This window comes from Streptomyces sp. NPDC025273 (assembly GCF_040638585.1).
GTDB classification, from domain to species: domain Bacteria; phylum Actinomycetota; class Actinomycetes; order Streptomycetales; family Streptomycetaceae; genus Streptomyces; species Streptomyces cinereorectus.
Genome location: NZ_JBEZYP010000001.1, coordinates 1048117 through 1105518, shown reverse-complemented (window position 1 = coordinate 1105518; position 57402 = coordinate 1048117). Strand labels below are relative to the sequence as shown.

The 57402-nt window shown below is 71.3% G+C and carries 45 protein-coding genes, 1 tRNA gene and 1 pseudogene (1 of these 47 only partly in view); 25 read left to right on the top strand and 22 right to left on the bottom strand.

What is annotated here, in order from left to right; translation table 11 throughout:
- Positions 1–204 precede the first annotated feature (204 nt).
- The 5 genes from AB0F38_RS04850 to AB0F38_RS04830 all read left to right on the top strand — a co-directional run bounded on the left by AB0F38_RS04850 (position 205) and on the right by AB0F38_RS04830 (position 4961).
- A complete protein-coding gene (locus tag AB0F38_RS04850) occupies positions 205–1077 on the top strand; it encodes a glycerophosphodiester phosphodiesterase family protein (RefSeq protein WP_361886597.1) in 873 nt (290 codons plus the stop codon).
- A 58-nt stretch (positions 1078–1135) separates the two neighbouring features.
- On the top strand, positions 1136–1681 hold the full coding sequence (locus AB0F38_RS04845; protein WP_361886594.1) for a methylated-DNA--[protein]-cysteine S-methyltransferase: 546 nt from the start codon (positions 1136–1138) through the stop codon (positions 1679–1681).
- Positions 1682–1776: 95 nt separating this feature from the next.
- Positions 1777–3057: an MFS transporter gene (locus AB0F38_RS04840; RefSeq protein ID WP_361886592.1), complete on the top strand. Its 1281-nt coding sequence runs from the start codon at positions 1777–1779 to the stop codon at positions 3055–3057.
- A 45-nt stretch (positions 3058–3102) separates the two neighbouring features.
- A complete protein-coding gene (locus AB0F38_RS04835) occupies positions 3103–4053 on the top strand; it encodes a pseudouridine-5'-phosphate glycosidase (protein ID WP_361886590.1) in 951 nt (316 codons plus the stop codon).
- The gene (locus tag AB0F38_RS04830; RefSeq protein ID WP_361886587.1) at positions 4050–4961 is read left to right on the top strand and encodes a sugar kinase; all 912 of its coding nucleotides are present in this window, start codon (positions 4050–4052) and stop codon (positions 4959–4961) included. The genes AB0F38_RS04835 and AB0F38_RS04830 overlap by 4 nt, the downstream gene beginning before the upstream one ends.
- A gap of 44 nt (positions 4962–5005) precedes the next feature.
- On the opposite strand, the gene AB0F38_RS04825 is transcribed toward AB0F38_RS04830, so the two are convergent.
- From AB0F38_RS04825 to AB0F38_RS04815, 3 genes are all read right to left on the bottom strand, one after another.
- Positions 5006–5647 (bottom strand): uridine kinase, encoded by a 642-nt coding sequence (locus AB0F38_RS04825; RefSeq protein WP_361886585.1) that lies wholly within the window; start codon positions 5645–5647, stop codon positions 5006–5008.
- A gap of 96 nt (positions 5648–5743) precedes the next feature.
- A complete protein-coding gene (locus tag AB0F38_RS04820) occupies positions 5744–6181 on the bottom strand; it encodes a cupin domain-containing protein (protein ID WP_361886582.1) in 438 nt (145 codons plus the stop codon).
- Positions 6182–6316: 135 nt separating this feature from the next.
- Complete coding sequence (locus tag AB0F38_RS04815; RefSeq protein ID WP_361886579.1) at positions 6317–6988, bottom strand: helix-turn-helix domain-containing protein; 672 nt, start codon at positions 6986–6988, stop codon at positions 6317–6319.
- 87 nt (positions 6989–7075) lie between these two features.
- On the opposite strand from AB0F38_RS04815, the gene AB0F38_RS04810 reads away from it, so the two are divergent.
- The gene (locus AB0F38_RS04810) at positions 7076–8287 is read left to right on the top strand and encodes a pyridoxal phosphate-dependent aminotransferase (protein ID WP_361886576.1); all 1212 of its coding nucleotides are present in this window, start codon (positions 7076–7078) and stop codon (positions 8285–8287) included.
- A 200-nt stretch (positions 8288–8487) separates the two neighbouring features.
- Here AB0F38_RS04810 and AB0F38_RS04805 read toward each other — a convergent pair whose 3' ends face one another.
- The 3 genes from AB0F38_RS04805 to AB0F38_RS04795 all read right to left on the bottom strand — a co-directional run bounded on the left by AB0F38_RS04805 (position 8488) and on the right by AB0F38_RS04795 (position 13836).
- The gene (locus AB0F38_RS04805) at positions 8488–9771 is read right to left on the bottom strand and encodes an SWIM zinc finger family protein (protein ID WP_361886573.1); all 1284 of its coding nucleotides are present in this window, start codon (positions 9769–9771) and stop codon (positions 8488–8490) included.
- A complete protein-coding gene (locus tag AB0F38_RS04800) occupies positions 9768–12716 on the bottom strand; it encodes a DEAD/DEAH box helicase (protein ID WP_361886570.1) in 2949 nt (982 codons plus the stop codon). Before AB0F38_RS04800 ends, AB0F38_RS04805 begins: the two co-directional genes overlap by 4 nt.
- 148 nt (positions 12717–12864) lie before the next feature.
- On the bottom strand, positions 12865–13836 hold the full coding sequence (locus AB0F38_RS04795) for a slipin family protein (RefSeq protein WP_361886567.1): 972 nt from the start codon (positions 13834–13836) through the stop codon (positions 12865–12867).
- A 220-nt stretch (positions 13837–14056) separates the two neighbouring features.
- Between AB0F38_RS04795 and AB0F38_RS04790 the strand changes: the two genes are divergently transcribed.
- Positions 14057–14419: a hypothetical protein gene (locus AB0F38_RS04790; RefSeq protein WP_361886565.1), complete on the top strand. Its 363-nt coding sequence runs from the start codon at positions 14057–14059 to the stop codon at positions 14417–14419.
- Positions 14420–14599: 180 nt separating this feature from the next.
- Here the strand turns inward: AB0F38_RS04790 and AB0F38_RS04785 are convergent, their stop codons facing one another.
- On the bottom strand, positions 14600–15307 hold the full coding sequence (locus tag AB0F38_RS04785; protein ID WP_361886562.1) for a class I SAM-dependent methyltransferase: 708 nt from the start codon (positions 15305–15307) through the stop codon (positions 14600–14602).
- Positions 15308–15494: 187 nt separating this feature from the next.
- Positions 15495–16010, bottom strand: a pseudogene (locus AB0F38_RS04780) (ADP-ribosylglycohydrolase family protein); the annotation flags it as partial.
- A gap of 80 nt (positions 16011–16090) precedes the next feature.
- Between AB0F38_RS04780 and AB0F38_RS04775 the strand changes: the two are divergent.
- Positions 16091–16369, top strand: a complete 279-nt coding sequence (locus tag AB0F38_RS04775) for a DUF6343 family protein (RefSeq protein WP_361886559.1) — start codon at positions 16091–16093, stop codon at positions 16367–16369.
- 28 nt (positions 16370–16397) lie between these two features.
- Here AB0F38_RS04775 and AB0F38_RS04770 read toward each other — a convergent pair whose 3' ends face one another.
- From AB0F38_RS04770 to rpsA, 4 genes are all read right to left on the bottom strand, one after another.
- On the bottom strand, positions 16398–16766 hold the full coding sequence (locus AB0F38_RS04770; RefSeq protein ID WP_361886556.1) for a tetratricopeptide repeat protein: 369 nt from the start codon (positions 16764–16766) through the stop codon (positions 16398–16400).
- A gap of 134 nt (positions 16767–16900) precedes the next feature.
- Positions 16901–17503, bottom strand: coding sequence for a dephospho-CoA kinase (gene coaE / locus AB0F38_RS04765; RefSeq protein ID WP_361886553.1), 603 nt, complete (start codon positions 17501–17503; stop codon positions 16901–16903).
- A 208-nt stretch (positions 17504–17711) separates the two neighbouring features.
- Entirely contained in the window at positions 17712–18650 is a 939-nt protein-coding gene (locus AB0F38_RS04760) for a PAC2 family protein (RefSeq protein ID WP_361886551.1), read from the bottom strand.
- A gap of 473 nt (positions 18651–19123) precedes the next feature.
- Positions 19124–20641 (bottom strand): 30S ribosomal protein S1, encoded by a 1518-nt coding sequence (gene rpsA / locus AB0F38_RS04755; RefSeq protein WP_361886548.1) that lies wholly within the window; start codon positions 20639–20641, stop codon positions 19124–19126.
- A gap of 395 nt (positions 20642–21036) precedes the next feature.
- On the opposite strand from rpsA, the gene AB0F38_RS04750 reads away from it, so the two are divergent.
- Both AB0F38_RS04750 and hrpB read left to right on the top strand, forming a co-directional pair.
- Positions 21037–21861: a class I SAM-dependent methyltransferase gene (locus AB0F38_RS04750; RefSeq protein ID WP_361886545.1), complete on the top strand. Its 825-nt coding sequence runs from the start codon at positions 21037–21039 to the stop codon at positions 21859–21861.
- 25 nt (positions 21862–21886) lie between these two features.
- Positions 21887–24385: an ATP-dependent helicase HrpB gene (gene hrpB, locus AB0F38_RS04745; protein WP_361886542.1), complete on the top strand. Its 2499-nt coding sequence runs from the start codon at positions 21887–21889 to the stop codon at positions 24383–24385.
- A 77-nt stretch (positions 24386–24462) separates the two neighbouring features.
- Here hrpB and AB0F38_RS04740 read toward each other — a convergent pair whose 3' ends face one another.
- Positions 24463–26160 carry a lytic transglycosylase domain-containing protein gene (locus AB0F38_RS04740; RefSeq protein ID WP_361886539.1) on the bottom strand — a complete coding sequence of 566 codons (1698 nt, stop codon included), beginning with the start codon at positions 26158–26160 and terminating at the stop codon, positions 24463–24465.
- 188 nt (positions 26161–26348) lie between these two features.
- Between AB0F38_RS04740 and AB0F38_RS04735 the strand changes: the two genes are divergently transcribed.
- Positions 26349–27227 (top strand): DUF4184 family protein, encoded by an 879-nt coding sequence (locus AB0F38_RS04735; RefSeq protein ID WP_361886536.1) that lies wholly within the window; start codon positions 26349–26351, stop codon positions 27225–27227.
- 8 nt (positions 27228–27235) lie between these two features.
- Here AB0F38_RS04735 and polA read toward each other — a convergent pair whose 3' ends face one another.
- On the bottom strand, positions 27236–29950 hold the full coding sequence (polA, locus tag AB0F38_RS04730) for a DNA polymerase I (protein WP_361886533.1): 2715 nt from the start codon (positions 29948–29950) through the stop codon (positions 27236–27238).
- A 179-nt stretch (positions 29951–30129) separates the two neighbouring features.
- Between polA and AB0F38_RS04725 the strand changes: the two genes are divergently transcribed.
- From AB0F38_RS04725 to AB0F38_RS04695, 7 genes are all read left to right on the top strand, one after another.
- Positions 30130–32415 carry an FdhF/YdeP family oxidoreductase gene (locus AB0F38_RS04725; protein ID WP_361886530.1) on the top strand — a complete coding sequence of 762 codons (2286 nt, stop codon included), beginning with the start codon at positions 30130–30132 and terminating at the stop codon, positions 32413–32415.
- Positions 32416–32514: 99 nt separating this feature from the next.
- On the top strand, positions 32515–32985 hold the full coding sequence (locus AB0F38_RS04720; protein ID WP_361886527.1) for a hotdog fold thioesterase: 471 nt from the start codon (positions 32515–32517) through the stop codon (positions 32983–32985).
- Between the two features lie 597 nt (positions 32986–33582).
- Complete coding sequence (locus AB0F38_RS04715) at positions 33583–34818, top strand: branched-chain amino acid ABC transporter substrate-binding protein (RefSeq protein WP_361886524.1); 1236 nt, start codon at positions 33583–33585, stop codon at positions 34816–34818.
- Between the two features lie 99 nt (positions 34819–34917).
- Positions 34918–35850 carry a branched-chain amino acid ABC transporter permease gene (locus tag AB0F38_RS04710; protein ID WP_356419996.1) on the top strand — a complete coding sequence of 311 codons (933 nt, stop codon included), beginning with the start codon at positions 34918–34920 and terminating at the stop codon, positions 35848–35850.
- Positions 35851–35855: 5 nt separating this feature from the next.
- Positions 35856–37589 carry a branched-chain amino acid ABC transporter permease gene (locus tag AB0F38_RS04705; protein WP_361886791.1) on the top strand — a complete coding sequence of 578 codons (1734 nt, stop codon included), beginning with the start codon at positions 35856–35858 and terminating at the stop codon, positions 37587–37589.
- 5 nt (positions 37590–37594) lie between these two features.
- Positions 37595–38461, top strand: coding sequence for an ABC transporter ATP-binding protein (locus tag AB0F38_RS04700; RefSeq protein WP_361886789.1), 867 nt, complete (start codon positions 37595–37597; stop codon positions 38459–38461).
- Positions 38458–39174, top strand: a complete 717-nt coding sequence (locus tag AB0F38_RS04695; RefSeq protein ID WP_361886521.1) for an ABC transporter ATP-binding protein — start codon at positions 38458–38460, stop codon at positions 39172–39174. The genes AB0F38_RS04700 and AB0F38_RS04695 overlap by 4 nt, the downstream gene beginning before the upstream one ends.
- Before the next feature lie 75 nt (positions 39175–39249).
- Here AB0F38_RS04695 and AB0F38_RS04690 read toward each other — a convergent pair whose 3' ends face one another.
- Positions 39250–39906: a response regulator gene (locus tag AB0F38_RS04690; RefSeq protein ID WP_361886518.1), complete on the bottom strand. Its 657-nt coding sequence runs from the start codon at positions 39904–39906 to the stop codon at positions 39250–39252.
- Positions 39907–40006: 100 nt separating this feature from the next.
- Between AB0F38_RS04690 and AB0F38_RS04685 the strand changes: the two genes are divergently transcribed.
- Together AB0F38_RS04685 and AB0F38_RS04680 are read left to right on the top strand one after the other, a co-directional pair.
- Positions 40007–40079: transfer RNA gene (locus AB0F38_RS04685), tRNA-Leu, on the top strand.
- A 110-nt stretch (positions 40080–40189) separates the two neighbouring features.
- Positions 40190–40969 carry a helix-turn-helix domain-containing protein gene (locus AB0F38_RS04680; RefSeq protein WP_361886516.1) on the top strand — a complete coding sequence of 260 codons (780 nt, stop codon included), beginning with the start codon at positions 40190–40192 and terminating at the stop codon, positions 40967–40969.
- 11 nt (positions 40970–40980) lie between these two features.
- Here the strand turns inward: AB0F38_RS04680 and pyk are convergent, their stop codons facing one another.
- A complete protein-coding gene (pyk, locus tag AB0F38_RS04675; RefSeq protein WP_361886513.1) occupies positions 40981–42414 on the bottom strand; it encodes a pyruvate kinase in 1434 nt (477 codons plus the stop codon).
- 291 nt (positions 42415–42705) lie between these two features.
- Here pyk and AB0F38_RS04670 point away from each other — a divergent pair, with 291 nt between their 5' ends.
- Positions 42706–44511, top strand: coding sequence for a 5'-nucleotidase C-terminal domain-containing protein (locus AB0F38_RS04670; RefSeq protein ID WP_361886510.1), 1806 nt, complete (start codon positions 42706–42708; stop codon positions 44509–44511).
- Positions 44512–44823: 312 nt separating this feature from the next.
- Here the strand turns inward: AB0F38_RS04670 and AB0F38_RS04665 are convergent, their stop codons facing one another.
- The 3 genes from AB0F38_RS04665 to pepN all read right to left on the bottom strand — a co-directional run bounded on the left by AB0F38_RS04665 (position 44824) and on the right by pepN (position 50420).
- Positions 44824–46254: a SidA/IucD/PvdA family monooxygenase gene (locus tag AB0F38_RS04665; RefSeq protein ID WP_361886507.1), complete on the bottom strand. Its 1431-nt coding sequence runs from the start codon at positions 46252–46254 to the stop codon at positions 44824–44826.
- Complete coding sequence (locus AB0F38_RS04660) at positions 46251–47648, bottom strand: aminotransferase class V-fold PLP-dependent enzyme (RefSeq protein ID WP_361886504.1); 1398 nt, start codon at positions 47646–47648, stop codon at positions 46251–46253. The genes AB0F38_RS04665 and AB0F38_RS04660 overlap by 4 nt, the downstream gene beginning before the upstream one ends.
- 219 nt (positions 47649–47867) lie before the next feature.
- Positions 47868–50420, bottom strand: coding sequence for an aminopeptidase N (gene pepN / locus AB0F38_RS04655; RefSeq protein ID WP_361886501.1), 2553 nt, complete (start codon positions 50418–50420; stop codon positions 47868–47870).
- 315 nt (positions 50421–50735) lie between these two features.
- Here pepN and AB0F38_RS04650 point away from each other — a divergent pair, with 315 nt between their 5' ends.
- Positions 50736–51635, top strand: coding sequence for an MHYT domain-containing protein (locus AB0F38_RS04650; RefSeq protein ID WP_361886498.1), 900 nt, complete (start codon positions 50736–50738; stop codon positions 51633–51635).
- Positions 51636–51653: 18 nt separating this feature from the next.
- Here the strand turns inward: AB0F38_RS04650 and AB0F38_RS04645 are convergent, their stop codons facing one another.
- On the bottom strand, positions 51654–51989 hold the full coding sequence (locus tag AB0F38_RS04645; RefSeq protein WP_361886496.1) for a chorismate mutase: 336 nt from the start codon (positions 51987–51989) through the stop codon (positions 51654–51656).
- Between the two features lie 21 nt (positions 51990–52010).
- On the bottom strand, positions 52011–52889 hold the full coding sequence (locus AB0F38_RS04640; RefSeq protein ID WP_361886493.1) for an AraC family transcriptional regulator: 879 nt from the start codon (positions 52887–52889) through the stop codon (positions 52011–52013).
- Between the two features lie 124 nt (positions 52890–53013).
- On the opposite strand from AB0F38_RS04640, the gene AB0F38_RS04635 reads away from it, so the two are divergent.
- Positions 53014–54819, top strand: coding sequence for a beta-galactosidase family protein (locus AB0F38_RS04635; protein ID WP_361886786.1), 1806 nt, complete (start codon positions 53014–53016; stop codon positions 54817–54819).
- A 6-nt stretch (positions 54820–54825) separates the two neighbouring features.
- Here AB0F38_RS04635 and AB0F38_RS04630 read toward each other — a convergent pair whose 3' ends face one another.
- Positions 54826–55599: a serine protease gene (locus AB0F38_RS04630; RefSeq protein ID WP_361886490.1), complete on the bottom strand. Its 774-nt coding sequence runs from the start codon at positions 55597–55599 to the stop codon at positions 54826–54828.
- Positions 55600–55841: 242 nt separating this feature from the next.
- Between AB0F38_RS04630 and AB0F38_RS04625 the strand changes: the two genes are divergently transcribed.
- Together AB0F38_RS04625 and AB0F38_RS04620 are read left to right on the top strand one after the other, a co-directional pair.
- Positions 55842–56771 carry a hypothetical protein gene (locus tag AB0F38_RS04625; protein WP_361886487.1) on the top strand — a complete coding sequence of 310 codons (930 nt, stop codon included), beginning with the start codon at positions 55842–55844 and terminating at the stop codon, positions 56769–56771.
- A 38-nt stretch (positions 56772–56809) separates the two neighbouring features.
- Positions 56810–57402, top strand: the 5' portion of a protein-coding gene (locus AB0F38_RS04620) for an ankyrin repeat domain-containing protein (RefSeq protein ID WP_361886484.1). The gene runs 523 nt beyond the window's last position; 593 of the gene's 1116 nt are visible here — the first part of the coding sequence; its start codon is at positions 56810–56812; its stop codon lies off the right edge, out of view.

Here is a 57402-nt window from a genome sequence, read left to right as displayed (position 1 = left end):
CCTTCGCGGAAGCCCGGGTTCGGGGGTGACCCTAAGGGGCGAGGCCCGGCAAGCAAACGTAGGAACGGCATTTTATCCGCCCGCGTGGCGGCCGGTGCTCCGGTACCGAACAATGCGTTCACATCATGGTCATCCCCGGCCTGTCGCCCGTTGGGAATCGGCTGGGAGTCTCTCCCTGTCCCCACCTCGACGCGAGGAGTACACGTGTCCGTACGCACAGCAACCACCTCCGCGGCGGTCGCCGCCCTGCTGGGCGGCTGCGTCCTGCTGCCCGCCTCCCCGTCGCAGGCCGCGGGCCACCGGCCCGGCCCGGTCGTCCTGGCCCACCGCGGGGCCTCGGCCTACGCCCCGGAGAACACCCTGGCGGCCGTGGACGCGGCCCATGAACTGGGCATCGCGTGGGTGGAGAACGACGTGCGCCTCACCAGGGACGGTGTGCTGGTCGTGGTGCACGACGCCGGCCTGAGGCGGACCACCGACGCCGAGGAGGTCTACCCCGGCCGCGCACCCTGGGCGGTCAAGGACTTCACCGCGGCGGAGATCGCGAAGCTCGACGCGGGCAGCTGGTTCGGGGAGCGGTTCGCGGGCGCCCGGGTGCCGACGCTCACGCAGTATCTGCACCGCGTCGAGCGCAACCGTCAGAAGCTGCTCCTGGAGATCAAGAGCCCGGAGACCTCCCCTGGGATCGAGCGGGAGACCCTGCGCGTCCTGCGCGCGGAGGGGTGGCTCGACCGCAGTCACGTCAAGCACCGGCTGGTCGTCCAGAGCTTCGGTGCAGAGAGTGTGAAAACCGTCCACGCACTGCGTCCCGACGTCGTGACGGGCTTCCTGGGCACCCCGACGCCGGCCGATCTGCCGTCGTACGCGGCGTTCACCGACCAGATCAATCCGTCGTACACGACGATCGACGCCGACTACGTGGCCGCGGTGCAGAAGCTGAAGGGCGCCCACGGCAAGCCGCTGCGGGTGAACACCTGGACCGTCAACGACGCGGCGAAGGCGGCCGAGGTGGCCGGCTTCGGCGTCGACGGCATCATCACGAACCACCCCGATGTCGTCCGGGACGCCACCCGCTGAGGACCCCGGCACAACCGGGCGGGGCGGGACTGTCGGTGGTCGCCCGTATGGTGGTCGCATGGACAGCGAGGAGCAGGGCGTGCAGTGGTCAGTCGTGCCCAGCGACGTCGGGCCGCTGCTGCTCGCCGCGACGGGCACGGGTCTGGTGAGCGTGGTCTTCCACGCGCGTCCCGCGGTCCGGGACGCGGCCCTGGGGCGGCTGCGGACACGACTGGGCGTGGAGCCCGTGGAGGCGCCCGGCTCCGCCCGGCTCGCCGAGCCCGAGCGCCAGTTCGCCGCGTACTTCGCGGGCCGGCTGCGGACGTTCTCGCTGGCCCTGGACTGGTCGCTCGCCTCCGGATTCAACCGTGAAGTGCTCCGCGAGCTGGCCTCCGGCGTGCCGTACGGGACGGTCGTGGGGTACGGGGACCTCGCGGAGCGGGTGGGGCAGCCCGGGGCCGCGCAGGCCGTGGGGGCGGCCATGGGTTCCAATCCCCTGCCGGTGGTGGTGCCGTGCCACCGGGTGGTGGAGAGCGGCGGAGGGCTCGGCGGGTTCGGCGGCGGGCTGGAGACCAAGCGGCAGCTGCTCGCCCTCGAGGGGATACTCCCGCAGCCGCTGTTCTAGGCGTCGCCGCTCCAAAGGACCCGCGCACCGGGTGCGGTCCCGCACGAGCCGGACACCCCATGTCGCATCGGTGCGCGAGCTGGCACACTGCGGCGGTGACGACCGCTCTCCCCACCCCCCGGTTCACGGCCGCGGATCTTCCTGCCCTGCGGCGCAGGACGTCCGCCGTCCTCATCGGCAGCCAGATACTCGGCGGCCTCGGCGTGGCCATAGGCATCGCCCTGGCCCCGATCCTGGCGGCGGACGTGGGCGGCTCCGAGGCACTGTCCGGGCTCGCTCCGACCGCTTCCGTGACGGGCACGGCGCTGCTGTCCCTGCCGCTGGCCGCCCTGATGACCTCGCGGGGCCGGCGCCCCGGACTCGTCCTCGCCTATCTGATCGGGGCGGCGGGTGCGGCCCTGGTGGTGACCGCCGCGGTGGTGGGCAGCTTCCCGCTGCTGCTCCTCGGCATGGCGGGGTTCGGCGCCGGCTCGTCGGCCAATCTCCAGGCCAGGTTCGCCGCAGCCGATCTGGCCGAGCCGGACCACCGAGGGCGGGCGATCTCCACCGTCATCTGGGCCACCACGATCGGTTCGGTGCTCGGTCCGAACATCGCGGCTCCCGCCGGCCGGGTCTTCCGGGGCACCTCCGTTCCCGAAACGGCCGGCCCGTTCGCCTGGGCGGCCGTCATCTTCCTGCTCACCGGCGTCGTGGTCGCCGTCCTGCTGCGCCCCGATCCTCTGCTCACCGCCCGCGCGCTGGCTCCGCAGGACACCGGCGCCGCCGCGAAGCGCTCCTTGCGGGCGGGCGTCGCGGCCGTGCGGGCCTCCGCGATGGCCCGACTGGCGCTGGTGACCGTGGCCGTGTCCCACACCGCCATGGTCTCGATCATGGTGATGACTCCGGTCCACCTCGGGCACCACGGTGCGGACATCCAGCTGATCGGGCTGGTCATCAGCGGTCACATCGCGGGCATGTACGCGTTCTCGCCCGTGATGGGCTGGCTCTCCGACCGGGTGGGGAGGCTGTCCGTCATCGGGCTGGCCGTCGGGCTGCTGTGCTGCGCCGCGCTGCTGGCCGGCACGGCGGGCGCGGGTCACGGCCGGACCGCCGCGGGCCTGTTCGTCCTGGGTCTCGGCTGGTCGGCGGGTCTGGTCGCCGGTTCGGCCCTGCTCACCGACTCCGTTCCGCAGGCCGCCCGCGCGGCGGTTCAGGGCCTGTCGGACCTCACGATGAACACGGCGGCGGGCATCGGCGGCGCGATCGCCGGCGTGATCGTCTCCCGGCTGAGCTACGGCTGGCTGAACATGACCGCCGCCTGCCTGCTGCTGCCGATGGCCGCGCTCGCCCTGCGGCGGGCGCTGCACCGGCCGTCGCCGGTGTCCGGCAAGGCCTGAACCGGCCCGGGTTTGCGGGCACCGCGCCTGCGACAGGGATGGGGCATGCATCGGAACCCATCGGCACCCACGTCGCAGGAAACCGGCCACCCCACGCCCGAGCTCTCCGCCGAGGTACGGAAGGCTCTCGACGAAGGGCGCCCCGTCGTCGCCCTGGAGTCGACGATCATCTCGCACGGTCTGCCCCGCCCCCGTAATCTCCAGGTCGCCCAGGAGCTGGAGGACCTCGTACGCCAGGCCGGTGCCGTGCCCGCCACCATCGCCGTGCTGGACGGCCGGGCCCATGTGGGCCTGTTGGCCGACCAGTTGGAACGGGTGGCGGGAGATCCGGCGATGCGGAAGCTGGGCCACCGCGACCTCGCGCCCGCGCTGGCCACGGGCGCGAGCGGAGCGACGACCGTGTCCGCCACCGCGTTCCTGGCGGCACGGTGCGCACTGGACGTCTTCGCGACCGGAGGGCTCGGCGGCGTCCACCGGGGGTGGACCGGGACCCAGGACGAGTCGGCGGATCTCCGGCTGCTCGCCCGGACCGGCATCACGGTGGTCTGCGCGGGCGTGAAGTCGATCCTGGACGTGCCGGCCACCCTCCAGCGCCTCGAGACGCTCGGTGTGGGCGTACTCGGCTACGGCACCGACCACTTCCCCGGCTTCTACCTGAGCAGCTCGGGCGAGCCGGTCAACTGGACGGTCCGTACGCCGCAGGAGGTGGTGGACGTGATGCGGGCCCGGGAGGGGCTCGGCGGTCCCCCCGCGGCGCTGGTCGTCGCCAATCCGGTACCGGAGCAGGAGCAGTTGGACCCCGCGGTGCACGACCGGGTGCTCGCCCGGGCCCTGGAGGCCTGCCGGGAGCGCGGGATCGTGGGGCAGGCCGTCACACCGTTCCTGCTGGAGTTCCTGACCCGGGAGACGGACGGCGCGTCCCTGGAGGCCAATCTGGCCGCCGTACGGGGGAATGTGCGGCTCGCCGCGCAGATCGCGGCGGCGGCGGCACGGTGACCGGGGGCGCCCTGCTCGTCGTCGGGGACGTGGTCACCGATGTGGTCGTACGGCACGGCCGGGCCCTGGTCCACGGTACGGACACGGCTGCGCGGATCAGCACGCTGCCGGGCGGGGCGGGTGCCAACGTCGCCTGCTGGGCGGTGCGTTCGGGGTGCCGGGACGTGCGGCTGCTCGCGCGGGCGGGGGCGGATTCCGCCGCCTGGCACCGGGGCTCACTGGAACGGGCCGGGGTTCGCCCGCTGCTGGCCGTGGACGAGGAGACACCGACCGGCACGGTGGTCGCCCTGGTCGACTCCTCTGCCGAGCGCACCTTCCTCACCGACGGCGGCGCGGTTCTGCGCCTCGCCCCCGGTGACTGGTCGCCGTCGCTGCTCGACGGTGTCGCCCGGCTCCATGTCTCCGGCTACCTCCTCTTCGCGGCGACGAGCCGGGCGACGGCACTCCTCGCGCTGCGGGAGGCCGGGCGGCGGGGTGTCCCGGTGAGCGTGGACCCGGCGTCGGCGGGCTTCCTCTCCGTGCTGGGCGCCGGGGCCTTCCTGGACCTGGTCGAGGGCGTGGACCTGCTGCTGCCGAACGCGGACGAGGCCCGCGAGCTGACCGGGCTGCCGGAACCCGCCGACGCGGCGGCGAAGCTGAGCCGGCACGCCGGCCGGGTCGCCGTCACCCTAGGGCACCGGGGCGCCCTGCTGGCCTCCGGAGGCACGGTGACGGTGCGTGTCCCCGCCCCGGCCGTCCGGGATCCGGTCGACTCGACGGGCGCGGGGGACGCCTTCACCGGTGGCTTCCTCGCGGCCCTCCTGGCGGGGGCGGACGATACCGCCGCGGTCGCGGCCGGCTGCCGTGCGGGGGCCGAGGCGGTCGCGACGGTCGGCGGGCGCCCGGGGCCGCGCACGCGCCGCCCGTAGCCGCGTTCCGGCCGGCCCGGGCGGGGAGGGGCGGGGCAGCGGGCTCACGCTCCGATGCCGGTCCAGGCGGGACGGTGCGGGTCGTCGGTCCGGACGACCACGTCCGCGCGTTCGGCGGGCGCCACCTCCTCCTCGTACCGCGCGAAGGCGGGCAGGGTCCAGCGTTCGCCGTCCTCGGTGCGCCGCCGCAGCGCACCGGCCGACAGGCTCAGGTGGACGCCGAGGTCGAACGGGAACCAGTGCCCGAGGAGCAGCGGGCCGTACAGGATCAGTACCCCGCCCTCCGGCAGGACCCGGTACGGGCTGCGGGTGGCCCGGTCCGTCACGGGGTCCCAGAGGTCCGGCAGCACCCGTCCGCCGCCGCCGGGTTCCAGCGGACGGAACACCTCCCGCCACAGCGCGCCGGTGTCGAACCAGCTGTCGGCGTACGCGTCGGGGTCCCGCTTCCCGTACTCGTAGCGCAGGCTCGCCGGGCGCAGGAATCCGCCGGTGGACACGGTGAGCACCGCACGGCCGCGTGCCCGCAGCTCCCCGGCGACGCGCTCGGCCTGCTCGCCAGGGCGGGCGGCCGGAGCGCCGTCGACGCCGATCCTGAGCCAGGGCCCGCCGTCGGCCGTTTCCATCCCGTCGGCGTGCTCGGCCAGGGCTTCGGCCAGCCGTTCCCAGGTGATCGGTTCGAATCGCACGCGGCCATCATCGCCCGCGGCCGGCCGGAGCCGCGCGCCGCCGGGTCCTGGAACCCCGCCGGACCTGGCACGGTTCCGGGCGCGCCGCGGAGCGTCCTAGGCGGACGGGCAGTCCACCGCGTCGGCGTCCTCGGAGAGCGCGCTGCCCTCGGGGAGCAGATAGGTCACCCACAACACGACGGGTTCCGTGCCGAGGTTGCGCCCGATGTGCCGGTGGTCGGCCCCCGACGGCTCGATGAACGACGTCCCCGCGGGGGTCACCTCGACCGAGCAGTCGTCGAGGGTCCGCGTCAGCGTCCCGGACTTGACGACCGCGATCAGCTGTCCGCGGTGGGTGTGCCAGCCGGTGGAGCCGCCCGGCTCCACCGTGATCTTCCGGAAGGTCACATCCGCGCGGCCTTCGGGGGTCTTCACCTTCAGCCTGCCCTCGGACGTGCCTTCGGCGACGACCGTGCCGCTCACCCCGCTGCCCGGTGTCGCGACCGCCGCCGCCGGCACGAGGCCGAGCGCCGCCACGCAGACCCCCACGAGCATGAGCCTGCGTAGGGTTGCCCGCCTTTTCGCACCGACCGCGCCACCGAATCCCATGACCGACTCCCTCAGCATCCGTACCCATCGAACATGCCTACGCTACCCGTGAGTTGGCCGAGGGGCGGCGATACGGCGCGGTCACCGGCCACCGCGGAGTTCGACGGCGAGCGGTCCTTCGCCCAGGACTTCGGCGCGGCCCTCCCGAACCGCTTCGGCGAGGGTCTGCTCGCCACGCCCGAGGGTGAGGCAGAGCTCGGCGTCGAGCACGAGGCAGGCGTCCGGATCCGTGGCGGGACCGTATCCGTACGCGTCCTCGCCCACCGCGCCCACACCCGTGCGGATGTGGAACTCGCCCTCGTCCACCCTGACCTCGACGACTCCCTGATGCGTGAGCCCGTCCAGGGCACGCAGCAGCGGCAGGGCGAACCAATGGGCCCGCACGGCGTCCGTGGGGCGGCGTTCGGCGAGCGCGGGGGCGCCCCACCGGGCGAGCGCGGTGAGGACCGGGAGCAAGCCGCGGCCGTGCTCGGTCAGTTCGTACACCGAGGCGGCCGCGGGCGGCGGCAGCCGTCGGCGCACGGCCAGGCCGCCCTGTTCCATGTCCTTGAGCCGGGAGGCCAGCACGTCCGTGCTGACCCCGGGAAGGTCGGCGTGCAGATCCGTGTACCGGCGCGGACCGGCCAGCAGTTCACGCACGATCAGCAGCGTCCACCGGTCTCCGACGGAGTCGAGGGCGCGCGCGGCGGCGCAGAACTGGTCGTAACTCCGGCGGCGGACAGGGCGTGCTGCTGGCTGCTGCTGACGTGGCATGCGACGCAGTCTAGACATGTTGTTGGACTTTCCAAGCTCAAGCTTGGTAAAACCAAGTATCGCAATTCGGGGTCGGGGAGGCACCGCATGGAGTTCCGGCAGTCCAGCAAGCTCAACGAGGTCTGTTACGAGATCCGGGGCCCTGTCATCGAACAGGCCAACGCTCTCGAGGAGGCGGGCCACAGCGTGCTGCGCCTCAACACGGGCAATCCGGCGCTGTTCGGGTTCGAGGCCCCCGAGGAGATCGTCCAGGACATGATCCGGATGCTTCCGCAGGCTCACGGCTACACCGATTCCCGCGGCATCCTCTCCGCGCGCCGCGCCGTCGCGCAGCGCTATCAGGCGATGGGCCTGGCCGACGTCGACGTCGACGACATCTTCCTCGGCAACGGCGTCTCCGAGCTGATCTCCATGTCCGTCCAGGCACTCCTGGAGGACGGGGACGAGATCCTCGTCCCGAGCCCCGACTATCCGCTGTGGACCGCCGTCACCACACTCGCGGGCGGCAGGGCCGTGCACTACACGTGCGACGAGATGGCGGAGTGGAACCCGGACCTGGCCGACATGGCCTCGAAGATCACCGACCGCACCAGGGCCATGGTGATCATCAATCCGAACAACCCGACGGGCGCCGTCTACCCCCGCGAGATCCTCGAAGGCATGCTCGATCTGGCGCGCAGGCACGGTCTGATGGTGTTCGCCGACGAGATCTACGACCAGATCCTGTACGACGACGCGAAGCACCACTCCGTCGCGGTCCTGGCCCCGGATCTGCTCTGCCTCACCTTCAGCGGACTGTCCAAGACGTACCGCGTCGCGGGATTCCGCTCCGGCTGGATGGTGGTGTCGGGCCCGCAGCAGCACGCTCGCAGCTACCTGGAGGGGCTCACCATGCTCGCCTCCATGCGGCTGTGCCCCAACGCCCCCGCGCAGTACGCGATCCAGGCGGCGCTCGGCGGACGGCAGTCGATCCGGGACCTCGTCGCTCCCGGGGGCCGGCTCCATGAGCAGCGCGACCGTGCCTGGGAGCGTCTGAACGAGATCCCGGGGGTGTCCTGCGTGAAGCCGAAGGGCGCGCTGTACGCGTTCCCGCGCATCGACCCGAAGGTGCACGACATCGTCGACGACGAGCGGTTCGTCCTCGACCTGCTCCTCCGGGAGAAGATCCAGGTGGTGCAGGGCACCGGCTTCAACTGGCCGCGCCCGGACCACTTCCGGATCCTGACCCTTCCGCACGCCGACGATCTCGACGCGGCGATCAGCCGCATCGGGCGCTTCCTGAGCGGATACCGCCAGTGATCAGCGCGTGCCGCCCGGCCCCCGACCGCACGCGGTTCGCCTCGCCCGGGCCGGTGGGGGCGCTCATGAAGGGCCGGCCCGCTCCGGCGCAGGACCCCGGCCCGGTGGATTCGGGCGCGGCCGCACCCACCGGGTACGGGCGCCGGGCAGGTCAGCTGTGATCGACCGTTCTCCCCGCTCCGCGCGGAGTTGACGGCGCGTCAGCCCCGCAGGGCGGTGAGCGCGCCCACCGGGTCGGTGTCCGGGGTGGCGCGGGGCCACCAGTCGTCCGCACCCGGGTCCGATTCGTAGCCGTACCAGCGGCCGTCGTGGCCGAAGCGGAGCTGGAGGGTGCCCCCGGCGTTGGTCAGGTGGTTGCGCCAGGGCTGGAAGCGCGGGAAGTCGGCCGCGGCGAGGGCGGGGCGGGCCCGATCGAACGGCCCGGCCGGTGGGTCCCACGGGCTCTCCAGGACCGCGAGGCCCTCCGCGCCGCCCTGGCGCCAGGCGGCGACGGCACGTGCCAGGTCGGTGGTGCTGCGGCCGGTGGCGAAGGCCAGCTCGCGGTAGAGCGCCCGGGTGGTGGCCGTGAGCCCGGCGGTCGGCCGGCACGCGGCGATGCGCACCGCGTCCTGCCAGGTGCTGAGCCCGGCGAGCGGGTCGTCCCCGCTGGTCAGGATCGCGTGGGCGCGGGCCACCGCGTCCGAGGCGAGGTGGTCCAGGGACAGCGGGTCGCGGGCACCGGGCAGGTCCGGGTAGGAGGGCGGCTGCCCGGGGTACGGCGGCACGGGCAGCGGAGCGGGGAGCGGGGGCAGGAAGCGGTCGGCCAGCGCCTCGCCCGCCGGGACCGAGGGCATGGCGGGGGCGGCGGGACGCTCGCGGGCGGAGTGCTCGGCGTTGCGGCGGCCGAGCTCGTCGAGGAGTTCGCGCTCGCCCCGGCCGCGCATCAGCAGGAGGACGAACGGGTCGCTGTCCAGGAGCCGTGCCGTCTGGAAGCAGAGCGCCGCCACGTGCTTGCAGGGCCAGCCGCGGTCCGGGCAGGAGCAGTCGGGGTCGAGGTCACCGGCGGTGGGCAGCAGCCGGATGCCGGTCTCCCCCGCCGTCTCGACCAGGGAGTGCGGCATCTCCTTGTCGAGCAGGGCGGACAGGTGCCCGGGCCGGGCCGCTGCGGCGTCCAGGAAGGTGTCCCAGTCGGACGCCGAGAAGGTACGCAGGCGCAGCTCCGCGCGGTACGGGCGGGGGCGGCTGCCGTGGACGTAGGCGATGACCCGGCCGGGGGTCACGGTGATCGCGGCGACATGGCCGCCGTCCGCGTACGTACGGCCGCGGGCGAGCCGTCCCTCGTCCATCGACAGGGACTCCAGGGCGTCCACCCAGGCCCTGCCCCACCAGCTGTCCGCGAAGGGACCGTCGTCGCGTGCGGCACGGGCGGGCACCGCCTCGAAGGTGCGCCGCAGATCGTCGGGGCCGGGGCGGGCCGCGGGGCGGGGGCTCGCGCCGGGGCTCATGCCGTCCTCCGGAGCGAGACGAGGTCGGCGAGGTCACGGTCGCTGAGCTCGGTCAGGGCGGCCTCGCCGGAACCGAGCACCGCGTCGGCGAGGACCCTCTTGGACTCCAGCAGTTCGCTGATCCGGTCCTCGACGGTGCCCTCCGCGATCAGCCGGTGTACCTGCACGGGCTGGGTCTGGCCGATGCGGTAGGCACGGTCGGTGGCCTGCTCCTCGACCGCCGGATTCCACCAGCGGTCGTAGTGGATGACGTGGGCGGCCCGGGTGAGGTTCAGCCCGGTGCCGGCGGCCTTGAGGGAGAGCAGGAAGACCGGGACCTCGGCGGACTGGAAGCGGTCCACCATCCGCTCCCGCTCGGGCACCGGCGTGCCGCCGTGCAGCAGTTGGGAGGGGATGGCGCGGGAGGCCAGGTGGGCGGAGAGGAGGCGGGCCATCGAGACGTACTGGGTGAAGATCAGGACGGAGCCGCCCTCGGACAGGATGGTGTCGAGGAGCTCGTCGAGCAGGGCGAGCTTGCCCGAGCGTCCGGCGAGCCGGGTCGGCTCCTCTTTCAGATACTGCGCGGGGTGGTTGCAGATCTGCTTGAGCGAACCGAGCAGCTTCATGATCAATCCGCGCCGGGCGATGCCTTCCGACTGCTCGATGAACGCCATCGTCTCGCGGACGGCCGCCTCGTAGAGCGTGGCCTGCTCGCGGGTGAGGAAGACGGGGTGGTCGGTCTCCGTCTTGGGCGGCAGCTCGGGCGCGATGCCCGGGTCGGACTTCTTGCGGCGCAGCAGGAAGGGGCGCACCAGCCGGGAGAGCCGCTCCACCGCTTCCTCGTTGCCCAGCCCCGCCGCGGTGCCGGTGTTCTCCACGATCCGGGCGTGCCGGGAGCGGAAGGCCTTGAGCGGGCCGAGCAGCCCGGGGGTGGTCCAGTCGAGCAGTGCCCAGAGCTCCGAGAGGTTGTTCTCGACGGGGGTGCCGGTCAGCGCGACGCGGGCCGGGGCCGGGATGGTGCGCAGCGCCCTGGCCGTGGAGGAGTGCGGATTCTTCACGTGCTGCGCCTCGTCGGCGACGACGAGTCCCCAGGTGTGCTCGGCGAGCCGGTCCGCGCTGGACCGCATCGTGCCGTAGGTCGTGAGCACGAAGCCGCCGTCCGGGTCGGTCAGGGTCCGGTCGGTGCCGTGGAAGCGGCGCACGGGGACGCCGGGCGCGAAGCGGTTGATCTCGCGGTGCCAGTTGCCCAGGAGGGAGGCGGGGCAGATCACCAGGGTGGGGGCGGGGTGGGCGCGGTGCAGATGGAGCGCGATGACGGTGATGGTCTTGCCCAGGCCCATGTCGTCGGCGAGGCAGCCCCCCAGGCCGAGCGAGGTCATCCGGTCCAGCCAGGCCAGGCCCCGCAGTTGGTAGTCGCGAAGGGTGGCGTCGAGGCCGGGCGGCGCCGGGAGCGTGGCGTCCTCGTCCAGGATGCGCGCGCGGAGCGCGGCCAGGGCGCCGACCGGTACGGCGTCGACCCGCTCCCCGTCGACCTCGGCGCTGCCGGTCAGGGCGACGGCGAGCGCGTCCACGGGGTCCAGTAGGCCGAGCTCCCGCTTGCGCGCCTTCCGTACGAGCGCCGGGTCCACGACCACCCACTGGTCACGCAGCCGCACCACCGGCCGGTGGGCCTCGGCCAGCGTGTCCATCTCCGCCTCGGTGAGCTGCTCGTCGCCCAGGGACAGTTGCCAGTTGAACGCGAAGAGGTGCTCGGCGTCGAAGAACGAGGTGCCGTCGGTGGCCGAGCCCGGCGGGGTCCGGACGACGGCTGCGGCGGTGAGCGAGCGGGCGAGCTCCCGGGGCCAGTGGACCGCGACACCCGCTGCGGCCAGCCGCACCCCGGCGTCACCGATCAGCTCGTACAGCTCGTCCTCCGTGAGCGCGAGGACATCGGGGACCGGCTGGTCGAGCAGCCGCTCCAGCGGGGGCCAGACCCGGGCTGCGCGCCGCAGCGCGAGCACCGCGTCGATCCTGGCCCTCGGCCCGAACGGCTCCCCCGCACCGCCGCTCCACAGCGTGGCCGCGTCGGTGACGTAGGTGGGGTCGGCCAGGCTGTGCACCTGGGTGACGGCCGCGGCGGCGTGCCGGGGGGCGGCCGGGGATCCGGGTGCACCCTCGTCCGCGCCACCCCCCGTGGCGCCCGAACCGTCGGTGCTGCCCGCGGCGTCGGCGGTGCCCACGGCGTCGAACAACTCGTACGCGGACAGGTCGAGCCGCAGCGAGACGCGCACTCCCGCGTCGAGTCCGGCGGCCACCTCGACGGCCCAGGCGCGGGCTTCGGTGAGCTGCTGTGCCTCGCGGGCGGCGAACGGCGCCCCCATCGCATGGGCCGCCGCGGGTGTCCGGGGCAGGGTGTCGGCCACGGCGTCGAGAAAGGCGCCGAGCAGGGCCTGGGGCTCGGGAACCCGCAGGGGTGTGCCGTCGTCCAGCGGGACCGCGTGTCCCTCGGGCGGCATGGCGGCGGCGACGGCCCGCAGATGGGCGATGTCCTCGGCGTCGCGCGGTCCGGCCCGCCAGGCGTCGTGGTCGTCGGACGTCAGACCGGGCAGGAGTCTGCCGCGCGCCACCAGGGTGAGCGCGTGGAGCGCCGCGGCGCCCCAGGCCCGGGTGGCGGGATGGGCCGCGGCGCGGTGGCGGGCGCGGGCGAGCAGGGGCACGGCCTCGGCGACGGACAGCAGCACGGCGGGCACCGTGCGACGGCGGGCACCGTCCGCGCTGTGCCGCCCGACGACGGTCAGCTCCGCGACCGTGTACGCGAGCTCTCCGGGACCGGCAGCCCGCTCCCCGGGGAACGGGCCGTCGGCGCCCGTGACGCCGGCGGTCCCCTCGGGGGCCCAGAAGGCGATCCGGCCGTCCCGGGGGAGCGCGGCGGGCAGGAACACCGCGGCGCACCGCAGCAGCCGGTCGACGGCCGCGTCCTGCGTCATGCCGGCTCCCCCTTCCGCCTCTGCCCGGTCGTGGTTCCCTCGTGGTCCCCTGTGTTCGCGAGTCTAGGCGGGAGGTACGACAACGCCCGCCCCGGCCATGTGTTTCCACAGGTCAGGGCGGGCCGGAGGCCGCGGGCGGCGGGATGGGTCAGTGCGGGGTGAGGGGCCTGGTAGGCGTGCCACCGAACGGCCGCTCCGGCTCCGGTCGCGGCGCAGTCCGATCGCGGTCGTCCGGCGAGGGCCCGGCCCGCGGCGATTCCTCCGGCGGCTCTTCCTCCGGCGGAGGCTTCTCGTTGCGCGGAGGCTGCCCGGGAGCGCCCCGCGACGGCTGCGTCCCGGCGGGAATCTGCGGCGGCCCGCCCTGCTGGGCCCGTTCCAGGAAGCGGAGGAGCTCGACGGGGAACGGCAGCACCAGGGTGGAGTTCTTCTCGGCGGCGACCGCGACCACCGTCTGCAGCAGTCGCAGTTGCAGCGCCGCCGGCTGGCTGGACATCTCCTGGGCCGCCTGGGACAGCTTCTTCGACGCCTGCAGCTCCGCGTCGGCGTTGATGACCCTCGCGCGCCGCTCCCGGTCGGCCTCGGCCTGCCGGGCCATGGAGCGCTTCATGGTCTCCGGGAGCGACACGTCCTTGATCTCCACCCGGTCGATCTGCACACCCCAGCCGACCGCCGGACTGTCGATCATCAGTTCCAGGCCCTGGTTCAGCTTCTCCCTGTTCGACAGGAGGTCGTCCAGGTCGCTCTTGCCGATGATCGACCGCAGGGAGGTCTGCGCCATCTGCGAGACCGCGAACCGGTAGTCCTCCACCTCGATCACCGCGCTCGCCGCGTCCACGACCTTGAAGTAGATGACGGCGTCCACGCGTACCGTGACGTTGTCGCGCGTGATCCCGTCCTGCGCGGGCACGGGCATCGTCACGATCTGCATGTTGACCTTACGGAGCCGGTCGATGCCAGGAACGATCATGGTGAAGCCCGGGCGGCGCACCTGGTCGTGAAGCCTTCCCAGCCGGAGCACGACGCCCCGTTCGTACTGTTTGACGACCCGGGCCGCGGCCATCGCGTACACCGCGCAGCCCGAAGCGGCCGCCACCGCCACGATCACCAGCGCCTCGACCATCACGGCCTCCTGCGTCCGAGAATGCGTTCCGCACCTGCCCATCGCGGCCTTTTACCACGATATGCCCGGTATGCGCACTCGTCGAACCTCTGTCCGGGTGCCGGTGGCCCCGACCGGCCGCGCACCGGGTGCCGCGGCCACGGGGAGCGGGCAGGGTGGCCAGCGCCAGCACGTCCCTGTGACGTACCGATGAGCCGGACGAGCAGACGAGGACCCGCCCATGTCCGTCACCGCGACCCCCACCGATCTCCGCCGGCGCCGCCGCGCCGGCATCGCCGCCGGGGCGGCCCTGCTCACCCTCGCCGTCACCGGGTGCTCCGGCCTCGGGCGCACCGCCGTCGGGCCGGTCACGTACACCACCGAACGCGACCGGGTCGTCAGTGTGAACAGCCCGTCGGTGAAGGGGTGCCACCGGATGGCCCCCGCGGGTGCGCACGAGGTCGTCAACCGGACGCTGATCGACATGATCCTTTACCGCACCCGCGACTGCACCGGTGGCGGGACGACCTACGTGGCGACCACGTTCACCGACGTCAATGCCCCGCGGAGCCTGCCCTGGCGCAGCTACCGCTTCGTTCACTGACCACCGCACCGCGCTCCTGCCCGACCGCGGGACAGTACGTCCCTCCGGTCCCGGGCGATCAGCACGACCACGGCGGCGGGCAGGGCCGGCATGACCGTGTTCGGCGGGGTCAGCCGGACGATCGACGCACCGGCCGGCAGCCCCACGAACCGATCGCCGCCACGCCTTCCGGCAGCGGGATCAGCGGGGCTGGTCGGGGCGGGCACTCACCCAGACGCCGTCGTCGGTGAGATAGCGCTCGACGACGAGCCCGGCCGCTCCCAGACAGGCCTCGAACCGCTCCACGGAGAGCTCCTGCGAACGGAATGTCTGGGTCCACCGCGCGTCCTCGAAGACGTACTCGGCGTGCACCTCGCTGACCCCGCCGCCGACCGGCTCCGCCGAGACCATCCGTATGACGCAGCCCGCCGCCGGGTCCTCGCGCTCCCGGGGCAGATCGGAGTGGTAGTCGGCGCCCTCCCGCTGGACGAGCACGACCCCGTCGTCCTTGACGTACGTACGACAGGTCCTCAACAGCCCCTCCCTGACCCGGTGATCGCTCGTGTGCACCAGGAACGACCCGAGGACCACCGCGTCGAACCTCTCCTCCCCCAGGTCCAGCGACTCGATCGGGCTCCGCACGGTGCGGGCGCCGCGGATGCGGGCCAGCATCTGCGGCGACTCGTCCACCGCGGTCACCGAGAAGCCCCGCGCGACCAGCGGATGCGTCACCCGGCCCGCTCCGCAGCCCAGTTCGAGCACGCTCGCGCCGGCGGGCACGGCTGCCCCGATCACGTCCGGCTCGCTCCCGGGGGACAGCCGCGCGTACAGCTCCACCGCGCAGCCGTCCGGCGTGATGGAGCCCGGACCCGTCCCCGTATGTCCCTCACGTGTCATCCGTCCGCTCATACCCGGCAGAACGCACGGGCGCCGGGCGCCGTTCCCCGGCAGGTCACGGACCGTGGCCCGTCAGCACTCCGGGTAGCGGCCGTCCGGCCACACCACCGGCCGCTCGAACTCCAGGCACAGGTCGTCGGCGAGCTCGGCGATCACGGACCGGCCCTCGGTACGGGCCAGCCACGAGGCCGGCAGCCGGATTGACCGGGCCCGGCACCCCGAGCGGTGTTCCGGGGGCGGGCACGTGACCGACCGCGAGCCCCGTCAGACAGGCGTTGCCGGGCGCCCGGCGCGCGTACAGCCAGGGCTGCTGCCTGAGCCAGCCGGTCCGGACGGAGTCCGCTCCGCCGCGCACCGGCGGGGCGGGATGGTTCTGGGTGTCGAGCCAGCGCCGGTAGGCGTTGCGTACGAGCTCGGTCTCGGCGCCTCCGACGCCCTTGGACCGGGCCCGCGCGTGGGCCCTGATCAGTCCCTCGACCGTGAAGAGCGTCATCTGGGTGTCGTCCGTGATCCGTCCGACGACACCGTCCGCGTCCGCGACGAGCTCCCGTACGCCCCGCTCGCCGTGGGCGCGGCGGATTCCGTCGAGGGAGAGGAACTCCACCGGGTTGCCCAGCGCGTCCCCGATCGCGCCGCCCAGCAGAGCACCGCGTACCCGGGCCCGGCGGGCGACGCTGTCGCCCCATGCCGCGTCGCCCTGCCCTGTGACCTTCACAGCCCGCTACCCGTCATCCGTCCGGCATGCATTTCCGTGCGCCGCGCCGCGGGGGCATGCTGGGAGAAGAGGCGATGCCGATGCGTACCGGAAGTGAACCGTCCACTGCGCGCAGTCCCCTGCGGATGCGACTCGTGCTGAGTCTATGGGGCATGGCCTGGGCGGTGTTGGGCCTGGCGGCATTCGTGGCGACCGGACGAGCCGGCTGGGCGACGGCCTGTGGGGTGCTGCTGATCGTCTCGGCGACGGACTCCTGCGTCGTCGTCCACCGCATCCGCCAGGGCCCGCACTTCCAGCCGGGGCGCGACATTCCGCCATACGAACCGGACCGGGGCGGGCCCGGCACTCCGGGGCACTGACGGCTCCCGTCCCGCCGACCGGGTGGGGTCAGGGGCGGTCGTCGAAGCGGGCCGCCCTGAGGTACTCCGGCTTGGGGTCGAGTGCCGCGGCCAGCCGGAAGTGCCGGGTGGCCTGCTCGGGCCGGCCGGCGCGCTCGAAGGTGCGGGCCAGCGCGAAGTGGGCGAAGGCGTTGTCCGGCTCACGCTCCAGGACCAGCTCGAATTCGAGCTCGGCAGGGCGCAGTTGGGCGGCTGCGAAGAAGGCCCGGGCGCGCAGCAGCCGGGCGGCCGTGTTCTCCGGATGGGCGGCTATCACCGAGTCGAGCAGCTTGACGGCACCCCGCGGATCCCGCGCGGCCAGCAACTGCTCCGCCGCACGGAAATCGATGACGTGCGTCTCCGGGTTCCTTTCGGGCACGGTCCCATCCTTCCCTTCGCGCTCCGCACCTCAACGTCCGGCCGTCACCCGGTATTCCGGGCCGGGCAGCGCCTTTACCCGTGGCAGCCGCGCAGTGCTCCGGCCGGCGGCGCCCGCACGGGCCGGGCATCGGCTCAGCCTGCGGCGGCCCGTGCGGCCAGTTCGGACCAGACCTTGCGGACCTGCGGTTCCAGGTCCTCCAGCGGTCCGTCGTTGTCGATGACCAGATCGGCGACGGCCAGCCGCTCCTGCCGTGTGGCCTGCGCGGCCATCCGGGCGCGGGCGTCGGACTCGGTCATGCCCCGCAGGCGTACGAGCCGGTCGAGCTGCGTCCTGGGCGTCGCGTCCACGACCACGACCAGGTCGTAGAGCGGGGCGAGACCGTTCTCGGTGAGGAGCGGGACGTCGTGGACGACCACGGCGCCGGGTCCGGCGGCCCGTTCCAGTTCGGCGGACCGGGCACCGACGAGCGGATGGACGAGGGCGTTCAGCGCCGCCAGGCGTTCGGGGTCGGCGAAGACGATCGCGCCCAGCGCCGGCCGGTCCAGGGTGCCGTCGGCCGCCAGGATGCCGGCGCCGAACTCCTCGACGACCGACGCGAGCCCCGGTGTCCCGGGCTCGACGACCTCGCGCGCGATCCGGTCGGCGTCGACGAGGACGGCCCCGTAGCTCACGAGCAGCCGTGACACTTCGCTCTTGCCGGCGCCGATCCCGCCGGTCAGGCCCACTTTCAGCATGCGCAGAGCCTAGTGCCGCATCAGGCGACGTTCGCCCCGTCGCGACGCCCGGCACGCACTCTCGCCGCACCGGCCGAAAGCCCGAGTACGTCCGGTACGAGGACTTCCGGCCGGCACGCCGGGAGCAAGCACCCGACGCCGCTCCTCGACAGGCAAACGTTGCCTGCCGCGGCACCAGCTTCCGGCCCGGCCGCCGTCCCTCGCACTCTCAGGAATCGCCCTCGCGCTCGGCAAGGAAGCGTTCGAATTCGAGGCCGATCTCCTCCGCCGAGGGAAGATCGGCGGGTTCCGCGACGAGATTGCCGCGGGTCTCGGAACCCGCGACCGCGTCGTACTGGTGCTCCAGCCCCTGGACGAGCGATACGAGCTCCTCGTCGCCCTGCCCGATCTGCCGGTCGATCTCGGTCTGGGTACGGTGCGCCTCGGTGCGCAGCGTGTGCGCGATGCTCGGCAGGACCAGGCCGGTGGCGGCCGTGATCGCCTCCAGGGCGGTGAGCGCCGCGTCGGGGTACGCGGACCGGGCTACGTAGTGAGGCACATGGGCCGCGACACCGAGGACGTCATGGCCGGATTCCATCAGCCGGTACTCGACGAGCGCCTCGGCGGAGCCGGGGACCTGTGCCTCGTCGAAGGGGCTGCGGTGTCCGGGCATGAGATCGGTGCGGTTGCCGTGCGGGGTGATGCCTACCGGCCGGGTGTGCGGGACACCCATCGGAATGCCGTGGAAGTTGACCGCGAGACGCACACCGAGCCGCTCCACGATCTGCTCGACGGCGGCGGCGAACCTCTCCCACTCCACGTCGGGTTCGGGCCCGGACAGCAGCAGGAAGGGTGCCCCCGTGGCGTCCTGCACGACCCGGACGTCCAGGGTCGGCGCTTCGAACGCCGTCCAGCGGTCGCGCCGGAAGGTCAGCAGCGGGCGCCGCGCGCGGTAGTCGACCAGCCGGTCGTGGTCGAAGCGGGCCACGAGCTGGTGCGGCAGCGTCTCGAGCACGCCGTCGACGATCTGCTCACCGGTTTCGCCCGCGTCGATGTATCCGTCGAAGTGGTAGAGCATGACCAGGCCGGCCGACTCCTGGGCGAGCGCCATGTCGACGACGGCCAGGCCCTTCGGCTCCCATTCGTACAAACTCTGCGGATCAGGCACGGTTACCGCTCCTCCTCGTGTTCCTGCACAAGAACACCCCGTCCGGCACCGGCATTCCCGACCACCCCACTTTCTGCGGCCCCGTCGAACGGGCCCGCGCACTCGCGCGGGTCTTCCTGACCGTCAGATACCCGCACGGTCCTCGCCGTTCACCCTCGGGGCCCCTCGTCCGGATCGGGCCCGGCTCGCGGGGTCCGGCCCGATCCGGACGAAGGACCCCGCCCCCGCACACGTCCGGACCTCGACGTGCCCCTCCCCCATTCCGGCGTCACCGGACAGCGGATTCAGGCACTCGCCCCACATGCACGTACGGGAACTCCTGGCCCTTCGACGGGAGGGCATACCCGAGGGACCGGGTACCCGGAGGCGTGAGTGACGCCTGGGAACACACGTGAGGCCCGCCCCCCGAAGGGAGCGGGCCTCACTCACGGCTCTACTGCTACTGCAGCCGATGAGCGGCTGGGGTCAGAGCGTCAGCTCTGGCCGCCGGCCAGCTTCTCGCGCAGGGCGGCCAGGGCCTCGTCCGACGCCAGGGCGCCGGAGTTGTCCGCGGACTCCGAGGAGTACGAACCGCCGCCGCCACCGCTGCCGCCGGAGGCAGCCGGGGCACTGCCGGCCGGGGCAGCAGCGCCCTCGGCCGCAGCGGCCTCGTCGGCCTCGCGGGACTTGATGACCTGGGCCTGGTGCTGCTCGAAGCGCGTCTGCGCCTCGGCGTACTGGGTCTCCCAGACCTCGCGCTGCGCCTCGAAGCCCTCGAGCCAGTCGTTGGTCTCGGGGTCGAAGCCCTCGGGGTAGATGTAGTTGCCCTGGTCGTCGTACGACGCGGCCATGCCGTACAGCGTCGGGTCGAACTCGACCGAGGCCGGGTCGCCGCCGAACGCCTCGTTGGCCTGCTTCAGCGAGAGGCTGATGCGACGGCGCTCGAGGTCGATGTCGATGACCTTGACGAAGATCTCGTCGTTGACCTGGACGACCTGCTCCGGGATCTCCACGTGGCGCTCGGCCAGCTCGGAGATGTGGACCAGACCCTCGATGCCCTCGTCGACGCGCACGAACGCACCGAACGGAACGAGCTTGGTGACCTTACCGGGAACGACCTGCCCGATCTGGTGCGTACGGGCGAACTGCTGCCACGGGTCTTCCTGCGTCGCCTTGAGCGACAGCGACACGCGCTCGCGGTCCATGTCGACGTCGAGGACCTCGACGGTGACTTCCTGACCGACCTCGACGACCTCGGAGGGGTGGTCGATGTGCTTCCAGGAGAGCTCGGAGACGTGCACGAGACCGTCGACGCCACCCAGGTCCACGAAGGCACCGAAGTTGACGATCGAGGAGACGACGCCGGAGCGGACCTGACCCTTCTGCAGGGTCGTGAGGAACGTCTGGCGCACCTCGGACTGGGTCTGCTCGAGCCAGGCACGGCGGGACAGGACCACGTTGTTGCGGTTCTTGTCCAGCTCGATGATCTTGGCCTCGAGCTCCTTGCCCACGTAGGGCTGGAGGTCGCGGACACGACGCATCTCGACGAGCGACGCCGGGAGGAAGCCACGGAGGCCGATGTCGAGGATGAGACCACCCTTGACGACCTCGATGACGGTACCGGTGACGATGCCGTCTTCTTCCTTGATCTTCTCGATGGTGCCCCAGGCACGCTCGTACTGAGCGCGCTTCTTCGAGAGGATCAGGCGGCCTTCCTTGTCCTCCTTCTGGAGAACCAGGGCCTCGATCTCGTCGCCGACCTTGACGACCTCGTTCGGGTCGACGTCGTGCTTGATCGAGAGCTCGCGGCTCGGGATGACGCCTTCGGTCTTGTAACCGATGTCGAGGAGAACCTCGTCCCGGTCAACCTTGACGATGACACCGTCAACGATGTCGCCGTCGTTGAAGTACTTGATCGTCTCGTCGATCGCCGCGAGGAACGCGTCCGCGTCGCCGATGTCGTTGACCGCAACCTGCGGAGTGGTGGCGGTGGTCTCGGTGCTGCTCGTCATGTGGGAAAGGGCTCCGGTACGGACAGTGAGTCGTAGGTACTGCTACGCCGAAAGCCCGTATCGCCTCTGCAGACGCCGGACAGCCTGGAGAGCACCTGAACCGAACCGGAAAGGCGCCCCGAAAACCGAGGGGACATGCAACAGACGCGAGCGCGGCCTGCTAGGTCTGAGGCGCGCAGGCTCGCAGCGCAACTTGTAGCATACGGGGGCAGCCGGACAGGGTCAATGCGCGAAGGCGCACACCCGGGGCACAACGCCCCAATCCCGGCACAACTCACGTTCACCGAGGCCGCATCGGCCCTATCGGTGTGTCGCACGCATTCGGACGTACTCACCCGTACGGCCCGGGGGACACCGCGTGCGGCGGATGAAGGCAAACTACAACGACGGGCACGATGAGCCAAGAGACGTACGACTCCGAACCTGAAGCGACGCGCCGGGAAGCCGGGGAAGCGGAGAGCAGCCGGGCAAGTCGCGGATGGTGGGACCGCAACGCCGACGAGTACCAGAGCGACCACGGGGCCTTCCTCGGGGACGACCGCTTCGTCTGGGGCCCGGAGGGGCTCGACGAGGCGGACGCCGCCCTGCTGGGCCCGGTGTCCGCCCTGAAGGGCCGGGACGTCCTGGAGATCGGCGCCGGCGCCGCCCAGTGCTCGCGCTGGCTGGCCGCGCGGGGCGCGCGCCCGGTGGCGCTGGACCTCTCCCACCGCCAGCTCCAGCACGCGCTGCGGATCGGCGGCGACGTCCCCCTGGTGGAGGCCGACGCGGGCCGGCTGCCGTTCCGGGACGGCTCCTTCGACCTGGCCTGCTCCGCCTACGGAGCGGTGCCGTTCGTCGCCGACCCCGTACAGGTGTTCCGGGAGGTGCACCGGGTGCTGCGCCCCGGGGGCCGCTGGGTCTTCTCGGTGACGCACCCGATCCGCTGGGCGTTCCCCGACGAGCCCGGCCCGGAGGGGCTCTCCGTCGCCGCGTCCTACTTCGACCGCGTGCCGTACGTCGAGCAGGACGAACGGGGCGACGCGGTGTACGTCGAGCACCACAGGACGCTCGGCGACCGGGTCCGCGACGTGGTGGCCGGCGGTTTCCGGCTGGTCGACCTGGTGGAACCGGAGTGGCCCGCATGGAATCACCAGGAGTGGGGCGGCTGGTCCCCCCTGCGCGGCCACCTCATCCCCGGGACGGCGATCTTCGTCTGCGAACGGGACCACCGGTCCGCGTGAGGGACCGTCGTACGAGACTGGGGGCGTGATCCGCACCGACGCCCTGGACCAGCTGCCCGTACGCACCGCCCTGCCCGCCCTGGAGCGGGCGCTCGACGACCGGGGGGTGGCGGTGCTCTGCGCACCCCCCGGGACCGGCAAGACGACGCTCGTTCCCCTGGTGCTCGCCGGGCTGACCGGCGGCGGCCCGGTGCGCAGGGTCCTCGTGGCCGAGCCCCGGCGGATCGCGGCCCGGGCGGCGGCGCGCCGGATGGCGTGGCTGCTCGGCGAGCCGACCGGCGGCCGGGTCGGCTTCACGGTGCGCGGGGAGCGTGTGGTGGGGCACGACACGGTGGTGGAGGTCGTGACCACGGGGGTGCTGCTCCAGCGGCTCCAGCGCGACCAGGAGCTGGCCGGCGTCGACGTGGTGATCATCGACGAGTGCCACGAGCGGCATCTGGACGCGGACACGGTCGCCGCGTTCCTCCTCGACGTACGGGAGGCGATCAGGCCCGACCTGCGGCTGGTCGCGGCGTCGGCGACGACGGACGCCGAGGGCTGGGCCCGTCTGCTGGGCGACGCGCCGGTGGTCGAGGCGCGGGGCGTGTCCCATCCGGTCGAGGTGGTGTGGGCGCCACCGACGGGGCCGGTACGCCCGCCGCACGGGATGCGGGTCGACCCCGCGCTGCTGACGCACGTGGCCGCCGTGGTGCGCCGGGCACTGGCCGAGCGGGACGGCGACGTGCTGTGCTTCCTGCCCGGCGTCGGCGAGATCGGCCGGGTGGCCGGGCAGCTCGCGGGGGTGGACGCCGAGGTGCTCCAGGTGCACGGGCGGGCGCCCGCGACCGTGCAGGACGCGGTCCTGGCCGGGTCCTCGCAGCGGCGCCGGGTGGTGCTGGCGACGTCCGTGGCGGAGTCCTCCCTCACGGTGCCGGGCGTCCGGGTGGTCGTGGACTCCGGGCTGGCCAGGGAGCCGCGCACCGACCACGCGCGGGGTCTGAGCGCGCTCACGACCGTACGGGCGTCGCAGGCGGCCGGGCGCCAGCGGGCGGGCCGGGCGGGGCGCGAGGCGCCGGGTGCGGTGTACCGCTGCTGGGAGCAGGCGGAGGACGGGCGGCTCGCCCGGTTCCCGTCACCGGAGATCAAGGTGGCCGATCTGACGGCGTTCGCGCTGCAGGCGGCGTGCTGGGGTGCTCCGGACGCCACCGGGCTGGCGCTGCTCGACCCGCCGCCCGCCGGGGCCATGGGAGCGGCGCGGGAGGTACTGACGGCGGTGGGCGCGGTCGACGCGGCGGGGCGGGTCACGGACCGGGGTGTGCGGATGTCCCGGCTCGGGCTGCACCCCAGGCTGGCGCGGGCGCTGCTGGACGGTGCGGACGAGGTGGGCGGGCGGCAGGCCGCGGAGGTGGTGGCTCTGCTGAGCGAGGAGCCGCCGCGGGAGTACGGCGACGACCTGGCCGCCGCCCTGCGGACGGCGCGGCGGGGCGGGGACGGGTACGCGGCCCGCTGGCGGCAGGAGGTGAGGCGGCTGTCGTCCTCGCTCGGCCGGGCCGGCGGCCGGGGTTCCTCGGACGACACGGCCGCCGGGCTGGTGGCGGCGCTGGCGTTCCCGGAGCGGGTGGCGAGGGCCCGGGGCGGGGGCGCGTTCCTGATGGTGTCGGGCACGGGCGCGGAGCTCCGGGACGGTTCGGGGCTGCGCAGCGCGCCGTGGCTGGCCGTCGCGGTCGCCGACCGGCCGGCCCACGCGGCGTCCGCCCGGGTGCGGCTGGCCGCGGTCGTCGACGAGGACACGGCGCGGCTGGCCGCCGGGCATCTGCGGTTCTCGGGCGAGGAGGTCCGCTGGGTGGACGGCGATGTGGTGGCGCGTTCCGTGGAACGGCTCGGAGCCGTCGAACTGTCGGTACGGGCACTGAAGCGGCCTGCGCCGGAGCTGGTGCGCGAGGCGCTGCTGGAAGGGCTGCGGCGCGAGGGACCGGGGCTGCTGCGGTGGACCCGGGACAGCGAGCAGCTGCGGCTGCGGCTCGCCTTCCTGCACCGGGTGCTGGGGGCGCCGTGGCCCGATGTGTCGGACGGCGCGCTGCTGGCGCGTGCCGGGGAGTGGCTGGAGCCCGAGCTGTCGCGGGCACGCCGCCGCTCGGATCTGGCGCGGACCGACGCCGGGCAGGCGGTGCGCCGGCTGCTGCCGTGGGCGACGGGCGACGCCGCCCGGCTCGACGAGCTGGCCCCGGAACGGATCGCGGTGCCGAGCGGGTCGAGGATCCGGGTGGAGTACGGCGGCGAGCAGCCCGTCCTCGCGGTGAAGCTCCAGGAGCTGTTCGGAATGCGGGAGACGCCCAGGGTGGCCGGGGTGCCCGTCCTGGTGCACCTGCTCTCGCCCGCCGGGCGCCCGGCGGCGGTGACGGCGGATCTGGCGTCGTTCTGGCGGGAGGGCTACCGGGCGGTGCGGGCCGAGCTGCGCGGCCGGTACCCGAAACACCCGTGGCCGCAGGACCCGACGACGGTGCAGGCGACCCGCTACACGTCGGCGCGGCTCCGCCGGGACTGACGCGGGGCCCCGGGACCGGGAACGGAGCAGCCCCTCGGCAGCGGGTGGCCGAGGGGCTGCTTCCAGGGTGGTGCGGGTCAGGCGGCGGGCGCCGCCTCGACCGTGAGCACGACGGTGAGCGTGACGCCGCTCGCCGTGGTGAGCCGCAGCGTGTAGGTGCCCGCGGTGTCGTCGGCGTAGATCTCCGGGAGCTCCAGGACTCCGTCGGCACCGGTCTTCAGGTCCGTCAGCGTGCGGACGGGCGCACCGGCGGCGTCCTTGAAGTACGGGCCCTTGTCGTTCTCGGCGGGCGTCGCCCCGTCGGTGATCATCGTGGCGGTCACGGCGGTGCCCGCGAGGCCCGTCCCCTTGTACGTCGCCCGGACCGCGACCGTGTCGGCGAACTCCGCACCGGCGGCGGCGCTCAGGGCCTTGTCGTCGGTACGGGCGAGGGCGTCCGCCTGCCGGGCGGTGACGTTGGCCGTGTAGGTGAGGGTGCGCGGCTCGGTGGTGCCCGCGAACGCCCTCACCTTGAACTCGCCCGTCTTCTCGCCCGCCGTCAGAACGGGGGCGGTGACGGTGCCGTCGGCGCCGGTGGACAGTGTGACCGTGGTCTTCCCGCCGGCGAAGCGGGTGTCGGTGTCACCGGTGATCGCGAAGGTGACCGGGGTCCTGGCGAGCGGGGTGCCGAGGGTGTTCTTCGTCCGCACCCTGACGCGCTCGCTGAACACCTCGCCCGCCGTGGCGGTGAGGGTGCCGGTGCCCGCGTTCTCGATGCTGCCGAACGACGGAGCGGGCGGAGTCGTCGGAGGCGTGGCCGGCGGCGTGGTCGGAGGTGTCGTGGGCGGCTTGGTGGGCGGCTTCGGCTTCGGCGGGGTGGGCTCCGGGCTCGGCGTCGTCCCGCCGCCGGGGGTACCCGGCGGGGTGGCGGCCGGGGGCGGCGTGGGCGTGGGTGACGGGCTGGACGATCCGCCGCCCGAGCCGACCGGGAGGACACCGCTGCCGTCCGGGACCTCGTGGGTACCGCGCTTGTAGAAGTCGAACCAGGAGCGCACCGTCCGCAGGTACTCCCGCGAGTGGTTGTAGCTCAGCACCGCCCGGTCGAGGTCCGCCGCGAGGGCCAGGTCGCGGGTGCCCGCGCAGAGGTAGCGCCCGGCGGCCAGCGCCGCGTCGTAGATGTTGTTGGGGTCCTTGCGTCCGTCGCCGTTTCCGTCCTGGCCCCAGGTGGCCCAGGTCTGCGGGATGAACTGCATCGGGCCCACCGCACGGTCGTGGGTCGAGTCCCCGTCGTACGCCCCGCCGTCGGAGTCCTTGATCAGCGCGAAGCCCTGCCCGTTGAGGGCCGGGCCGAGGATCGGGGAGAACGTGGTCCCGTTGTCGTCGACCTTGCCGCCGCGTGCCTGGCCGGACTCGACCTTGCCGATCGCGGCGAGGAGCTGCCACGGCAGACGGCAGGCGGCGTCGGTGCCCGCGAGATCCTGCTCGGCCTTCTTGTACGCCGCCAGGATCGTGGCCGGTATGCCCGCTTCCGCACTGCCGGTCACCGGTAGATTCACGGACGAACCGGGCTTGTTGGGCGTGGTGAGGGGCGGCAGGTCGGTGTAGTACGGCGAGTTGCCGGTGGCCGCGCCGTCGCCGGGCGGGGTCGCGCCGGCTGCCGCCGGATCACCGCCCGCCGTGCTCGCGGCCAGTGGCGCCGCGGGAGCCTGCGAGGCGGAGAGGGCGGCCACCGCGGCGGCTGCCACCGCGGTGGTGGTGGCCCCCCTGCGCAGCCGGCGGCCGAATTGCGCTGCCATACGTTCTGGTCCCTCCCCGTCGACGGCTGTTCGCGCTCCCCAGCGCGAGGACTCAGGCGACCCTACGGCAACGGACGCCGCCCGAACACCGGTCCACGAACGGTTCTTACCGTTTATTCACGTTCCCGTCCGCACCTCGTACGGCAAACCGGACGGACCGGTGACGGAGCCTCACGCATAATGCCGCCATGCCCTTCACGCTCAGCCACGCCGCGGCCGTACTCCCCGGGATCCACCGGTCCGGTACGGGCCGGGGTCCGCTGGTCGCCTCCGCCCTCGTCGCGGGTTCGTTCGCCCCCGACATGACGTACTACGCGGACACGGCGATCCCGGGGGCGATGGCATTCGGTGCGGTGACGCACTCGCTGTGGGGTGTGTTCACCGTGGACGTACTCATCACCGGTGCGGTCGTGGCGCTGTGGCTGCTGCTGCGGGAACCGCTGGTGGCCCTGCTGCCGGCCACGTGGCAGGGACGCGCGCACACCTTCGCGCGGGGCAGGCGGCGGGAACCCGGGAGGGCGGTCCTCCCCGCGGCGGGGTGGTTCGCACTGTCCGCGGTCATCGGCTCGGGCACCCACGTCGTGTGGGACGCCTTCACCCATCACAGCCGGTGGGGCACCGAGTCGGTGCCGGTGCTGAGCCGGAGCCTCGGCGGCTTCCCGGTGTTCCAGCTGCTCCAGTACGGAAGTTCGGCCGTGGCCCTGACAGTCCTGGCCGGATTCACGTACTCGGGGCTGCGGCGGACCGCGCCCCTGCCGGTGCCCCAGTCCGTCCCGGTGCTCGGCCGGGCGGAGCGCCGCCGGGCGGTCGCGCTGCTCGCCGTGTGCGTCCTGCTCGGCGTCGCCCACCGGTGCGCCCGCTGGTGGGCCCACTCCGGGCACACCGGCACACCGCTCGGCATCGTCCCGACGGCCTGCTTCGGCGCCGGGGCGGGGCTCGCCGTCGGACTCCTGCTGTACGGGGTGTGGACGCGGCTGCGGGCCCGGACGGCTCCCCGCCCACCGGACGGGCCAGGTGCGAGGACCGCACCGGGCCGCCCGGCCGGCGAGGACACCGTCCGTACGTGAGCGATCCGTCAGTGCGCGGCCGACTCCCAGTCCGTGCCCACACCGACCGAGACGTCCAGCGGGGCACGGAGCTCGACCGCCGTGGACATCTCCCTGCGGAGGATCTCCTCGACCCGCTCGCGCTCGCCCCCGGCGATCTCCAGGACGATTTCGTCATGGACCTGGAGCAGCATCCGTGAGGCCAGCTCCGCCTCGGTCAGCGCCTTGTCCACCTTGAGCATCGCGACCTTCACGATGTCGGCCGCGGTCCCCTGGATCGGCGCGTTGAGCGCCATCCGCTCCGCCATCTCGCGCCGCTGACGGTTGTCGCTGGTCAGGTCGGGGAGATACCGGCGACGGCCGAAGACCGTCTCCGTGTAGCCGGTGGACCTGGCCTCCTCCACCACACGGTGCAGATAGTCGCGGACACCGCCGAACCGCTCGAAGTAGGTCTCCATCAGCCCGCGCGCCTCGCCGGGCTCGATGTTGAGCTGCTGGGAGAGCCCGAACGCGGAGAGCCCGTAGGCCAGTCCGTACGACATCGCCTTGATCTTCCGGCGCATCTCGGCGTGGACGGCCGACTTCTCGACCCCGAACACCTGCGAGGCAACCGTCGTGTGCAGGTCCTCCCCCGAGGTGAACGCCTCGATCAGGCCGGCGTCCTCGGAGAGGTGCGCCATCACCCGCAACTCGATCTGGCTGTAGTCCGCCGTCATCAGCGTCTCGAAGCCCTCGCCGACGACGAAGCCCCGGCGGATCGCCCGCCCCTCGTCCGTGCGGACCGGGATGTTCTGCAGGTTCGGATCGGTGGAGGAGAGCCGCCCGGTCGCCGCGACCGTCTGGTTGAACGTGGTGTGGATCCGGCCGTCCGCACCGATCGTCTTGACCAGGCCCTCGACCGTGACCCGCAGCTTCGCCTGCTCACGGTGGCGCAGCATGATGACCGGCAGCTCGTGCTCGGTCTGCGCGGCAAGCCAGGCCAGCGCGTCGGCGTCCGTCGTGTAACCCGTCTTCGTCTTCTTCGTCCTGGGCAGTGCCAGCTCGCCGAAGAGGACTTCCTGGAGCTGCTTGGGCGAGCCGAGGTTGAACTCGCGGCCCACCGCGGCGTGCGCCTCCTTCACCGCCTGCTGCACGGCGCCCGCGAACTGCTGCTCCATACCTTCCAGATGTGCCCGGTCGGCGGCGATGCCGTGCCGCTCCAGACGGGCCAGCAGGATCGAGGTGGGCAGCTCCATGTCGTGCAGCAGCTCGGCGGCACCGACCTCCCGCAGACGGACGGCGAACGCCTCGCCCAGATCCAGGACCGCGCGGGCCTGCGACATCAGGGCATCGGCCTCGGCCCTGTCGTCCGCGCCGAAGGCCAGCTGGCCGTCGGACGAGGCGGCGGGGGCCAGCTCACGGCCCAGGTACTCCACGGACAGGGCGTCCAGGGCGAACGAACGGCGGCCGGGCTTGACCAGGTAGGCGGCCAGCGCGGTGTCCATCGTGACGCCGTCGATCCGCCAGCCGTGCTCGGGGAAGACCCGCATGGCGCTCTTCGCGTTGTGCATGACCTTGGGTCGCTCCGGGTCGGCGACCCACGAGACGAACGCCTGCTCGTCGGCCTCGTCGAGCTGCGACGGGTCGAACCAGGCGGCCGCCCCGCCGGCGGCGGCCAGCGCCACCTCCGTCACACTGCCCTTCCCCAGCGACCACGTGTCGACCGTGACGACACCGAGCGGCTGCCCGCCGTGCGCCTCCAGCCAGGGCGCCACCTCGCCCGAACCCAGCACCGAACCGTCCAGCTCGACGCCGGACGCGGGCTCCGGAGCAGCCTCCTGCCCGGCCGCACCCGGGTCCACGGCCATCAGCCGCTCACGCAGGCTCGGATTGCGGATCTCCAGGACGTCCAGCACCCCCGTGACGGCCGTGCGGTCGTACGGCGCGCGCTCCAGATCCTGCGGGGCCTTCGGCAGCTCCACGTCCCTGACCATCTCGGTCAGCCGGCGGTTCATGCGCACCGCGTCCAGGTGGTCGCGGAAATTCTGACCGGCCTTGCCCTTGACCTCCTCCGCCCGTGCCACGAGGTCGTCGAACGAACCGAACTGGTTGATCCACTTCGCGGCGGTCTTCTCACCGACGCCCGGGATGCCCGGGAGGTTGTCCGACGGGTCCCCGCGCAGCGCCGCGAAGTCCGGATACTGCCGCGGCGTGAGCCCGTACTTCTCCTCGACCTTCGCCGGGGTGAAGCGCGTCAGCTCGGAGACGCCCTTCGTCGGGTACAGCACGGTCACGTTGTCCGTGATCAGCTGGAAGGAGTCCCGGTCGCCCGTGACGATCAGCACCTCGAAGCCCGCCGCCTCGGCCTGGGTGGCCAGCGTCGCGATGACGTCGTCCGCCTCGAAGCCGTCGACCGCGAAGCGGTCGGCGTGCATCGCGTCGAGCAGCTCACCGATCAGCTCCACCTGCCCCTTGAACTCGTCGGGCGTCTTGGAACGATTCGCCTTGTACTCGGGGAACTCCTGCGAACGCCACGTCTTGCGGGACACATCGAAGGCCACCGCGAAATGCGTGGGCGCCTCGTCACGCAGCGTGTTCGCCAGCATCGACGCGAAGCCGTACACGGCGTTCGTCGGCTGCCCCGTGCCGGTCGTGAAATTCTCCGCGGGGAGCGCAAAGAACGCCCGGTACGCCAGGGAGTGCCCGTCCATCAGGAGCAGGCGCGGTCGGTTGTCTGCCGTCTTCTTCGATGCCGTCTCAGCCACGCCCCCGATCCTGCCACGGACCACTGACACTCCGGACCGGCCGCCGCTCGTCCCCCGCTCGCGCGCGGCTCGGGCCCCGGCCGGCACATGTACCAGGCTCCCCGGCTTCCCACCAGGCCACCCGGCGGCGGCGCATGACACGATCGGAGACAGGAAGAAGCGCTCGAAGGGGAGCAACCATGGCCACAAAGCCCCCGACCGGTGACCCGGTCCAGGACGCCCCGCAGGTCGAAGCGGTCCAGCACGCCGCCGCGGGACTGCCCGCCGTCGCCCACAGCCTGCTCGTCGCCCAGCAGCAGATGGGAGTACGGCGCACCGCGCAGACCCTCCTCAAGGTCAACCAGAAGGACGGCTTCGACTGCCCCGGCTGCGCCTGGCCCGAGGGCGACAAGCGGCACACCGCCGAATTCTGCGAGAACGGCGCCAAGGCCGTCGCCGAAGAGGCGACCCTGCGCCGCGTCACCCCCGACTTCTTCGCCGCGCACCCCGTCGCCGACCTGGCCACCCGCAGCGGCTACTGGCTCGGCCAGCAGGGCCGCATCACGCAGCCCATGTACCTGCCCGCGGGTGCCGACCGGTACGAGGCCGTGACCTGGGAGCGCGCCTTCGAGATCCTCACCGAGGAGCTCACGGCGCTCGCCTCCCCCGACGAGGCGCTGTTCTACACCTCGGGCCGCACCAGCAACGAGGCGGCGTTCCTGCTCCAGCTCTTCGCCCGGGAGTTCGGCACCAACAACCTCCCCGACTGCTCCAACATGTGCCACGAGTCGTCGGGGTCGGCGCTCACCGAGACGATCGGCGTCGGAAAGGGGAGCGTCAGCCTGGAGGACCTCCACCAGGCCGACCTGATCATCGTCGCCGGACAGAACCCGGGCACCAACCACCCCCGGATGCTCTCCGCCCTGGAGCGGGCCAAGTCCGCCGGAGCCCGGATCATCTCGGTGAACCCGCTGCCCGAGGCCGGCATGGAGCGGTTCAAGAACCCGCAGACCGCCCGAGGCATGATCAGGGGCACGGCCCTCAACGACCTCTTCCTGCAGATCCGCATCGGCGGCGACCAGGCCCTCTTCCGCCTCCTGAACAAGATGATCCTGGAGACCGAAGGAGCCGTCGACACCACCTTCGTCACCGAACACACCCACGGATACGAGGAGTTCGCCGACGCCGCCCGCGCCGCCGACTGGACGCAGACCCTCACCGCCACCGGTCTGGAGCGCGAGGCCATCGAACAGGCCCTCGCCATGATCCTCGCCTCCGAGCGCACCATCGTCTGCTGGGCCATGGGCCTCACCCAGCACAAGCACTCCGTGCCGACCATCCGCGAAGTGGTCAACTTCCTTCTGCTGCGCGGCAACATCGGCAGGCCGGGCGCCGGGGTCTGCCCCGTGCGCGGTCACTCCAACGTCCAGGGCGACCGCACCATGGGCATCTTCGAACGCCCCTCGGCCGCCTTCCTCGACGCCCTGGACAAGGAGTTCAAGATCACCTCGCCGCGCCACCACGGCTACGACGTCGTCCGGTCCATCCAGGCGCTGCGCGACGGCGACGCCAAGGTCTTCTTCGCGATGGGCGGCAACTTCGTCGCCGCGACACCCGACACCGCCGTCACGGAAGCCGCGATGCGCCGCGCCCGGCTCACCGTCCACGTGTCGACCAAACTCAACCGCTCCCACGCCGTGACCGGCACCCGCGCCCTGATCCTGCCCACGCTCGGACGCACCGACAAGGACGTCCAGGCGGGAACGAAACAGTTCGTCACCGTCGAGGACTCCATGGGCCTGGTCCACGCCTCACGGGGCAACCTCACCCCCGCCGGCCCCCACCTGCTCTCCGAGCCGGCCATCGTCGCCCGCCTGGCCCGCGCCGTCCTCGGCCCCCGCTCCACCACACCCTGGGAGGAGTTCGAGAAGGACTACGGGACGATCCGCGACCGCATCTCCCGCGTCGTGCCCGGCTTCGAGGACTTCAACGCCCGCGTCGCACAGCCCGGCGGCTTCTCCCTGCCCCACGCCCCGCGCGACGAACGGCGCTTCCCCACCGCCACGGGCCGGGCCAACTTCACCGCCGCACCGGTCGAGTACCCCGAACTCCCCGAAGGCAGACTGCTGCTGCAGACCCTGCGCTCCCACGACCAGTACAACACCACGATCTACGGCCTCGACGACCGCTACCGCGGCATCAAGGGCGGCCGCCGCATCGTCATGGTCAACCCCGAGGACGCCCGCACGCTCGGACTCCCCGACGGCTCGTACACCGACCTCGTCAGCGAGTGGAAGGACGGCGTCGAGCGCCGGGCACCGGGCTTCCGCGTCGTGCACTACCCGACCGCGCGGGGCTGCGCCGCCGCGTACTACCCCGAGACCAACGTGCTCGTCCCGCTCGACGCCACCGCGGACACCAGCAACACCCCGGCCAGCAAGTCGGTCGTCGTCCGGTTCGAGCGGGCCGAGGGCGCCGGCCGGTGAGGCCGGCCGAGGGCATCAGCCCCTAAGCGTTCGCTCAGTCGTCTGATAAGAACAGGGCACACAGCAACGAACGACCGCAGACGATCGGAGCCGGACCCCATGGGCGAGCACACCGCACCCACGTTCCCCCAGGAGATCATCGACGAGTACGCCGTACTCGGCGTCGACCTCCCCGCACTCTTCTCCGCCGGGCATCTCGGCGAGCGCATGGGCGTACAGATCGTCGAGGCGTCCGCCGAGCGCGTCGTGGGCACCATGCCCGTCGAGGGCAACACCCAGCCCTACGGCCTGCTCCACGGCGGCGCCTCGGCCGTCCTCGCCGAGACCCTCGGCTCGATCGGCAGCATGCTCCACGGCGGCGCCACCAAGATCGCCGTCGGCGTCGACCTGAACTGCACGCATCACCGCGGCGCCCGCAGCGGCCTCGTCACGGGCGTCGCCACCCCCGTCCACCGCGGACGCTCCACCGCCACGTACGAGATCGTCATCACCGACGAACAGGACAAGCGGGTCTGCACCGCCCGTCTCACCTGCCTCCTGCGCACCATGGAACAGCCCGCGGCCGGCTGACCGCCCCACCCCGGGACCCACCGCCCGGTCCGGAACGCGCACCGCATTCCGGACCGGGCGGACCCATATCCGAAGCATTTCCTCCATGTTTCCGGACACGCACGGTCAGCACCCCCGACCGGTGCACATGTTCCACGAGGCACGTCAGCAGCCACTCCGGCCGCCGCGGCGAATCGAACACATCTCCCAGATGTAACACTGCGTAACAAGTGTGCAATACACGGAAATCGCCCTCCGCGCCCACCGCCGACCCACCGGCGCGACCTCGCGGCGCCCCTTGCGCCCCGGTTCGTGCGACAGCACCAAGATCGGCTCAAGCCCCTTAGCAGAGCTGCACGTTCTCACGATGCGGTCACTTCGCCACCCGCAGAAATGCCGCACATGCGGCACTCTGCGGCCATCAAGTCTTCCCCATGGCATAACAAGACAGTCACATCATCAGCTGACCCGTCCCGCACCCCCTCACCTGCCCATAGAGTCACGGCCAGTCACCGCGCCGCCGGGCGTGTCTACTGCACGGCTCTGTATCGACCAGTACAGCCCGGCGTAGTCACGGCACCTCATGCAGAGGAGGCCGCGCCAGGGAAAGGACCTTTCGTGCGACACCGTTCTTTGATCATCCTCACCACCGTGCTCACCACCGGTGCACTCACTCTCACCGCCTGCGGGTCGCGCGACGACAACAGCAAGGGCAACGGCGACAGCGGCGGCAAGACCACCGTCGTCATCGGTGTCGACGCCCCGCTGACCGGATCCCTCTCCGCACTCGGCCAGGGCATCAAGAACTCCGTGGACCTCGCGGCCAAGACCGCGAACAAGAACAACGAAGTCCCCGGCATCGAATTCAAGATCGAAGCCCTCGACGACCAGGCCGTCCCCGCCTCCGGCCAGGCCAACGCCACCAAACTCGTCGGCAACAAGGACGTCCTCGGAGCCGTCGGCCCGCTGAACTCCGGCGTCGCCCAGTCCATGCAGGGCGTCTTCGAGAAGGCCGACCTCGCCCAGGTCTCCCCCGCCAACACCAACCCCGCCCTCAGCCAGGGCGACAACTGGGGCAAGGGCGACTCCAAGCGCGTCTTCAAGACCTACTTCCGCACCTGCGCCACCGACGTCGTCCAGGGCAAGTTCGCCGCCCAGTACCTCTTCAACGACGCCAAGAAGAAGAAGGTCTACGTCGTCGACGACAAGCAGACCTACGGCGCCGGCCTCGCCGCGATCTTCTCCGCCGAATTCGAGCGCCTCGGCGGCAAGGTCGTCGGCACCGACCACGTCACCGTCAAGGAGACCGACTTCTCCAGCACCGCCGACAAGGTCAAGAGCTCCGGCGCCGACTCCGTCTACTACGGCGGCCAGTACCCCGAGGGCGGCCTCCTCTCCGACCAGATCAAGAAGACCGGCGCCAAGATCCCCACCATGGGCGGCGACGGCATCTACGACCCCGCCTTCATCAGCGCCTCCGGTGAGGCCAACGACGGCGACTTCGCCACCTCCGTCGGCTACCCCGTCGAGGCCCTCCCGACCGCCAAGCAGTTCATCGCGGACTACAACGCCGGCGGCTACAAGGACCCCTTCGCGGCCTACGGCGGCTACTCCTACGACGCCGGATGGGCCATCATCCAGGCCGTCAAGGCCGTCGTCGCCGAGAACGACGGAAAGCTCCCCGAGGACGCCCGCGCCAAGGTCACCGAAGCCATGTCCAAGGTCTCCTTCGACGGCGTGACCGGCAAGGTCTCCTTCGACGAATTCGGTGACACCACCAACAAGCAGCTCACCGTCTACGAGGTCCAGAAGGGCGCTTGGAAGGACGTCAAGAGCGCCACGTTCGAGGACTGATCACCCAGCACGACCACAACACACGCTCCTGACCGCGCGAGGGCGCAAACAGCGCCCTCGCGCGGTGTCATATCCGACAAGCTCATCGGAGGCACTGCGGTGAACGAACTGCCGCAACAGCTGGCCAACGGTCTCGCACTCGGCGCGCTCTATGGCCTCATAGCCATCGGGTACACCATGGTGTACGGCATCGTCCAGCTCATCAATTTCGCCCACGGCGAGATCTTCATGATCGGGGGCTTCGGCGCCCTCACCACCTACCTCGCGCTCCCCAGCGGAACCTCGCTCATGGTGGTCATACCCCTCATGATCGTCGGTGGCGCAATCGCCTCCGTCGCCGTAGCCACGGCCGCGGAACGCTTCGCCTACCGCCCCCTGCGCGGCGCGCCCCGCCTGGCCCCCCTCATCACCGCGATCGGCCTCTCGATCGTCCTCCAGCAGCTTGTCTGGGGCTTCTACCCCGACGCGAAGAAGCCGCGCAGCTTCCCCGAGTTCCAGGGCGAGTCGTTCAAGATCTTCGACAACCTCTACCTCCAGCGCGCCGACGCCTTCATCCTCGTCCTCGCACCCCTCTGCATGCTCGCCCTCGGCATGTTCGTCGCCAAGAGCCGCAGCGGCCGCGCCATGCAGGCCACCGCACAGGACCCCGACACGGCCAAGCTCATGGGCATCAACACCGACCGCATCATCGTGATGGCCTTCGCCATCGGAGCCGCGTTCGCCGCCATCGCAGCCGTCGCCTACGGACTCGACAAGGGCCAGATCAACTTCGAGATGGGCTTCCTCCTCGGACTCAAGGCCTTCACCGCCGCAGTCCTCGGCGGCATCGGCAACATCTACGGAGCCATGGTCGGCGGAGTCGTCCTCGGCCTCGCCGAAGCCCTCTCCATCGCCTACATCGAGGAAATCCCCGGCATGCAGCAGCTCGGCGGCGGCGCCTGGGCCAACGTCTGGGCATTCGTACTTCTCATCGTCGTCCTCCTCGTCAGGCCACAAGGCCTGCTCGGTGAGCGCGTCGCGGATCGGGCGTGAGAGCCATGACAACCGACACCACCAAAACCGCCGCCGCCACCCCGGCCACCACCGACTCCCGGACCACCGGCCTGCGCCGCCTCACCGCCCTCGGCGGCATCGCGACCATCGCCGCCACGTTCCTGTCCTGGACCTACACCGACGAGTTCCCCGGCGACCTCACCGTCTACGGCTACCCCGGCGGCCTCCAGGTCCTCACCCTCGTCGCGGGCATCCTCGTACTCCTGTACGCACTCGCCGCCCTCGACATCCGCGGCCTCCGCTGGCTCGCACCCACCGGCACCACCAAAGCACTCCAGTTCCTGGCCCTCGGCGCCTTCGGAACCACCTGGTTCACCGTCATCGCCATCGCCGTCGAACTCGGCGGCGTCGTCAACCTGGAGCCCGGCGGCTTCGTCGCGGCAGTGGCCTCCGCCATCCCGCTCACCGCCTTCCTCCTGCCCGACGACACCCACAAGGCCTCACGCCCCAAGGAACTCCCCTCCTGGGCCGAGATCCTCATCATCGTCGCCGCCTTCGGCACCGGCCTCTTCGTCGTCACCTACGGCATCGACACCGAATACGCCGAACTCTTCACCGGCTACCTGATCACCGCCGGCTTCGCCGTCGGCGCCCTGTTCAAGTCCGGCCTCATGGCCCGGCTCTCGGTACTCACCACCAAGTACCGCTCCATCGCCGTCGCCGCCGCGTTCATCGCCGCAGCCGCATTCCCCTTCACCCAGAGCACCGACCAGTACACCCTCATCGCGGTCAACATCCTCATCTTCGCGACCGTCGCACTCGGGCTGAACATCGTCGTCGGCCTCGCCGGACTCCTCGACCTCGGATACGTCGCCTTCCTCGGCGTCGGCGCCTACACCGCCGCGCTCGTCTCCGGCACCACCGCATCCGCCTTCGACGTCCACTTCCCCTTCTGGGCAGCGGTCCTCACCGGCGCAGCCGTCTCCCTGATCTTCGGCGTCGTCATCGGAGCGCCCACACTGCGCCTCCGCGGCGACTACCTCGCCATCGTCACCCTCGGCTTCGGCGAGATCTTCCGCATCACCGTCGGCAACCTCGACGGCGTCTCCGGCCCCCAGATCACCAACGGCCCCAACGGCGTACCCAACATCCCCGACCTCGTCTTCTTCGGATACGACTTCGGTGAGTCCCACACGATCCTGGGCATCGAACTCGGCGGATACGCCAACTACTACCTGCTCATGCTGCTCGCGATGATCCTCGTGGTCCTCGTCTTCAGCCGCGCGGGCAGCTCCCGCATCGGCCGCGCCTGGGTCGCCATCCGCGAGGACGAGACCGCCGCCACCGCCATGGGCATCAACGGCTTCCGCGTCAAGCTCATCGCCTTCGCCCTCGGCGCCACCCTCGCCGGCCTCGCCGGCACCGTCCAGGCCCACGTACAGAGCACCGTCGTCCCGGAGATGTACGTCTTCGCCGGCCCCGTGCCGCCCAACTCCGCCTTCCTCCTCGCCGCCGTCATCCTCGGCGGCATGGGAACGATCAGCGGACCCCTGATCGGCGCCACCCTCCTGTACATGATCCCCGCGAAGCTGCAGTTCCTCCAGGACTACCAGCTCCTCGGCTTCGGCCTCGCACTCATCCTGCTGATGCGCTTCCGCCCCGAAGGCCTCATCGCCAACCGGCGGGCCCAGCTCGAATACCACGAGACCGGCCAACTCGACACGCCCGAAGGCACACTGCCCGAATCCGGCGTCGGCACCGTGAAGGCGGGGGCGTGAACGACATGACGACCACCACCGAAACCACCACGCCCGTCCTGGACGCGAGCGGCGTCACCATGCGCTTCGGCGGACTCACCGCCGTACGCGACGTCGACCTCAAGGTCAACGCAGGCGAGATCGTCGGCCTCATCGGCCCCAACGGCGCCGGCAAGACCACCTTCTTCAACTGCCTCACCGGCCTCTACGTCCCCACCGAGGGCAAGGTCCGCTACAAGGGCACCGTCCTGCCGCCCAAACCCCACCTCGTCACCCAGGCAGGAATCGCCCGCACCTTCCAGAACATCCGGCTCTTCGCCAACATGACCGTCCTGGAGAACGTCCTCGTCGGACGCCACACCAGGACCAAGGAAGGCCTCTGGTCCGCCCTCCTGCGCGGCCCCGGGTTCAAGAAGGCCGAAGCGGCCTCCCACGCACGCTCCATGGAACTCCTCGAGTTCATCGGCCTGCAGGACAAGGCCGACCACCTCGCACGCAACCTCCCCTACGGAGACCAGCGCAAGCTGGAGATCGCGCGCGCCCTCGCCAGCGACCCCGGCCTCCTCCTCCTGGACGAGCCCACCGCCGGCATGAACCCGCAGGAAACCCGCGTCACCGAAGAACTCATCTTCGCCATCCGGGACATGGGCATCGCCGTACTCGTCATCGAGCACGACATGCGCTTCATCTTCAACCTCTGCGACCGCGTCGCCTGCCTCGTCCAGGGCGAGAAGCTCGTCGAAGGCACACCCGCCGTCGTCCAGGGCGACGAACGCGTCGTCGCCGCCTACCTCGGCACGCCCTTCGAAGGGGACACCCCCGAGAAGGCCGAAACCCCCGCCGAGGCCGACAAGGCGGAGCGCACCACCAGCACAGAAGGGGAAGGCCAGTGACCGCACTGCTCGAGGTCGAGGACCTCAGGGTCGCCTACGGCAAGATCGAAGCCGTCAAGGGAATCTCCTTCAGCGTCGAAGCCGGCCAGGTCGTCACCCTCATCGGCACCAACGGTGCGGGCAAGACCACCACCCTGCGCACCCTCTCCGGCCTCCTCAAGCCCTCCGGCGGCCGGATCCTCTTCGACGGGAAGCCCCTCACCGGCATCCCCGCCCACAAGATCGTGGCACTGGGCCTCGCCCACTCCCCCGAAGGCCGCCACATCTTCCCCCGCCTCACCATCGCGGAGAACCTCCAGCTCGGCGCCTTCCTCCGCACCGACAAGGCAGGCATCGAGAAGGACATCCAGCGCGCCTACGACCTCTTCCCCATCCTCGGGGAACGCCGGAAGCAGGCCGCCGGAACCCTCTCCGGCGGCGAACAGCAGATGCTCGCCATGGGCCGCGCACTCATGTCCCAGCCCAAGCTGCTCATGCTCGACGAGCCCTCCATGGGCCTCTCGCCGATCATGATGCAGAAGATCATGGAGACCATCGTCGAGCTCAAGGCGTCGGGCACCACGATCCTGCTCGTCGAGCAGAACGCGCAGGCGGCCCTCTCCCTCGCGGACCAGGGCCACGTCATGGAGGTCGGCAAGGTCGTCCTCTCCGGCACCGGCGCGGATCTCCTCCACGACGAGTCGGTCCGCAAGGCCTACCTCGGCGAGGACTGACCCCTCCCGCACACACGAAGGAGGCCCGCCCCCGGTCGTTCCGGGAGCGGGCCTCCTCCGTGCGTCCGCACGGAGCTACTCGGCCGCCCTCTTCTTCTCCTCGGCGTCCTCGATCAGCGCCTCGGCGAGCTGCTGCATCGACAGCCGGCGGTCCATCGACGTCTTCTGGATCCAACGGAACGCCGCGGGCTCGGAGAGCCCGTAGTCCGTCTGCAGAATGCTCTTCGCCCGGTCCACCAGCTTCCGGGTCTCCAGCCGCTGCGAGAGATCGGCGATCTCGTTCTCCAGCGCCTTCAGCTCCGCGAACCGGGACACGGCCATCTCGATGGCCGGCACCACGTCGCTCTTGCTGAACGGCTTCACCAGGTACGCCATCGCCCCCGCGTCCCGGGCCCGCTCGACGAGGTCGCGCTGCGAGAACGCAGTGAGCATCAGCACGGGGGCGATGGACTCCTCCGCGATCTTCTCGGCGGCGGAGATGCCGTCGAGGACCGGCATCTTCACATCGAGGATGACCAGGTCCGGCCGGTGCTCCCGCGCCAGCTCGACGGCCTGCTGCCCGTCCCCGGCCTCACCGACGACCGCGTAGCCCTCCTCCTCCAGCATCTCTTTGAGGTCGAGGCGGATGAGTGCCTCGTCCTCGGCGATGACGACGCGGGTCGTCAGCGGCGGGACGTGCGACTTGTCGGCGTCGGCGGCGTCTACGGGCTGGGGCGACTCGGGGGTGGTCACGGGGCTCCTTGGTCAAGACAGGGGTGCTGCTCCCAAGAGCGTACCTAGTTACGGTATGTTTGAGGCACGGAGGGTCTCCCGTATCCTTCGTTTCGAAGGGGCCCCGGTAGCCCAGCGGTAGAGGCCATGGATTCAAAACCCATACAGCGTCGGTTCGAATCCGACTCGGGGCACTTCTCCTTCACTTCCAAGGTTTATTCCCTATTGGCGATCTTCACCCTTGCCGGTGAACGCCCCTTCGAACCTGGCGCAGGCCTGCGAAGATCACACGAGACTTCGCGGCATGGAACAGCACAATCCGTCGATACGCGACGAAGCGCTTGCCCTCCTGCGGAGCGGAATCACCAACCGAGCGGCCGCAGAATTACTCAACGTGCCTCGCGGAACAATTGGCTGGTGGTTGCACGAAGACCGCAAACAGCGCGGAGAGCAGTACGTGCGGCCCACGGACTGCCCGGTCTGCACCGGCCGAGACTTTGATCGCGTTGCCTATGCGTACCTCCTGGGGCTCTACCTGGGCGACGGCCACATCATCTCCAAGCCCAAGCAGCATCACTTGTCGATCTTCTGTGGCGACACCTGGCCCGGACTGATCGACGAGGCGGAGTCGGCAATGCGCAGGGTGATGCCCCTACCGCGCACCGGGCGACGCCACAGAAGCGGCTGCGTCGAGATCAAGTCCCATACCAAGCACTGGACATGCGTTTTTCCTCAGCACGGCCCCGGCAAGAAGCACGATCGCGCGATCATCCTCGAACCCTGGCAGCAGGAGATCGTCGACGCCCACCCCTGGGACTTCGTCCGGGGTCTCATCCACTCCGACGGCTGCCGGAACATGAACTGGACGACCCGGATGGTCGGCGGCGTGCGCAAGCGCTACGAGTACCCGCGGTACTGGTTCACCAATGTCTCGGACGACATCCGGCAGCTCTACACGGACACCCTGGACAAGCTCGGCATCGAGTGGACACACTGCACGCGCGCAGGCAGGAAGTACAACATCTCCGTTGCCCGACGGGCATCCGTAGCGCTCATGGATGCGCACGTCGGGCCGAAATACTGAGCTGAGTCGACCTACTTCGGGCTGTCGTCCTCGCCGATGTGGTGCACTCGGACCAAGTTCGTGGAGCCGGCCACACCCGGCGGTGAGCCCGCCGTGATGACCACCACGTCCCCCTTCCGGCAGCGGCCGATCCGCAGAAGCTCCTCGTCCACCTGCGCCATCATCGCGTCCGTCGAGTCCACGTGCGGCCCGAGGAACGTCTCCACGCCCCACGTCAGGTTCAGCTGCGCGCGCGTGGCCTCGTCCGGGGTGAAGGCCAGGAGCGGGATCGGGGAGCGGTAGCGGGAGAGCCGCTTGACCGTGTCGCCGCTCTGGGTGAAGGCCACCAGGAACTTCGCGCCGAGGAAGTCGCCCATCTCGGCTGCCGCGCGGGCGACCGCACCGCCCTGGGTGCGGGGTTTGTTCCGGTCGGTGAGGGGCGGGAGCCCCTGGGTGAGGATGTCCTCCTCCGCCGCCTCGATGATGCGGGCCATCGTGCGGACCGTCTCGACGGGGTACGAGCCGACGCTGGTCTCGCCGGACAGCATCACCGCGTCCGTGCCGTCGATGACGGCGTTGGCGACGTCGGAGGCCTCGGCGCGGGTGGGCCGGGAGTTGTCGATCATGGAGTCGAGCATCTGCGTGGCGACAATGACCGGCTTGGCGTTGCGCCGGGCGAGCTTGATGGCGCGCTTCTGGACGATCGGGACCTGCTCCAGGGGCATTTCGACGCCGAGGTCGCCGCGGGCGACCATGATGCCGTCGAAGGCGGCGACGATGTCGTCGATGTTCTCGACGGCCTGGGGCTTCTCGACCTTGGCGATGACGGGGAGGCGGCGGTTCTCCTCGTCCATGACGCGGTGGACGTCGTCGATGTCGCGTCCGGTGCGCACGAAGGACAGGGCGATGATGTCCGCCCCGGTGCGCAGGGCCCAGCGCAGGTCGTCGATGTCCTTCTCGGAGAGTGCGGGGACGGAGACGGCCACGCCGGGGAGGTTGAGTCCCTTGTGGTCGGAGACCATGCCGCCTTCGATGACGGTGGTGTGGACGCGGGGTCCGTCGATGCCGGTGACTTCGAGGGTGACGCGGCCGTCGTCGATCAGGATGCGTTCGCCGGTGGTGACGTCTGCGGCGAGGCCGTCGTAGGTGGTGCCGCAGGTGTGGCGGTCGCCTTCCATGGGTTCGACGGTGATGGTGAAGTCGTCGCCGCGTTCAAGGAGTACGGGGCCTTCGGCGAAGCGGCCGAGGCGGATCTTCGGACCTTGAAGGTCGGCGAGGATTCCTACGCTGCGTCCGGTCTCTTCGGATGCTTTGCGTACGCGGTGGTATCGCTCTTCGTGTTCGGCGTAGGTGCCGTGGCTGAGATTGAGGCGGGCGATGTCCATTCCCGCCTCGACCAGTGCCTTGATCTGGTCGTATGTGTCGGTTGCGGGTCCCAGGGTACAAACGATTTTTGCTCGGCGCATGGTTCGAGCCTAGGCCTTACCTGCGGGTAGGTATTTGGGCTTGCATGACTGCCCAACAACCTTTGGGTGAAGGCTTATTGACAAGTGTTGAATTGTGCAGCGGCGCGCTCCGATGAGCATTCTCCGCATCGTCGGAGGGGCGGGTTCCGGTGCCCGCGCCGGCCCTGCGGGGTGTCCGCCGCCGGGTGGCGTGTGCTTCTGGTCATCAGATCGAAACCTGCGCGGGGTGTTGCGGGTGTGAGGGCTGAGTCAGAATCTACGCGCGTTGTTCGTCTGGACGAGGAGTCAAGAATGCCGTTGAACCGTAGGACGTTCCTGGGCCGGTCGGCTGCCGCCGGTGCTGGTGTGGCGCTGGCGGGCGGGGCCGTCGCCGGGCCTGCCGGGGCCGAGGAGGCGAAGGGGCACGGGCGTCCGGCGAAGCGGTACTCCTTCACCGTGATGGGGACGACGGACCTGCACGGCAACGTCTTCAACTGGGACTACTTCACGGACAGGGAGTTCGACGACAAGGCGCACAACGATGTGGGCCTGGCGAAGATCTCGACGCTGGTGGAGCAGATCCGCGAGGAGCGGGGGCGCCGGAACACGCTGCTGATCGATGCGGGTGACACGATCCAGGGCACTCAGTTGTCGTATTACTACGCGAAGGTCGATCCGATCACGGCGAGGCGTGGTCCGGTGCATCCGATGGCGCAGGCGATGAACCGGATCGGGTACGACGCCGCGGCGCTGGGTAATCACGAGTTCAATTACGGCATTCCGGTGCTGCGGAAGTTCGAGGAGCAGTGTGATTTTCCGCTGCTGGGTGCGAACGCGCTGGACGCGAAGACGTTGCGGCCGGCGTTCGCCCCGTATGTGATCAAGCGTTTGCGTACGCCGCACGGCCGTGATGTGCGGGTGGCGGTGCTCGGGCTGACGAATCCGGGTATCGCGATCTGGGACAAGGCCAATGTGGGCGGGAAGATGGTGTTCCCGGGACTTGAGGAGCAGGCGGCGAAGTGGGTGCCGAAGCTTCGTTCGATGGGTGCGGATGTGGTGATCGTCTCGGCGCATTCGGGTTCGTCGGGTACGTCGTCGTACGGGGATCAGTTGCCGTACGTGGAGAACGCGGCGGGTCTGGTGGCGGAGCAGGTGCCGGGCATCGACGCGATTCTGGTGGGGCACGCGCACTCGGAGATTGCCGAGTACTTCGTGACGAACAGGGAGACGGGCAAGCGGGTCGTTCTTTCGGAGCCGTTGAAGTGGGGGCAGCGGTTGACGTTGTTCGACTTCGATCTGGTGTGGGAGAAGGGCTGCTGGGCGGTGGAGAGGGTCGGCGCCGAGGTGCTGAACTCGAACACGGTGGCGGAGGATCCGCGGATCACGTCGTTGCTCGGGGACGAGCACACGAAGGTGGTGGCGTATGTGAACCAGGTGATCGGTACGTCGGTTGCGGCGATGTCGACGGCGGACGCGCCGTGGAAGGACGAGCCGGTCATCGATCTGATCAACCGGGTGCAGGCCGACACGGTGAGGGAGGCGCTGGCGGGCGGGGCGTACGCGGCGCTGCCGGTGTTGTCGCAGGCGGCGTGTTTCTCGCGTACGGCGGGGATCCCGGCCGGTGAGGTGACGATCAAGGATGCCGCGGGGCTGTATCCGTTCGAGAACACGCTTGAGGCGCGGTTGTTGACGGGTGCGCAGCTGAAGGACTATCTGGAGTATTCGGCGCGGTACTACGTGGGGACGGCTTCGGGTGGGCCGGTGGACACGTCGAAGCTGACGAATGCGGACGGTATTCCGGATTACAACTACGACGTGGTGTCGGGGGTGTCGTACGACATCGATATCGCGCGGCCGGTGGGTTCTCGGATCGTGGGTCTGTCGTTCGAGGGGAAGCCGGTGGATCCGGCGGCGGAGTTCGTGTTCGCGGTGAACAACTACCGGGCGGGTGGTGGGGGCAACTTCCCGCATGTGCCTGGTGCGAGGCAGTTGTGGGCGAATTCGGACGAGATCCGGAACACGATCATCGGCTGGGTCCGGGCGAGGGGTTCGGTGGATCCGGCGGAGTTCGCTTCGGTGGACTGGCGGCTGACGCGTGAGGGTGTGCCGGTGTTCTGAGTGTGTGTGTGGGGGGGGTCTGATCTGCCGGCCGGTGGGGCCGCCCGTGGTTGTTGCGGGTGGTCCCACCGTTGCCGTCGGGGGCCAGGCGGGTGGGGAGGTCGGAGGCGGGGGTGTGTGGCTTGTTCCGCTTCCCGGGACTGTTCCGCTTCCCGTTCTTCGGTGAGGTGGCCGAGGCGCGCGGTGGGGTCGGTCGGGTGCGGGGCGCGGTGGTGGGCCTTGTGGGTGGCTGCGACCGCCTGGGGGCGTTCGGGTGTGTTCTCGTGCGTGGTCCGGGCGGCTGCGGGGCGATGTCCTGGGGGGCCGCCGGTTTCACCGGCTGTGGTCGAGGGGGGTGCGTGCGGTGTGCTGGCCGGGGATGTGTGGGGCGGGGTGGGGGGTGAGGCCGAAGGTGGTGAAGGCGGTGCGTCGCGGGAGGGGGTAGGGGGTGGTGCCGGTGAGGTCGTTGAGGATGGTGGCGCTGCGCCAGGCGGCGAGGCCGAGGTCGGGGGCGCCGACTCCGTGGGTGTGGCGTTCGGCGTTCTGTACGTAGATGTGGCCGGTGACGGCGGGGTCGAGGTCGAGTCGGAATGTCTCGTCGATGCGGGGGCGGTGGGAGGCGTCGCGGCGGATGTGGGGGGCGATGCCGGTGAGGAGGGTGTCGAGGGGGCGTTCGTGGTAGCCGGTGGCGAGGACGACGGCGTCGGTGCTGAGGCGGGTGCGGGTGGCCTGTTGGGTGTGTTCGAGGTGGAGTTCGATGCGGTTGCCTGCGATGCGGCCTGCGGTGCGGACGGTGACGCCGGGGGTGAGGGTGGCGTCGGGCCAGTGGCCGTGGAGGGTGCGCCGGTAGAGCTCGTGGTGGATGGCGGTGATGGTGTCGGTGTCGATGCCTTTGTGGAGTTGCCACTGGGCGGGGACGAGGGTGTCGCGTACGGCTTCGGGGAGTGCGTGGAAGTAGCGGGTGTAGTCGGGGGTGAAGTGCTCGAGGCCGAGTTTGGAGTACTCCATGGGGGCGAAGGCCTGGGTGCGGGCGAGCCAGTGGATCTTTTCGGCTCCGTGGGGGCGGGCGCGCAGGAGGTCGAGGAAGATCTCGGCGCCGGACTGGCCGGATCCGATGACGGTGATGTGCTCGGCGTCCAGGAGTTCCTTGCGGTGGTGGAGGTAGTCGGCGGAGTGGATGACGGGGAGGGTTCCGGCGTCGGTGAGGGGGCGCAGGGGTTCGGGGATGAAGGGTTCGGTGCCTACGCCGAGGGCGATGTGGCGGGTGTGTGAGCGGCCGGGTGCTTCGGCGTCTCCTTGGGGGTCGAGTGGGGTGAAGTCGACTTCGAAGAGGGCGCGGTCGGTGTTCCAGCGGATCGCGTCGACCTGGTGGCCGAAGTGGAGGCCGGGGAGTTGTCGGCTGACCCAGCGGCAGTAGGCGTCGTATTCGGTGCGTTCGATGTGGAAGCGCTCGGCGAAGTAGAAGGGGTAGAGGCGGTCCTGGGTGCGGAGGTGGTTGAGGAAGCTCCAGGGGCTGGTGGGGTCGGCGAGGGTGACGAGGTCGGCGAGGAAGGGGACTTGGAGGGTGGCGCCGTCGATGAGGAGTCCGGGGTGCCAGTGGAATGCGGGGTTCTGCTCGTAGAAGGCGGCGGTGAGGGGGTGGGGGTGTTCCTGGGTGGTGGGGATGCCGTGGGCGAGGGCGGCCAGGGAGAGGTTGAAGGGGCCGATGCCGATGCCGATGAGGTCGTGCGGCCGGTCGGGGGTGGCCGTGGGCTGGTCGGTCATCGGGGGGTGCTGCCTTCCGTGAGGCCGGTGAGGGTGTGGGTGACGAGTGTGGTGAGCCGGTGGAGGTCTTCGGGGGTGGTGTGGGGGTTGAGCAGGGTGGCTTTGAGCCAGAGGCGGTTGTCGGCGTGGGCGCGGCCGAGTACGGCGTGGCCGTGGGTGAGGAGGGTGCGGCGGAGGGTGGCGACGGTGGTGTCGTCGGCGTCGGTGGGGCGGAAGAGGACGGTGCTGATGGTGGGGCGGGCGTAGAGGTCGAGGTGGGGGGTTGCGGTGATGAGGTCGGCGAGGTGGTGGGCGGTGGCGAGGGTGCGGTCGATGAGGTCGGCGAGTCCGTCGCGGCCGAGTGCCTGGAGGGTGACGGCGATCTTGAGGGCGTCGGGGCGTCGGGTGGTGCGCAGGGAGCGGCCGAGGAGGTCGGGGAGGCCTGCGTCGGTGTCGTCGGCGGCGTTGAGGTAGGGGGCGTGGTGGTGGAGGGTGTCGAGGTCGTGTTGGTGGGGGACGGCGAGGATGCCGGCGGATGCGGGTTGCCAGCCGAGTTTGTGCAGGTCGAGGGTGACGCTGTGGGCGCGGTGGAGGCCGTGGACCAGGTGGCGGTGGGTGGGGCTGAAGAGGAGTGGGCCGCCGTAGGCGGCGTCGATGTGGAGTTCGGCGCCGTGGGCCGAGGTGAGGTCGGCGATGGCGTCGAGGGGGTCGATGTGGCCGGTGTCGGTGGTGCCCGCGGTGGCGGTGACGAGGAGGGGGCCGTGGTGCCGGGTGAGGGCGTCGTGGAGGGCGGGGAGGTCCATGACGCCGGTGGGGGCGGGGATGACGAGGGGGGTGGGGAGGCCGAGGATCCAGGCGGCGCGGGCGATGCTGTGGTGGGCGTTGGCGGCGCAGATGGTCTGTACGGGGCCGTGGCGTTCGCGGGCGAGGAGCAGGGCGAGTTGGTTGGCTTCGGTGCCGCCGGTGGTGACGAGGGCGTCGGGGCGGGGGGTGTGGGGGTAGATCTCGGCGGCGAGCGTGGTGGTGAGGGTGGCTTCCAGGGTGGATGCGGCGGGGGCCTGGTCCCAGGAGTCCATGGAGGGGTTGAGGGCTGATGCGGCGAGGTCGGCTGCTGCGGCGACTGCGAGGGGTGGGGTGTGCAGGTGGGCGGTGCAGTGGGGGTGTGCGGGGTCTGCGGCGCCTTCGGTGAGTGCGGTGACGAGGGTGCGCAGGGCGTGGTGGGCGCCGGTGCCGTGCTCGGGGATGAGGGGGCCGGTGGCGTGGTGGGTGCGGTGGGTGAGGGTGTCGGGGCCGCCTGCGGGGAGGGGGCCGTTGCGGCGGGCCGCGCCGTCGTGGAGGGCGGTGAGCACGGTGTCGAGGAGGGGGCGCAGGTGGGTGGGGCCTGCGGTGCCTCCGGCCAGGGGCGGGGTGGGCATGGGTGGTGTGGTCCTTCGGGTGTGCGGGTGGGCGTGGCGGCTTGTCCGGTGTCTTGGGGGTGGCGGCCGAAGAGCCCAACGATCTGAACCCGGAAGGGGTACTGCTGCCTGGTGGGGGCGGGGTGGTGCGGGTGTGCCTGGTAGGGGTGTGCGTTGCTCGCATGGCTGTGCCCGGCCCTTTGGTGCGGAGGGGCCGGGCACGTGGGTGGTGGGGGTGGGTCAGTGGGCGTTGCGTACGTCGAGGGCGCGGCGCAGGTCGTCGAGTTGGTCGGTGAGTTTGCGTCGCAGGGCGGGGAGGAGTGCCTGGTCGTGGAGGGCGTCGGTGCCGAGCCGGAGGCTGTGGGGGTCGATGGCGTAGGCGGGGAAGGCGTGGCGGCCGGCGGCTTCGGCGATGGCGGGGCCGCGGCGTGCGGCGAGTGCGGTGGCTTCGGGGTAGTAGCGGGCGACGTAGTCGTGGAGGAGGTCGCTCTGTTCGGGTTGCCAGAAGCCTTGGGCGGTGGCGGTGAAGAGGTAGTTGGAGAGGGTGTCGTCGTTGAACATGGCGTGCCAGGCGGCGGCCTTCGCTTCGGGGGTGGGGAGGGCGGCGCGGCAGCGGGCGGCGCCTTCCTGTCCGGTGGCGCTGGGGTCCTGGGCGAGTTCGTCGGCGATGGCCGACTCGTCGGTGGCGCCGAGGACGGCGAGGCGGGTGAGGATGCGCCAGCGGAGTTCGGGGTCGAGTTCGGGTCCGCCGGGGACGGTGCCGTCGTTCAGCCAGTCCTGGATGGCGTCGGGCTGGGTCGCGGCGTCGATGAAGTGGCGTACGGCGGTGAGGCGGAGGCCGGGTGCGGGGTTGGCGGGGGTGGTGCTGTCGGGGCGCTGTTCCCAGTCCTTGGCGGTGAGGCCTTCGGTGCGGCGGAGCAGGTCGCGGCAGAGTGCGGTGAGGGTGGTGAGGGCGGTGGGGCGGTCGTGGGGGGTGAGGTAGCGGTCGGTGATGTGGGTGGCGGCGAAGCCGAGGACGCCGTGGACGAGGGCGAGGTCGGTCTCGTGCGGGAGGTGGGTGCGGGCGGCGGTGAGGTAGGCCATGGGGTGGAGTTCGCCGTCGCGGACCATGTCGCGGGCGGTGTTCCACAGGAGGGCGCGGGTGAGGGCGTCGGGGATGCCGGAGAGGCGGGCCAGGGCGGTTTCCCATGATGCGGGGTCGAGCCGGATCTTGGCGTAGGTGAGGTCGTTGTCGTTGAGGACGACGAGGGCGGGGCGGCGGCCGGGCAGGGTGGCGGGGGCGTTGTCCTGGGGGATGTCGAGCTCGAAGCGGTCGCGCAGGACGAGTTGGGCGGTGCCGGACTGGGTGTCGAGCATGTGTTCGTAGGTGCCGACGGTGATGCGGTGGGGGCGGTTGCCGGTGTGTTCGACGGCGAGGGTCCAGGTGCGGCCGGTGTCCTGGGTGCGGGCGGTGAGGGTGTCGATGCCGGTGGTGCGCAGCCAGGTCCCGGCCCAGGAGTGGACGTCGCGGTCGGTGGCGGATGCGAGGTTGTCGATGAAGTCGGCGAGGGTGGCGTTGGCGAATTTGTGCCGGGCGAAGTGGGTGTTGATTCCGGCGAGGAAGTCCTTCTCGCCGAGCCAGGTGACGAGTTGGCGTAGGGCGGAGGCTCCCTTGGCGTAGGAGATGCCGTCGAAGTTGAGCAGGGCGGAGGCGGTGTCGGGGACGGCGTCGGGGTCGGGGGCGACGGGGTGGGTGGAGGGGCGCTGGTCGGCGTCGTAGCCCCAGCCCTTGCGGGCGACGCCGAAGTCGACCCAGGTGTCGGTGAACCGGGTGGCTTCGGTGAGGGTCTGGTAGCCCATGTATTCGGCGAAGGACTCGTTGAGCCAGATGTCGTCCCACCAGGTGAGGGTGACGAGGTCGCCGAACCACATGTGGGCCATCTCGTGGGCGATGACGACGGCGCGGGTCTGGCGTTCGGTATCGGTGACGGAGGAGCGGTAGATGAATTCGTCGCGGAAGGTGACGAGTCCGGGGTTCTCCATGGCGCCGGCGTTGAATTCGGGGACGAACGCCTGGTCGTAGGAGTCGAAGGGGTAGGGCTCGTCGAACTTCTCGTGGTAGCGGTCGTAGCAGGCGCGGGTGACGGAGAGGATCTCGTCGGCGTCGGTGTCGAGGTGGGGTGCCAGGGAGCGGCGGCAGTGGATGCCGAAGGGCAGTCCCGCGTGCTCGGTGGTGACGGAGTGCCAGGGGCCGGCGGCTACGGCGACGAGGTAGGTGGAGATCGGCGGGGTGGGGGCGATGGTCCAGCGGCCCGGGGCGGTCCGGGTGGCGATGCCGTTGCCGAGGACGGTCCAGTCGTGGGGGGCGGTGACGGTGATGTCGAAGACGGATTTGAGGTCGGGCTGGTCGAAGGCCGCGAAGACGCGCTGGACGTCGTCCATGAAGAGCTGGGTGTAGACGTATGTCTCGCCGTCGGCGGGGTCGGTGAAGCGGTGCATGCCCTCGCCGGTGCGGGAGTAGCGCAGGGAGGCGTCGACGGTGAGTTCGTGGGGGCCTTGGGTGAGGTGGTGGAGGGGGTAGCGGTTCCCGTCGAGGAGGCCGGGGTCGAGGGCTTGTCCGTCGAGGCTGAGCGAGCGCAGGGTCTCCGGCTTGATCTCGACGAAGGTGTCTCCGGCCGCGCGGGCGGTGAATCGGATGACGGTTCGGGAGTCGAAGGTCTCCTCGCCTGCGGTGAGATCGAGGTCGACCGTGTACCGGTGTACGTCGAGGAGCTGGGCGCGGGTCTGCGCTTCGTTGCGCGTCAGTACGGACATGGCGCCCATGCTGCCGTACCCGTCCGGGGCTGTGCAGTGGGGTTCTCGCAGGGCTGACGGCCGGGGGGCCGGTGGGGCCGGGGGCTGTTCCTGCGGGTGTCCGCGGTGACCCGATGCCGTCGTTCCCCCTTCGCCTTATCTTGATCTTGAGGATGAAATCTCGGAAAATCTCCCCCAACACCCCCTTCAGCGATCACTTTTATCCACTTTGACGCAATTTTCAGGGTCGAGATTTGGCCAAATAATTGGTCGCCCATAAGGTCACAGCACGCACTTTTCCTTCACACCTTCCACACGTCAGGGGGCGGCCTGCTCATGCAAGGCACGATCGACGGTTTCAGCTACGGTGTCGTGACCCCCGTGGTGGCGTACGTGATGGCATGCCTGGGCGGCGCCCTGGGGTTGCGCTGCACCATCCGCTCCCTGCGCGAAACCAGCGCCTGGAAGCCCGGCTGGCTCGCGCTCGGCGCGGCCTCCATCGGTTCGGGCATCTGGACGATGCACTTCGTCTCCATGATGGGCTTCGACGTGGCGGAGGCCCCGGTCACCTACGACGTCCAGCAGATGGTCCTGAGCCTGGTGGTCGCTGTCGTGGTGGTCGGCGTGGGTGTCTTCATCGTGGGGTACCGGGGAGCGACCCGCCCGGCACTGGTGTCGGCGGGCCTGATCACCGGACTCGGTGTCGCGGCGATGCACTACATCGGCATGGCGGGCATGCGGCTGAACGGCCGGATCGAGTACGACACCGTGGCCGTCACGCTCTCCGTCGTGATCGCCGTAGGCGCCGCGACCGCCGCGCTCTGGGCCGCCGTGTCGGTCCACGGTTTCCTGGCGAGCCTCGGTGCCAGCCTGGTCATGGGCGTCGCCGTCACCGGCATGCACTACACGGGGATGAGCGGCATCGTCGTGCATCTGCACGACATCGACAACTCCCAGGCGCTCGCCGGTGACGCCGCGACCTCGATCATGCTGCCGCTGCTGATCGGGCCCGTGACGTTCCTGCTCCTGGCCGGCGTCATCGTGATGTTCGACCCGCTCCTCGTACTCGGCGAGGGCGAGTGGTCCGCCCCGGGCACCCCGGCCCGCGGACAGCAGCGGACCGCGGGCCGGACCCAGCCGCCCCGGGGTGCCTCGCCGGCCCCGCTCCGGAGCGGGCCCACCGGCCCCGGGTCCCCCTATCCGCCTCGGTCCTCCCAGGACACCCCCACCTGGTGACGCGCCCCGGGCACCGCGTCAGGCCCCGGGGGACGCGGCCTGACCCGCGGATTCCTCCGCGATGCGTTCGTGGTGCCGGATGACCTCCGCCACGATGAAGTTCAGCAGCTTCTCCGCGAACGCGGGATCCAGCTTGGCGCTCTCCGCGAGCTGCCGCAGCCGGGCGATCTGACGGGCTTCGCGGGCCGGGTCGGCGGGCGGCAGTTGGTGCGCCGCCTTGAGGTGACCCACCTGCTGCGTGGCCTTGAAACGCTCGGCGAGCATATGGACGACCGCGGCGTCGATGTTGTCGATGCTCTCGCGCAGCCGGTTCAGTTCCGCTCGTACGGACTCGTCGATATCGCTCGTGGTCATGGTCAGCGAGCCTAGCCGCACCTACGGGGGCGGGATCATCGGCGGGTCGTCCGGATCCGGGACCCGGTCGCTCCAGCCGCCCGGCACATCGCGCCCCTGCTGTGCGCGGAAGCGGACCGGTGCCGTGCCGACCCGGCGGGCGAACAGCCGCGAGAAGTACGCCGGGTCGTCGTAGCCGACGCGGCGGGCGACCGCCGCGACCGGCAGATCGGTGGCGGCCAGCAGCTCCTTGGCACGGTCCAGCCTGATGCCCAGCAGGTAGTCCTTGGGGCCGCACCCCGCTCCCCGCCGTACCGCCGTGCGCAGTTCGGCGGGTGTCATGCCGTGGCGGGCCGCGTGCTCGGCGACGGACAGGGGCTTCGACGCGTCCCGCGCCAGGGCCTGCAGCACCGGGTGGCCGTCCGGCCCCACGTCGGCGCGCGCCCGGCGCAGCGAGACGAGGAGCTCGTGGACGGCGGCGCCCGCCTCGACTTCCAGCAACGGATTCCCGCGGCGTGCCGAGCGCACGATGCGGCCGATGGCGGCGCGCGGCGCCGAGGTGTCGGAGAGCGGGACGAGGGGGCGCTCGGGCTCGATGTAGCCCAGCTCGGTGTAGGTCGTGGTGGCGGGGCCGGTGAAGTCGACGAAGCTCTCGTCCCAGCCGGCCGGACCGGCGCCGTAGTGGTGCGGGGTGCCGGGCGTGAGCCAGATCAGGCTGGGGCCGGTGACGGGCAGCCTGCGGCCGTCCGGCCCGCCGAACCAGCCGCTGCCCGCGTTGACGAGGACGGCCACGTGATGGTCCAGCGTGCGCGGCCCCACGGCGGGCAGGGCGCCGTGCTGCAGGCCGACGCCGAGGCAGGCCAGCCCCAGGCGGTGGTTCTGCGGGCCGGGCGTGAAGAAGCGCATCCAGGTCTGGTACATCGGTCCTTCACCTCCAGGTCGGGTGCTGCGTCCACACACCGGTGATCTTTCTCCATGGACCGGCCGGGCACCGCACAGGATGCTGATGGCCGGCGAGGATCGCACACAGGAGCGTACGAGCACGATGACCGACTTCACCGTGGGGGACGACCACTTCCGGCTCGACGGGAAGCCCGTGCGGCTGCTGTCGGGGGCACTGCACTACTTCCGGGTGCACGAGGAGCAGTGGGAGCACCGGCTGTCGATGCTGTGCGCGATGGGCCTGAACTGCGTGGAGACGTACGTGCCGTGGAATCTCCACGAACCGCGGCAGGGGCACCTGCGGGACGTGGGGGCGCTCGGCCGGTTCCTGGACGCGGCGCACCGGGCGGGGCTGATGGCGATCGTGCGCCCCGGGCCGTACATCTGCGCCGAGTGGGAGAACGGCGGGCTGCCGTCCTGGGTGACGGGCCGTTTCGGCCGGCGGGTACGGACCCGGGACCCGGGGTACACCGCGGCGGTGGAGGGCTGGTTCGGGGAGCTGCTGCCACAGGTGGTGCGGCGCCAGATCACCTGCGGCGGACCGGTGATCATGGTGCAGGCGGAGAACGAGTACGGGAGCTACGGCTCCGACCGGGTCCATCTGGAGGAGCTGGCGGGGCTGTTGCGCCGGTGCGGGGTGACCGTGCCGCTGTTCACGTCCGACGGGCCCGAGGACCACATGCTGACGGGCGGTTCGGTGCCCGGTCTGGCGGCGACGGCGAATTTCGGCTCGGGGGCGCGCGAGGCGTTCGCGGTGCTGCGCCGGCACCGGCCGCGGGGGCCGCTGATGTGCATGGAGTTCTGGTGCGGCTGGTTCGAGCACTGGGGTGCCGAGCCCGTCGTGCGGGATCCCGCCGGGACGGCCGCCGCGCTGCGCGAGATCCTGCGGTGCGGGGCCTCCGTCAACATCTACATGGCGCACGGCGGCACGAATTTCGCGGGCTGGGCGGGGGCCAACCGTCGCGGTCCGCTGCAGGACGGGGCGCTGGTGGCGACGGTGACCTCGTACGACTACGACGCGCCCGTCGACGAGTACGGGCGGCCCACGGAGAAGTTCTGGCAGCTGCGGAAGGTGCTGGCCGAGTACGCGGAGGGTCCGCTGCCCGGTCTGCCGCCGGAGCCCGTGGGGCTGGTGCGGCCGGCGCGGGTCACGTTGACGCAGGCCGGGCCGCTGGAGGGGGTGCTGGAGGCGCTGGGCGATCCGGAGGGGCCGGAGTGCGGTGTTCCGCCGACGTTCGAGGACCTGGGTGTCGACCGGGGCCTGGTGCGGTACCGGGTGGACGTCCCCGGGCCGCGGCAGCCGTACCCGTTGCGTGCGGCGGGGCTGCGGGACCGGGCGGTGGTGTACGTGGACGGGGTCCGGGCGGGGGTGCTCACGGAGGAGGACCACACCCTGGACGAGCCGGTCGCGGGTCCCGCGCGGGTGGAGCTGTGGGTGGAGTCGCTGGGCCGGGTCAACTACGGGCCGCGGCTGGGTGAGCCGAAGGGCATCACGGGCGGGGTGCTGCACGAGCGGCAGTTCCTGCACGGGGTCCGGGCGCGGGCGCTGCGGCTGGATGCCTTCGAGGAGCCGGGGGCGATGGCAAGGGTGCGGTTCGGGGGCGCGGCGGAGGCGGGACGGACGGGCCTGTTCCGCGGGTTCTTCGAGGTGAGCGGTGCGGCGGGGACGGGCCACGCGGATCTCGGACTGCCGGGCTGGACGCGCGGGTTCGTCTGGGTGAACGGCTTCTGCCTGGGGCGCTACTGGTCGGCGGGACCGCAGCGCACGCTGTACGTCCCGGGGCCGGTGCTCCGCGAGGGTTCCAACGAGGTGTGGGTGCTGGAACTGGAGGAGGCCGGACCCCCGTTCGTGGAGCTGGGCCCGGGGGCGCCCGTCGGGAAGGGCGCCCCCGGGGATGCTCAGGGGTGAGTCGGGTCAGAGGGTCGCGGCCGCGGACGCGATGGCCGAGGCGAAGGTCGACACCTCGGTGTACACGCCGGGGTAGCCGGCGCGTGCGCAGCCCTCGCCCCAGCTGACTATGCCGACCTGGATCCAGGCTCCGGCGTTGTCCTTGCGGAACATGGGGCCGCCGGAGTCACCCTGGCAGGTGTCCACGCCGCCCGTGCTCACGTAGCCGGCGCAGAGCTCCTCGCTGGGGACGAGGTCGCTGCCGTAGGCCTGCTGGCAGACGCTGTCGGAGACGTACGGCACGGTCGCCTTCAGCAGGTAGCGCTGCTGGCTTCCGCCCTCGGTGGCGGCGCCCCAGCCCGCGACGGTGAAGGTGCCCGTGTTGTACGCGGTGGTGGTGGCGATCTTGAGGGTGGGCTGGTTGATGGGCTGGGCGAGCTTGATCAGCGCCCAGTCCTTGCCCTTGCCGTTGTAGCCGGGGGCCTGCAGGACCTTGGTGGACTTCACCTTGACGGCACTGCTGGACTGCAGGTCGACGACGCCGCCGGTGGCGGTGATCGAGGTGTTGTTGCCGGAGCCGTTCACGCAGTGCGCGGCGGTGAGCACGATGTCCTTGGCGTACAGCGCGCCGCCGCAGCCCATGGAGAGCCGGACCATGAAGGGGAACTCGCCCTGGGCTGCGCGGGTCCCGCCGACGACGGGGGCGGGGGCCGCGGAGGCACTGGGCTGGAGGCTGAGGGCGGCGAGGGCCACCGCGGCGACGACGGAACATCTTTTGAGGGTGCGCAGAAGCTGCTTCAAGGGACTGCCTGCTTTCGGGTGGGGGGTTCGGTGGGGGTAGCAGGTGCAGGTGTGCGGGCATGCAGGTGCAGGTCAGGGGCACAGCCGACGAGGTTATCGACATGCTCCCGACAAGAACGCTCCGATTATCGGGAGACGATCACCGCTGCCACAAGACAGGCATTCCGGCCAAGATCATGAGGCGGTCGACCGGCCTGCTCCCCCGCGCGTCCGCCTAGAGTGAGGTCCGTCGGGCACGATTGATGGGGAGTCGGGACGTGAGCGACGGCAGGAGCAGCGGTGCCGGCGGCGGTCCGGTCGTCCACGGGTTTCCGCATCTCGACACCGTCAGGTCCGCGATCACCGCGCTCTACCGGCGGATCTCCCCCGACGGTGTGCACAGGTACCCCACCAGCCTCGCCCCGGCCGACGCGGCCTTCTCCGACGGGGACGACCTGCACCTCGGCGCCCAGCGGGTGGCGCACGCCCTGGTGCAGCACCTGCACCTGCCGGAGGCCCGCATCATCGTCGGCTTCCGGCCGATGGAGCACGCCGCGACCGTCGAACTCACCGCAGGGCCGGAGTACTTCATCGAGCTCAACGACCGGTTCCGTACGCACCGCAGGGACATCGGGGCCGCGCTGGCGCACGAGATCACCCATGTGCTGCTGCACCGGCTGGGCCTGGCATTCCCCGGCACCCGGGACAACGAGATCCTCACCGACACGGTGACCGCCTATCTCGGCGCGGGCTGGCTCCTGCTGGACGCCTTCCGCGAGGACGCGACCTCCAGCCAGAAGCTCGGCTATCTCACGCCCGAGGAATTCGGGTACGTACTCGCCGAGCGCGCGCTCGTCTTCGACGAGGACCCCTCCGTGTGGTTCACGAGCCCCCAGGCCTACACGGCGTACACGAAGGGCCGGGACCGGGCGCGTTACGACCACCACCGGCCGCCGCTGGCCTCGGCGGGGTGGGCGGGCCGGCGCCGATACGCCAGGGACCGGCGCCGGGCCGAGGAGCGCCCGGGACCGGGCCAGGACCCGTCCGTGCCCTACGCCTTCGGGAGGGGGCCCGACGGGCTCCGGGTCTCCTTCGCCTGCCCCACCTGTCACCAGCGCATCCGGGTCCAGGTCCGGGGCCGGGTGCGCGTCCGGTGCGGACTGTGCCGCACCGTCCTGGAGTGCGACACCTGAGTCGCGGTCACGGGCCGGGGCGGCCGTAGGGTCGGTGTATGACGAACGATCCGGCCGGGGACCCGAGCAGCCTCTTCGAGGCGTTGTACGACGGTGAGAACGCCGTCGTACGGGCGCTCCGCGCGGGTGTGTCCGCCGAGTCGAGTGACGAGGACGGGACGACCGCGCTGTACCTGGCGTCCGTGCAGGACCTGCCCGGTGCGGTCCGGCTGCTGCTGGCCGTGGGCGCGGACCCGAACCGGGCGAGCGGCCCGGAGGCCGGTGACCTGCCGCTGTGCGGGGCGGCGTGCGGCGGGCACGCCGAGGTCGTCGAGGCACTGCTGGCGGCCGGTGCGTGGCCGGACCTGCGCGAGCAGTTCGGCTTCACCGCGCTGCGCTGGGCGGCCGGCCTGGGCCACGCGCGGATCGCGGAGCTGCTGCTCGGCCACGGCGCGGACCCCGGCCTGCCCGGTCCGCAGGGCGAGCCCCCGCTGGTGGTGGCGGCCCGGCGCGGATCGGCGCGCACCGTACGGACCCTGCTCGGGCACGGCGCCCGGGACCTGGACCGGGCGCTGGAGGAAGCCCGGCGCGTGCTGGCGCTGGACGTGGAGCAGGAGCTGCGCGACGCCCTGTCCGCCCGGTACGGGAACGA

Coding starts and splice junctions, on each gene's coding strand:
- AB0F38_RS04680 (WP_361886516.1), top strand. CDS start 40,190: ATGGAACAGCACAATCCGTCGATACGCGACGAAGCGCTTGCCCTCCTG.
- AB0F38_RS04815 (WP_361886579.1), bottom strand. CDS start 6,988: ATGCCACGTCAGCAGCAGCCAGCAGCACGCCCTGTCCGCCGCCGGAGT.
- AB0F38_RS04720 (WP_361886527.1), top strand. CDS start 32,515: ATGGGCGAGCACACCGCACCCACGTTCCCCCAGGAGATCATCGACGAG.
- AB0F38_RS04820 (WP_361886582.1), bottom strand. CDS start 6,181: ATGCTCGTGGGGGTCTGCGTGGCGGCGCTCGGCCTCGTGCCGGCGGCG.
- AB0F38_RS04735 (WP_361886536.1), top strand. CDS start 26,349: ATGCCCTTCACGCTCAGCCACGCCGCGGCCGTACTCCCCGGGATCCAC.
- AB0F38_RS04795 (WP_361886567.1), bottom strand. CDS start 13,836: ATGGTCGAGGCGCTGGTGATCGTGGCGGTGGCGGCCGCTTCGGGCTGC.
- AB0F38_RS04660 (WP_361886504.1), bottom strand. CDS start 47,648: ATGCCCACCCCGCCCCTGGCCGGAGGCACCGCAGGCCCCACCCACCTG.
- coaE (WP_361886553.1), bottom strand. CDS start 17,503: ATGCTGAAAGTGGGCCTGACCGGCGGGATCGGCGCCGGCAAGAGCGAA.
- AB0F38_RS04785 (WP_361886562.1), bottom strand. CDS start 15,307: ATGAGCGGACGGATGACACGTGAGGGACATACGGGGACGGGTCCGGGC.
- AB0F38_RS04790 (WP_361886565.1), top strand. CDS start 14,057: ATGTCCGTCACCGCGACCCCCACCGATCTCCGCCGGCGCCGCCGCGCC.
- AB0F38_RS04670 (WP_361886510.1), top strand. CDS start 42,706: ATGCCGTTGAACCGTAGGACGTTCCTGGGCCGGTCGGCTGCCGCCGGT.
- AB0F38_RS04805 (WP_361886573.1), bottom strand. CDS start 9,771: ATGAGCCCCGGCGCGAGCCCCCGCCCCGCGGCCCGCCCCGGCCCCGAC.
- AB0F38_RS04725 (WP_361886530.1), top strand. CDS start 30,130: ATGGCCACAAAGCCCCCGACCGGTGACCCGGTCCAGGACGCCCCGCAG.
- AB0F38_RS04775 (WP_361886559.1), top strand. CDS start 16,091: ATGCGTACCGGAAGTGAACCGTCCACTGCGCGCAGTCCCCTGCGGATG.
- pyk (WP_361886513.1), bottom strand. CDS start 42,414: ATGCGCCGAGCAAAAATCGTTTGTACCCTGGGACCCGCAACCGACACA.
- AB0F38_RS04650 (WP_361886498.1), top strand. CDS start 50,736: ATGCAAGGCACGATCGACGGTTTCAGCTACGGTGTCGTGACCCCCGTG.
- AB0F38_RS04800 (WP_361886570.1), bottom strand. CDS start 12,716: ATGACGCAGGACGCGGCCGTCGACCGGCTGCTGCGGTGCGCCGCGGTG.
- AB0F38_RS04835 (WP_361886590.1), top strand. CDS start 3,103: ATGCATCGGAACCCATCGGCACCCACGTCGCAGGAAACCGGCCACCCC.
- AB0F38_RS04740 (WP_361886539.1), bottom strand. CDS start 26,160: ATGGCAGCGCAATTCGGCCGCCGGCTGCGCAGGGGGGCCACCACCACC.
- AB0F38_RS04635 (WP_361886786.1), top strand. CDS start 53,014: ATGACCGACTTCACCGTGGGGGACGACCACTTCCGGCTCGACGGGAAG.
- AB0F38_RS04845 (WP_361886594.1), top strand. CDS start 1,136: ATGGACAGCGAGGAGCAGGGCGTGCAGTGGTCAGTCGTGCCCAGCGAC.
- AB0F38_RS04645 (WP_361886496.1), bottom strand. CDS start 51,989: ATGACCACGAGCGATATCGACGAGTCCGTACGAGCGGAACTGAACCGG.
- AB0F38_RS04750 (WP_361886545.1), top strand. CDS start 21,037: ATGAGCCAAGAGACGTACGACTCCGAACCTGAAGCGACGCGCCGGGAA.
- AB0F38_RS04665 (WP_361886507.1), bottom strand. CDS start 46,254: ATGACCGACCAGCCCACGGCCACCCCCGACCGGCCGCACGACCTCATC.
- AB0F38_RS04700 (WP_361886789.1), top strand. CDS start 37,595: ATGACGACCACCACCGAAACCACCACGCCCGTCCTGGACGCGAGCGGC.
- rpsA (WP_361886548.1), bottom strand. CDS start 20,641: ATGACGAGCAGCACCGAGACCACCGCCACCACTCCGCAGGTTGCGGTC.
- AB0F38_RS04705 (WP_361886791.1), top strand. CDS start 35,856: ATGACAACCGACACCACCAAAACCGCCGCCGCCACCCCGGCCACCACC.
- AB0F38_RS04810 (WP_361886576.1), top strand. CDS start 7,076: ATGGAGTTCCGGCAGTCCAGCAAGCTCAACGAGGTCTGTTACGAGATC.
- AB0F38_RS04625 (WP_361886487.1), top strand. CDS start 55,842: ATGGGGAGTCGGGACGTGAGCGACGGCAGGAGCAGCGGTGCCGGCGGC.
- AB0F38_RS04640 (WP_361886493.1), bottom strand. CDS start 52,889: ATGTACCAGACCTGGATGCGCTTCTTCACGCCCGGCCCGCAGAACCAC.
- pepN (WP_361886501.1), bottom strand. CDS start 50,420: ATGTCCGTACTGACGCGCAACGAAGCGCAGACCCGCGCCCAGCTCCTC.